The organism is Moorena sp. SIO3A2 (assembly GCF_010672265.1).
Taxonomy (GTDB): Bacteria; Cyanobacteriota; Cyanobacteriia; order Cyanobacteriales; family Coleofasciculaceae; genus Moorena; species Moorena producens.
This window is the reverse complement of the sequence record NZ_JAAHHC010000020.1, coordinates 57672-115342: the sequence shown is the minus strand read 5'-3', so window position 1 is coordinate 115342 and position 57671 is coordinate 57672. Positions and strand designations below refer to the sequence as shown.

Annotated in this window: 23 protein-coding genes and 1 pseudogene (2 of these 24 cut by a window edge); 7 read left to right on the top strand and 17 right to left on the bottom strand. The window is 42.6% G+C overall.

The annotated features are described in order from the left end of the window. Positions 1-859, top strand: partial view of an IS1634 family transposase gene (locus tag F6K64_RS21995; RefSeq protein WP_008189662.1) — the 3' end only. Its footprint begins 953 nt before the window's first position; only the last 859 of its 1812 coding nucleotides appear in the window; its start codon lies beyond the left edge, outside the window; the stop codon is at positions 857-859. Between the two features lie 180 nt (positions 860-1039). On the opposite strand, the gene F6K64_RS21990 is transcribed toward F6K64_RS21995, so the two are convergent. From F6K64_RS21990 to F6K64_RS21955, 9 genes and pseudogenes are all read right to left on the bottom strand, one after another. Then, positions 1040-2137 (bottom strand): glycoside hydrolase family 10-like protein, encoded by a 1098-nt coding sequence (locus F6K64_RS21990; protein WP_008189664.1) that lies wholly within the window; start codon positions 2135-2137, stop codon positions 1040-1042. A 233-nt stretch (positions 2138-2370) separates the two neighbouring features. Further along, a complete protein-coding gene (locus F6K64_RS21985; protein ID WP_044495241.1) occupies positions 2371-3507 on the bottom strand; it encodes a citrate synthase in 1137 nt (378 codons plus the stop codon). Positions 3508-3753: 246 nt separating this feature from the next. Continuing rightward, the gene (gene sixA, locus F6K64_RS21980; protein WP_008189668.1) at positions 3754-4251 is read right to left on the bottom strand and encodes a phosphohistidine phosphatase SixA; all 498 of its coding nucleotides are present in this window, start codon (positions 4249-4251) and stop codon (positions 3754-3756) included. An 80-nt stretch (positions 4252-4331) separates the two neighbouring features. Then, positions 4332-5582: a DHH family phosphoesterase gene (locus F6K64_RS21975; RefSeq protein WP_008189671.1), complete on the bottom strand. Its 1251-nt coding sequence runs from the start codon at positions 5580-5582 to the stop codon at positions 4332-4334. Positions 5583-5679: 97 nt separating this feature from the next. Beyond that, positions 5680-6177: an HNH endonuclease gene (locus F6K64_RS21970; protein WP_008189673.1), complete on the bottom strand. Its 498-nt coding sequence runs from the start codon at positions 6175-6177 to the stop codon at positions 5680-5682. A gap of 176 nt (positions 6178-6353) precedes the next feature. After that, the gene (locus F6K64_RS21965; RefSeq protein WP_008189675.1) at positions 6354-7904 is read right to left on the bottom strand and encodes an adenylate/guanylate cyclase domain-containing protein; all 1551 of its coding nucleotides are present in this window, start codon (positions 7902-7904) and stop codon (positions 6354-6356) included. Positions 7905-8132: 228 nt separating this feature from the next. After that, the gene (locus F6K64_RS21960) at positions 8133-12464 is read right to left on the bottom strand and encodes a PAS domain S-box protein (protein WP_008189677.1); all 4332 of its coding nucleotides are present in this window, start codon (positions 12462-12464) and stop codon (positions 8133-8135) included. A gap of 571 nt (positions 12465-13035) precedes the next feature. Next, positions 13036-13230, bottom strand: a complete 195-nt coding sequence (locus tag F6K64_RS39015; RefSeq protein ID WP_071986960.1) for a TLTLP motif-containing protein — start codon at positions 13228-13230, stop codon at positions 13036-13038. A gap of 310 nt (positions 13231-13540) precedes the next feature. Continuing rightward, positions 13541-13690, bottom strand: a pseudogene (locus F6K64_RS21955) (succinate--CoA ligase subunit beta); the annotation flags it as partial. 685 nt (positions 13691-14375) lie between these two features. Between F6K64_RS21955 and F6K64_RS21950 the strand changes: the two are divergent. The 4 genes from F6K64_RS21950 (at position 14376) to F6K64_RS21935 (ending at position 19612) form a co-directional block, all read left to right on the top strand. Beyond that, complete coding sequence (locus tag F6K64_RS21950) at positions 14376-15773, top strand: hypothetical protein (protein ID WP_131827210.1); 1398 nt, start codon at positions 14376-14378, stop codon at positions 15771-15773. Between the two features lie 88 nt (positions 15774-15861). Then, positions 15862-17148 carry a M16 family metallopeptidase gene (locus F6K64_RS21945; protein ID WP_008189686.1) on the top strand — a complete coding sequence of 429 codons (1287 nt, stop codon included), beginning with the start codon at positions 15862-15864 and terminating at the stop codon, positions 17146-17148. A gap of 246 nt (positions 17149-17394) precedes the next feature. Continuing rightward, positions 17395-18669 (top strand): M16 family metallopeptidase, encoded by a 1275-nt coding sequence (locus F6K64_RS21940; RefSeq protein ID WP_287250720.1) that lies wholly within the window; start codon positions 17395-17397, stop codon positions 18667-18669. A 133-nt stretch (positions 18670-18802) separates the two neighbouring features. Continuing rightward, positions 18803-19612, top strand: coding sequence for a peptidoglycan-binding domain-containing protein (locus F6K64_RS21935; protein WP_287250721.1), 810 nt, complete (start codon positions 18803-18805; stop codon positions 19610-19612). A gap of 162 nt (positions 19613-19774) precedes the next feature. On the opposite strand, the gene F6K64_RS21930 is transcribed toward F6K64_RS21935, so the two are convergent. Continuing rightward, the gene (locus F6K64_RS21930; RefSeq protein WP_287250722.1) at positions 19775-20434 is read right to left on the bottom strand and encodes a hypothetical protein; all 660 of its coding nucleotides are present in this window, start codon (positions 20432-20434) and stop codon (positions 19775-19777) included. A gap of 441 nt (positions 20435-20875) precedes the next feature. Between F6K64_RS21930 and F6K64_RS38325 the strand changes: the two genes are divergently transcribed. Then, positions 20876-21853, top strand: a complete 978-nt coding sequence (locus F6K64_RS38325; protein ID WP_287250723.1) for a PDC sensor domain-containing protein — start codon at positions 20876-20878, stop codon at positions 21851-21853. Positions 21854-21913: 60 nt separating this feature from the next. After that, complete coding sequence (locus F6K64_RS21925) at positions 21914-24346, top strand: response regulator (RefSeq protein WP_353814692.1); 2433 nt, start codon at positions 21914-21916, stop codon at positions 24344-24346. Positions 24347-24395: 49 nt separating this feature from the next. On the opposite strand, the gene mnmH is transcribed toward F6K64_RS21925, so the two are convergent. From mnmH to F6K64_RS21890, 7 genes are all read right to left on the bottom strand, one after another. Next, on the bottom strand, positions 24396-25463 hold the full coding sequence (mnmH, locus tag F6K64_RS21920; protein WP_008191777.1) for a tRNA 2-selenouridine(34) synthase MnmH: 1068 nt from the start codon (positions 25461-25463) through the stop codon (positions 24396-24398). 448 nt (positions 25464-25911) lie between these two features. Then, complete coding sequence (locus F6K64_RS21915; RefSeq protein ID WP_008191782.1) at positions 25912-26922, bottom strand: DUF6208 family protein; 1011 nt, start codon at positions 26920-26922, stop codon at positions 25912-25914. A gap of 414 nt (positions 26923-27336) precedes the next feature. Beyond that, on the bottom strand, positions 27337-33972 hold the full coding sequence (locus F6K64_RS21910; protein ID WP_008191784.1) for a type I polyketide synthase: 6636 nt from the start codon (positions 33970-33972) through the stop codon (positions 27337-27339). A gap of 2 nt (positions 33973-33974) precedes the next feature. Beyond that, complete coding sequence (locus F6K64_RS21905) at positions 33975-39845, bottom strand: type I polyketide synthase (RefSeq protein WP_287266304.1); 5871 nt, start codon at positions 39843-39845, stop codon at positions 33975-33977. A gap of 84 nt (positions 39846-39929) precedes the next feature. Further along, on the bottom strand, positions 39930-46628 hold the full coding sequence (locus tag F6K64_RS21900) for a type I polyketide synthase (RefSeq protein ID WP_008191793.1): 6699 nt from the start codon (positions 46626-46628) through the stop codon (positions 39930-39932). A gap of 58 nt (positions 46629-46686) precedes the next feature. Continuing rightward, positions 46687-53583, bottom strand: coding sequence for a type I polyketide synthase (locus F6K64_RS21895; RefSeq protein WP_287266303.1), 6897 nt, complete (start codon positions 53581-53583; stop codon positions 46687-46689). 67 nt (positions 53584-53650) lie between these two features. Further along, positions 53651-57671: the 3' portion of a type I polyketide synthase gene (locus F6K64_RS21890; protein ID WP_008191797.1), read on the bottom strand. 950 nt of this gene lie beyond the right edge of the window; the window shows 4021 of its 4971 coding nt (coding positions 951-4971); its start codon lies beyond the right edge, outside the window — the gene reads right to left on this strand; it ends in the stop codon at positions 53651-53653.

The following is a 57671-nucleotide window of genomic DNA, read 5'->3' as shown; positions in this document are numbered from 1 at the left end:
GATTCAACTGGGACTGTTTGATGAACAAAATTTAGTGGAAGTGGAATCCGTAGATTATCCGGGGGAAAGATTAATCGCTTGTCGCAATCCAATAACTGCTGAGTCAAGGGCTCAAAAACGAGAAAAACTCTTACAGAAAACAGAAGAAGAATTAGAAAAAATTGTTCAAGCTACTCTCCGAGAAAAAAGGGCTTTAAAGGGTGCTGACCAAATTGGCCTTCGAGTCGGAAAGGTGATTAACAAATATCGAGTGGGGAAGTTCTTTGAACTGGAAATCACGAACAACAGCTTTTCCTACACCCGCAAGCCCCAAGGCTTAAAAGCCGCCGCTGCCTTGGATGGATTATATGTCATTCGTACTTCTGTAGACACCGAAGTTTTAGATGCTCCAGCTACAGTGAAAGCTTACAAAAGTCTGTCTCAAGTCGAACAGGCTTTTCGCTCTTATAAGACGATGGATTTAAAAGTCCGTCCGATTTATCACCATCTCGAAAGCCGAGTTAAATCTCACGTTTTTCTTTGTATGCTGGCTTATTATGTGGAATGGCATATGAAGCAGGCTTTAGCACCGATTCTTTTTGATGACGAGGAGGGCACCCCCATTGATTGGGATGGAGTTACTCCTGTTAAACGATCAAAAAAAGCTTTATCCAAGGCTCGTAAGAAGCGGACAGCCCAGAACTTACCCGTACACAGCTTTTCCACTTTGATGGCAGATTTAGGAACAATTACTCTCAACACAATTGCTTCTAAATTAGAGGGGGCTGATCTGACTTTTTTGAAAATTACTCAACCCACACCAGTCCAACAAAAGGCGTTAGATTTACTTGGTGTTTCCCTATTTGTACCCAGTAAATGACCGACAGAAAATCTGCTATTCCTTACCCAGCATAGGTTGCCCTTTTTGTCAAAGGGGGAACTTCAGTCTATAACGTTTCTGAACGCTATGAGGTACAGAAATTTTTTTTCCTTATTACCTATTCCCTATTCCCTATTCCCTGTTCCCAGATCCGCTGTTCCCTTTGCTATAGCTAACTGCTTAAACTAATAGTTCCAGAAACCTTATAAGGTTAAAAAAAAGCTTCTTTGTGCCCAAGTAAGTTTTAACAAACGCTTCTTTGTGCTCTGGTTTTACACCACGAAAGGGACTATAGGTAGATTCCCAACAAAAAAGAGAATAACCATAACCATAGTTTTCGGCTATTGCTATCTGCTTGTTGAGTTCATTGATGGGCTTAGGGCGATAGACTTCTCCACTGTAGATACCTACCGCTACCGGAACGTAATAACTAGCTTCTCGTAAACCAGAAGATTTTAGAGTATTGATTACTTCTTGGCTTGTCTGGCGATAAATTTGGACGATCACTTCATCAATCAAGCCTTGGCGTAACCAATACAACCAATTTTGAGAGTATTTTCTGTAGGAAAAACTTGGGGAGTTGGGAGAAAGAGATATAATTAAGTTAGGGTTAATTTTTTTAACCGCTTGGTAAATTTTACGGGTTAATTCTGTCATCACTCTGGCGTGATTTCCAAACTGAGTTGGAATGCCCCAATGATCGTCTAGTTGAATACCATAGAGATTGGGATAGTTCTTTGCAGCTTCAGTAAATAAATTAATGAAGTACTGTTGAACATCTGGGTGCTTTGGATTTAGCCACAGATGTTGATCGATAGCTTTTTCTCCTGTTGACGTCTTTAGGAGCCAATCGGGATGCTGCTTAGCAAATTTTGAATTCAGATGAAGCATCATGCCATGCTCATACCAAGCATAGATTTTCAATCCTTGACGTTCACCTTCTTTGATGGCGGCTTTTAGGGGGTCGGTGAATGGTAAGGTAATCCGGTTATTTTTGAGGGAATACTTACTAGGATAGGTAGTTCCACCATTATAAACATCAACGTAAATTCGATTAAAATTCAGACCAGATAACTGGTGAAATACATTGTCAGTTTGTCCTGTATAGGATAGAAAGTTGTTACCAATATGAGTTACCCAAATTCCTTGAATTTTATTGGTAGTTTTTGGGGTATGGCGAGGGGCAGGAATGATAATGTTAAAACCTACCAATACCACCACTCCTATTAATGTCCAAATTATAAATTTATTGAATTTTTTTATTAACGGAAATTTCATTAGTTAATTGGTAATTGGTAATTGGTAATTATTATTTTCGGGGATCATATGCGCGAAGCGCACGCTACTTGAGGTGCAATCAGCTTTTGAAGCAAGGAAAACTAGGTACGAAAACTTAGGCATTTGGCTGAGGGAGCCGAGTACATAAGTATTCGTGGAACTTTCCTCAAGAATCACCCACGCCAAAATCACCAATTACCAATAACTAATAACCAATAAGTAATGACTAACAACTAACGAGCTTCCATAGGAATATAGGGAGCATCGTGAGTGCCAGTGTAGACTTGAGTAGGTCTAAAAATTCGATTGACTGCTAGCTGTTCCTTCCAGTGAGCTAGCCAACCCGCAACTCGTGCGATCGCAAACACTGGTGTAAACAAGTCACTCGGAATACCCAGCTTCCGGTAAACTAAGCCAGAATAGAAATCCACATTGGGATAAATCCCCTTGTGGCTCAGTTTTTCTTCCACTGCTTTCTCCAACTCCAAAGCAATGTCGTAGTACTTGTCTGTGCCAGATTCCTTAAACAGTTGTTCCGCTAAGTTCTGAAGTATCGTTGCTCGCGGGTCTTTTACCTTATAGACTCGGTGACCACAACCCATAATTCGTTCTTTGCGCTGCAAGCGCTCCTCCAAGTAAGACTGGACATTGTCCACTGAGCCGATGGTTTCCAACATGGTAATCACTTCTTCATTCGCCCCTCCGTGTAACGGACCAGCTAGAGTTCCCACCGCTGATGCCACTACTGCATAAGGGTCAGTAAGAGTAGAAGCAGTCACCAGAGCCGAAAAAGTAGATGCATTGATAGTATGTTCGGCATGGAGGGTCAGGCAAACATCAAAGACATGAGCCTCTAGGGGAGTAGGCTCTTGCTCATTGAGCATATACAGAAAGTTAGCTGCATAGCTAAGATCATCCCGAGGGCGTACTGGATCGTCCCCTTTGCGCATCTGTTTAAATGCTGCTACCATGGTAGGAATCTTAGCCAACAGCCGAACCACGGCTTCCCTAATGTATTTTGGATTGTCTAGAGCCCGTTTGGAGTAAAACAGACCCAAAGCAGCAGCAGAGGCTTGTAGAGCATCCATGGGATGACCAGTTTCTGGAAAACATTTCATCATGTCCCGGATGCTATACTTGATCCGTCGGTGGAGGCGAACGTCCTCCTGGAATTCATAAAGTTCGTTCTTAGTAGGTAGCTCACCCCAAATCAGTAGATAGGCGGCTTCTAGGAAAGTACTGTTTGATGCGAGTTCTTCGATCCGAATGCCACGATACTCTAGTATTCCCTTCTGCCCATCAACGTAGCTGATACTGGATTGAGCTGCTGGAATGCCTTCTAAACCTGGCTGGTACTCGCAAGCTATCATGTTATTACCTACAGAATCTTCAGTCATCTCAGGGTAACTTACCAGAGATTAGTGCTTAAGTCTTCCGTGCTACAAAGATTATTACTTTTTAGTGTAATGACTATATTATAGCAATCTCCAACAATCTTGATGAATTTGTGCTTGATGAATTTGTGCTCAAAGAACCAATCGTGATATTCTTCCCCCTCTTACCTGTCTTGCCTGTCTTCCCCCTCTTCAGAAGTTTTACAACTCAAATCCCCATTGCTATAGTAACCATTTCGGTGAGGTCAGCAAGAATAGCTCACTGCGACCGAAGGGCTTGCCAGTATTAGGAAGCTTTAACCCAATTACTCCAGCTTTTTTTAGCACTAGTTTTTGATTGGATACTCCCCACACCAACATTTCCGCCCAATTAGCTAAATCCGGTTGATGGCCAACTAGAGCTAAACGTCTTTGAGCATTAGTCTTTCGCCACCTCTGCTGTAGCCAACTGAGCCATTGGTGAATGTCACCCTCAGGAGCGAGACTCTCTGACTCTTCAACCAATGAGCCTAAACCAACATCTTGGAGGATAGCAGCGGTTTCCTTAGCTCTGACCAATGGACTAGTCAATATTAGGTCAAAATGTAGCCCTCGTTTCTGGAGCTCTTTTGCTACTTTACTAGTTTTTTCATGGCCAATTTTGGTCAGTGGCCGCTCTCGATCGTTGTGGTAGGTGCCTCGCTCAGCAGCAATACCGTGGCGAATTAAGTAGAGTTCCATGGGCTGATGTTGAGATTCGCTTAAAATGCGATCGCGCTCACTGAAAACACTCCTGAGTTCATCAGTTGGTATTAGTTAGTCTAGATAACCGTATCCTCGGGATTAACTAACCGCAGTAGTTTTTGCTTGACTTGGGTATCAAACACCTCCCACTTGAGCTTGGCATACTCCGATTTGTCATTAAAACTACTCAAGAATCCCGTCGGAATTTCAAAGCCACCAGCCATCATGCGTCCACCACCAAAGAAACGCCCATGACTGTCTTGACCGAAAGCTTCTTTGATAAATTCATCAGGGTCGAGGGTTAACTTATTGGTTCTCAAGGAACCAATCACCACTTCTAATTCTTGGTCTTCATCGTAAACAATCCCGTAAACCACAGCAGTGTGAACATTTTCTTCAGTAACTAAAAAGTCAGCAGCTTGGGGAATAGCATCCCGGTCTTCATAGCGAAGATAGCCCACACCAGCCATAGAGAAGTTATCTTGGAGAATGCGATATTTAAGCGATCGCTCAATCACATCCATGACTCGGCGAGATCGGGATGTTTTGAGTATAGCGTTAAGCAGTTGACTGTCGTAGAAGCGACTGAGATATCCAGCTGCCAAGAAATCCTCTTCCTGAGCCTGCATCAGCATATTAGTATCAGAGCGCACACCATGCATCAAGGCTGTAGCACATTTGATGTGTTCACTAATGCTACTATCAAGCTGTAGTAACCCAGCCTGAAGGTAATGGGTTAATAGCGTCGCGGTTGCTCTTGCTTGAGGACGAAGGTCAATAAATTCTGCTTTCAACTCCCCTTGACTAGTGTGATGATCAAAGATTGCAATTAGAGGAATATTGGCCTCGGTAACAATCGGTAATAGCTGGGTGGTTGTACCCTGGTTATCAATCAGCACATAGCCCTGATACACCGATAAATCTTGATTTTTTGTGGTCTCGACACTCCAGCGTTTGGCTGGTAAACCAGTCAGCTTAACCAGGGCAATGTTTTCCTGGTGAGAGAGGGTACCAGCATAGACAATATCGCATTGGATATTATACTGCTGGGCAATCAGCTGGTAAGCCCAAGCGCTAGAGAGAGCATCTGGGTCAGGGAAATCTTGTAGGATGATCAGTTGCCGCTCATGTTGGTGACGCTCTAGAGTCTCCTGCAACTGTTGTACTTTTGAATGTACTTTTGAACCTGATGTAGCCGACTGCCGCCTTTTTGTTTGGGAATTTCCCACGAAGGGATTTAGATCTTGAGTAGATGACGGTTGCGCTTTAGCATCAACCTGTTCTGAATCTAAGCTAGATGCACCACTGTTAAGTAAATTGTTAGTCATTAGTTATTTAGTCATCAGTCATTAGCCATTAGTCATTAGTCATTAGCCATTGGTCAACCCCCTTTTGGCTTGATTAGTCGTGGCATGAGTTAGCAGACTAGGCACCAATCACATACTTCCGCCATTCCTGATGCCGTCCAGTTTTTAAGTGTTTAGCAATTTCAAAGTGGAGACTACTATAAGGTCTCCGGGGTTGGGTTTGCAACATCATGTTGGCTTCTTTGGGGGTGCGATTCCCTTTTTTGACGTTGCAGCGCACGCAAGCTGTAACAATATTTTCCCAGGACTCACCTCCATGGCGAGAACGAGGAATCACATGATCTAAGGTTAAGTCATCACCACTGTAGCCGCAGTATTGACAAGAGTGACCATCACGGTGCAGGATGTTACGACGGGTAAGGGGAATCTCTTTGTAGGGTACCCGTACGTAATGGCGCAGTCTAATCACTGTAGGCAGTGGAAAATCTGCGTAAACGTATTTGCCGTTATGTTCGATACGCTCTGCCTTACCCTTGATCAACAAGACAACTGCCCGTCGCCAGTTGGTGATGTTGAGCGGCTCATAGGAGGCGTTTAACACCAGAACCTTACCCATTGGTGATCTCAGCTAGGAGGATTTTCCCAGATAGTAGCACAGGTTGCTCAATCTGGGTCGTTTTTCCATGGGTTAGTTTAATTTACCTTGTTGCTGAACTGCTGAACTAAAGGCTGAACTAAAGAAATCCGTCAAGGGTTCAGTCAAATATAGTTAGGTCAGTTACCCATTACCCATTACCCATTACCCATTGCTTTAGGACCTGTGAGCAGATAAGTAGTCATTTTCCCTTTTCCTTTGACTTCAAACGGTTCCCGTTTATCAAACCGGTACTTATCTTTTAATTTCTCATAGGTCCTAACTGTAACCTGAATGCTACCTGGTATACCCTGAGATTCCATACGGCTAGCCATATTTACGGTATCACCCCACAAATCATAGCTAAATTTTTTGATTCCAATTACCCCAGCCACCACTGGTCCACTGTTGATGCCAATCCTGAGACGGAAATTTTGATTCGTTTGAGCATTGTACTGCGCAATTAATTTTTGCATATCCAATGCCATTTTAGCGATCGCGTCCGCATGATAATTGCAGGGTTTTGGCAGACCGGCAACAGCCATATAAGCATCACCAATCGTCTTGATTTTTTCGACACCATGCTCCTCAGCTAGTTGGTCAAACTCTGAGAAAATTACATTGAGAATTTCGACCAGTTCGGTGGGAGAGGTTTGGGTTGAGAGTTTGGTAAAGTCAACTAAATCAGCAAACAAAACGGTGACATCTTCAAAACTTTCTGCCAGGGTACGTTCTCCTTTTTTTAACTGTTCTGCGACCGGTTGGGGCAAGATATTAAGCAGCAAAAGCTCAGCTTGGGTTCGGGCACGACGAAGTTCATCTTCAGCTTTTTTACGCTCTGTAATGTCGCTAACTGTGCCTTCGTAGTAGAGTAAATCACCAAAATTGTCTCTGACTGCTCGTATATTTTCCGAAATCCAAATTACCATACCATCTTTCCGATAGACTTCGGACTCAACGTCTGATAACGTTTCTTCTTTGTGGATTAGGGCTAATATATCGTCACGACGCATCGGTGCGAGGTAGAGTTGTTTCCCAATATCCGTGACTTGATTAATCAGTTGTTCTGGCGACTGATAGCCCAAAATACTTGCGAGTGCTGGATTAGCGGTGATAAATTGTCCTTCTGGTGTAACTTGACAAATGCCTTCATTGGCATTTTCAAAGATACTGCGATATTTATGCTCAGCTTCTTGTTTCTGCTTGATTTCCTGTTGCAGCTGAAAATTTTGTTCTTGTAGTTGCTTTTGTAAACGCCCGAGTTTCAAGTGAGTGTTGACTCTCGCTCTTACTTCTTCCTGCTGCACTGGTTTGGTGAGATAATCTACTGCACCGAGTTTGAAACCTTTAACTTTGTCGAGAGTATCAGTACGAGCCGTCAGAAAAATAACTGGGATGTCTCTAGTTGACTCTTGAGCTTTCAAGCGACGGCAAGTTTCAAACCCATCAATTCCGGGCATCATAATATCCAGTAAGATTAGATCCGGTTGAGTATAGTTGACTTTCTGGAGGGCACTATAGCCATCTTGAGCGACTAAGACTTTGAAGCCAGAATTGCTCAACAACTCAAACATCACCCCTAAATTAGTCGGACTATCATCAACAATCACAATTACACCTTTATAGCCAATTTTATTATAGCTCTCGGTTAGGGTTATTTGGCTGGAATAGGAATGATTATTAGCTTGAGTTACTGAGTAAATATTCATAATTACATGAACTTATTATTGGTTTTTTTTTCGCTAAGCAATGGCTAATTAATAAGAGCCCAAATAATCTGATATCATCTCACAAAAAATAAATAAGCCCTTAAAACTATAAACCTTAAAACTATAACCTTTAAAACTATAATAACTTATTCATGGCTTAAATCATCATTTAAATGGCTAGTTATTTTAAAGATATATAATTTATTTTTTAATAACTTTATATTTTTTTTAATCCTTTGATTGACCATGAGCTTCGCGGTCTTTTTTATCCATGTAATTCCTAACAAATTCCAGTATTTGTCTTTCTTGAAAGCCTTTTGATAATTGACGCAAGTTTTGAGCAAAGGGGATGAATTTATCATCCAACTGTTCAATCAAATTAGCTTCCTCTTGGATCCCTCTAATATCACCGATGATGGCGAGTTCATACAGAACGGAGATTTTCTCTGGCGATGGAGCTACAGGCATAACGTCTTCAGCTTTCTCTTCCTTAGTGGATTCTACAATTCCTTGTCCTCCTTGTTGTTCCTGGGAAACGTCTGGTAAATCTAAATCTAGCCAAAAAATACTACCTTGACCGACAGTGCTTTTCACCTTTAATTCACTACCCATTAATTCCGCTAAACGTTTACTAATCGATAGTCCTAAGCCTGTACCATTAACCTGACGGTCAGTGTTACCCACTTGATGGAATGGCAAAAATATTTCTGCTAGTTGTTTTGGTGGGATACCAATGCCAGTGTCTGCTATGACAAAGCGCATTTTTTGAGTACCTTGCTTTTCGGTTAAAGACCGATCAACGTTCAACTCTGAACACCCCAAATAACCAACTTTAAAGGTTACCCCGCCAGTATCTGTAAATTTGACAGCATTTCCCAAAAGGTTCATCAGAACTTGTCGCAGTCTTATTTCATCACCCTTGACAAATTCAGGCAGGGGCGAAAGGAATTCGTAACGGAATGAAAGGTTTTTTTGTTTAGCACTGATCACCACAATTTCCACAATACCTTCCAGAAACTTGGGAAACTGAAAATCTCTGACATCCAGTTCCATTTTTATGGCTTCGATTTTTGATAGATCCAGGATGTCATTGAGTAGGGTTAACAGATGCTGACCACTTTGCTGAATAATACTGAGCTGCTCTTTTTGCGTAGCGCTCAGATTAGGTTCCTCTTGGAGGATTTGGGCATAACCTAAAATGCCGTTAAGGGGGGTACGTAATTCATGGCTCATGTTGGCTACAAATTCACTCTTAGCCCGATTGGCTACTTCCGCGTCAACTTTAGCCTGCTTCAACGCCTGTTCTGCCTGTTTGCGATCGCTAATGTCTCGAAAAATTCCCTGCACAACTGTCTTGCCTTGCAGCTCTAAAGTAGTGGCACTAACTTCTACAGGCACCGTTGTACCAACTTGATGCAGTAATTCCAGTTCTTCTTGAAATACACCCCCTGCCTCCACATGTTGCTGGAAACTTTGGGAGTAGGCTTTGAATCGTTCTCGTGGAATAATCTGACTCTGATGCAAGCCAATAATTTCAGCTCTCCGACGGCCCAGCATCTGTTCCGCCATCTGATTGGCTTCCAGGATGATTCCGGTTTCCGCATCTGCCATCAGAATGGCATCACCAGCTGACTCAACTAACTTGCGATACTTCTGTTCCGCCTGCCGTAGTTTTGCCTCTGATAGCTTGCGTTCAGTGATATCTCGGTTGCAGAATATTCTACCATAGTAATCCCCACCACTCGTGAGCACTGGTGCTGAATAAAAGTCAAAAATACGCCCATCCTTGATTAAAAGTTCATCGTAGTTCGTTGTTTTGGGATGAGCTTGGAGATAGTCCACCTGAGCTAGAAATTCTTCGGGATGCTTCAGTTGAGAACTCACCTGCTTGAGCAATTCTTGAATATCATTGGTTTCAAACAATTGTTCTGGAGTCTGCCACAAGTCAGAGAAACGGTGGTTGTAGGAAACCACCCGAAAATTTTCATCAACCACTAAAATTCCATCAATGGCAGCTTCTTGTTGCGCTTTGAGCATGGCATTTGTACGGAGCACATCCTCCTGTGCCACAGAGCGCTCAATGGCAATTCTAGCTAGTTGGGTGGCTTTATCCGCCAGTTCTTGCTCTTCGGGGTTTGGGGTATGAGGTTCAGTGTAATAGGTTGAGAAGGTGCCTAGCACCGTCCCTTGAGTGGACAAAATGGGGATAGACCAACACGCTCTGAGATTGTGGGAGAGTGCCAAATCCCTGATACTTCCACACAGGGGATGAGTGGCAATATCCTTAACCATGACCGATTCTCGCCAATAGGCGGCAGTGCCACAGCAACCCATATATGGAGCAATAACCATACCATCAATCGCCTGAATGTAGGATTCTGGAAGGCTGGGAGCGGCAGTATGACGCAGATTAACCCCATTTTTGTCCACCAGCAAGAAAGCACACCTAATCTTGGGCAATTGCTCCTCAATCAACCGAGCTAGTCGGTCTAGTACATCTGGCAGCTTCTCCCACTGGGTAATCATTTCCAGGATACGATTTTGTCCAGCTAACAAGGCTTTAACTCTCTGGCTATCAGTAATGTCAGTAAAGGTGCCAACTAGACGAACCACTTCACCGTTATCATCTGTGATCACCAGACCAGTGGAGAGAATCCAGGAAATTGAGCCATCTGTGCGCAGCAGACGAAACTTTTGTTTCCACTTCTTGATGCAGTCGCTCATGGGGGAAACCCCCAAGACCGCGCTGCATCGCTGAGAACTTCGTCCAGTACATAGGTTATCTAGGATGGCTTTCACCTGATCTTGATCCTCAAGATGAATCAGTGCCAGTAATTCATTAATGGTCGGTCCATCTTGATCCAATGGGTAGCCAATCAGGCTGAGAAATTGGGGTGAGTAGTAATGATCATAGGTCTTCAGGTTGATTTCAAAGAGTCCGTTGGTGTTGGCTTGAATAGCCAGAGCAAACCGTTCCTCACTCTCCCTAAGCGCATCCTCAATGCGCTTGTGTTCAAGAACCTCCGCGATTAATTGTCGATTGAGCTGCCTCAGGGTAGCTGTTCGCTCTTGAAATTGATATTCCAGCCGTTCATTTTGGTAAAGGAGTGCGTCTTGAGCGTGCTTGCGCTCTGTGATCTCCTCAACTGTAGCTTCGTAGTAGAGTAGAAAGTTACTACTATCGCGGATAGCCCGCACGTTTTTGGAAATCCAGATTATACTACCATCTTTTTGATAAATCTGTGCTTCAAACCCTGAAACAACACCATCTTCCTGTAGCTGTAGAAGCAAATCTGCCCGGCGTTGAGGGTCAACGTAAAGTTGGTGGGCAATATCGGTGACACTTGCTACTAGTTCTTCCGGTGATTGATAGCCATATATTCTCGCTAGTGCCGGGTTAGCACTGATATAGCTTCCGTCAGGTGTGGTCTGACAAATGCCCTCGACAGCATTCTCGAATATGCTGCGGTATTTGGCAACGCTTAAGAGTAACAACTCTGCCGCCGAGTTTCGTTCTGATGTAATCGCTGCCAAGAATAAAGCGATTGTCGCCATCAGTATCATGAAAACCTGTAGCAGGGGAACTGCTTCACTCAAGTCCCCGGTGCTGGCAAGAAACGGTCCGGTACCCAGACTGGTTCCTACAATGGCAATACTCGATACCATCAAGCAGCCTAGGGTGGTGAGGCGTTGACCAAATTGGAGGGTAGCCCAAATCAGCCAGGGAAATGTCAAGCAGGCGAGGGGATAGGTTGCCATTTCTGGCGCAATGTCCGACCCAAACACTGCCCAACTCACTGTCAACAGTGAAATCAGCCAGATAGCTGCCAAAATAATTTGCTTGATCTTTATGCTTGCTTGAGGGGTTAACGGTTGTTGGTTAGACAGTTGGAGGTTAGTTTGGGTTGACTGTTCAACCTTCTCAACCTTGGCCAATTGGCCACGCTTTCGGCAAAGCCGACGCTGCGCGAACGCGAACAACCTGCCAACCTTCAACTCCTTCACTAGGTAGCACCAAACTAAAAACACTGGTACTACGACTAAAACCACCATTAAGTCCCCTAACCACCATTTCCACCACATCCCCCCGAAATTCCTACCATCAAATTCACCACTCAGGTGTAAGTGAGTTAGACTGACAGTCGGAGCGATGAGTGTGGCAACCATCGACACCCCTAGGAAACCCAATACATCTCGTCGCCGTTCTAGGGAAGGACGAAGCTGCCACAACAGTGCCAATCCGATCGAGAGCAATACTGACAAGATATAGCCGAGAGCAGTGATTACAGAAACTGGCCAGAACCTCTGAGCCGACACAGTCCAGAAAAATTGTCCCCAAGAAACCGATGGCAAAACTCCTTGTTGTTCGGTTAACCACCAAAGATGCTCCCTTAGTAGTAATACGGTTGCTTGGGTAACTCCTGCGGGAGACCAAACTGGTGGTACTAATGTATTTCCTCCAATCAATCCATGGACTAAGTTTGCCAGCCCAAGGTAAACCAAAGTCAGTAAACCTAAATTGGTTAAGTGTTGCCAGAATCCTTTTGGGATGAAAATCATTTTGGGAATACGCCCAAAGATGGAGTTAGGCGAAACTAATCTTTACGCACATTGACATAATTTTCAATCCCTAAACCGGTAAATTCCGCAACTTTACAAACTCTTTTATTTTCTAGTTAGATTTTTTTCAGTCTCTTTAAATTAAAGGTTTTTTTGACCTAGAGATTTAGTTAAAGTGAAAAGTGAAAGGTTATGGGTGAAGGCTACCGACTTAAGCTGGCATATAGCGAAGGAGACTGGTAATTGTTCATTGTTGTTCATTGTTGATGGTTTTCCCTTGTCTCCCTTCCCTTTGCTTGATAAGAGGTAGCCTCGGTGAAAGAGACGACACCAATCTCCTCTCTTTCCCCTTTCTCCTTTTCCTTGTTCCTTTTAACTATCATCAAGGAGCCAAGGCAAGTGATATACCATTCAACTTAAACTTTCTATAAAGCTGAGATTTCACAGAATCCCCCTTACGCCATTGCCTAGGAGACATGACGCTGGCATTTTATATTACACCTCAGCTATTGAAGGTTTTTAAATCAGCGCACCCACATATTGTGCTTTGGTTATCTAAAAAACTTGTATGTCAATTTTCTATTCTCGTCGTAGGCGAGTAGGGGGTTTGTGGCAAAACATTAACGTAGTTATTTGAAGAAGAGTAGTAAGCGATGATCAACAAAGGTAATGTTAAGGTCAACAGCGCAATTACCGTACCCAAGACTTCTGCCCATCTATATGGGTGAGGGTCAGAAGAGTTGGCAGATGAGCCACTAATTTCCATAAATTAATTGAAATTTAAACTAGGTCAGTTGAAAACGACGATTAGTTGGGTCTTATCATAAACCCTACATCCTCTATTTTATCGATTTATTCCCAAAGGATTGTTTTCTAGTAAACAATCTCAACCAAATTCCAGCCCGCTTAACGATACTTTGCAAAAAACTAGGCTCAACAAGGTTACAGGTTGTAGGTTACAGGTTGTAGGTTGTTAGTTACAGGTTGTAGGTTACAGGTTATAACCCACATTCCCCATGTCAGTTTGTAGTATGCAAAGTATGATGTAAATCCGACCAACGGGTGATGGGGTGACGAATCAATTGCTCTACACACCGGATCCGACGAGCTGGGTTGTCTCCATAAGTAGAGACTTGAGATTTGAGCACCACCGGATAGGGAATCTCTAATCCCTTGATGTCGGTAGGATGGTCAATGCGTTGAGCAGGCAAAACCGGAATGCCAATCTCACGGAATAATTCTTTAGCCTGGTATTATAACAGATGCATGATTCGCGAACAATCCTAACCACGACGTTTCAAATCTTTTGCCACTTGGTCAATGCTGTAGAAACACTTCGGTGAAAGCGTCTACCAGCTGACGGATCCTTAAATTGGTCATTAAAAACAGCAAAATTATTCCCCCAGTAGCCCCTAGGTAGGATAGGTAGAAGGGAAGCAGGTGTCGATCGCTTTAAACGCCATCACTTAGTTATTCATCTATTAGACATCTCCAAAAATTAACCTCAAACCCTTGCACTGCCTGGGTCAAAACCGAGTTTCTGGAGATGTCTATTATAGAAGTTACTAGTTCATAACTCCAGATTAGGGCAGGTGTTTGTTCATCGTTCTAGATAAGTCCCGATCTAGGAATGTCTAATCGTAAGGTGGGAAGTCTAGACCGAATCAAAGATTATGGTGGTCGAGGATGTCACTCCTTGCTTCTTTGATTCTTCAAAATTCCCCCCTAACCCCTATAATTCCTCACTGTTGCCTTAATATCTCACCAATTCCTGCCTAACCACTGGAAGCATAGGAGTATATTTTGGGTTAAGATTAAGTACCTTTTTTGGTATCCCTGGCTTTCCTCCTGCTACAGGCAATGGATTCTAACCAGTTCACCCCTGAGTCTAACCACAGCAACGATCAATCAATGGATTCTGACGTTGCAGCCCACCCTTGGGACGAACCACTTTCTGATCCCGAGGCTCAAACCGATGAGCCATTCCCTGAAACACTACAACCCGATGAAGGAAATTCTAAAAGTACGTTTCTTTTGTTGGTGGTGGTGGGCATGGGATTGGGTCTAGTATTTTTAACCGGCGGCTTTTATGTTTTTACCCGTCCCTGCGTATTTGGGTCTTGTACTGTACTCAATGAAGCTCAGCTATTGAGTAAAAAGTCAGCAGACACCCTCAAAAAACCTAAATCGGGAAAGGACATTCTCGAAGCTCAGAAGCAATTAAAGACAGCGATTGAAGGACTCAAAGCAATTCCGTTTTGGTCAATGAAGCATGACACAGCACAAGGATTGCTCCAAGCCTATCAAATCAGAGGTAAAGACCTAGATCAGTTAGTGACAGCCATGCAAATGGCGGCTAGGGCAGGTCATAAAGGGAAAAATCCTCCCCATAAGGCATCAAAGTGGATTGCAATTCAAAAACTGTGGCGAGAGGCAATTGCCCGCCTTGAACAAATGCCTAAGGAGAGTAGCCTTAATGCTATAGCGCAACAGAAAATTAAGCTATATAAGGTCAATTTAGACGAAGTTAATCGGCGATTAGTCAAAGAAAGACAGGCGAGTCAGATTATGAAAGCAGCTAAGAAAGCGGCTCAGATTGCCCAAGCTCGTCAGGGTGTAGCCCAGACTTTAGAGGAATGGCAACTAGTCTATAGTACTTGGAAAACCGCATTAGACCGTCTGAACAAAATTCCTCAAGGAACAACCGTTGAAGAGGACAAGCAACGACTGGAGGAATTCTATAAAACTAATCTGGCCAGGGCGCGCGATCGCAAAACCCAGGAAAAAATTGCTACCAACGCCTACAATCAGGGACTACGTCTGGCTCAGTTAGCTCAAAAGGCTCAGGGAAAGCAACAATGGTCGGTGGCTGCGATTCATTGGCGCAACGCTTTAACTTACGTGAAGCAAGTTCCAAACTCCACATACTACCACAAAAATGCACAGTCTTTAATTGAGCCTTATCAAAACGCCCTTAAGGCAGTTCAAAGCAAGTTGCAGTTGCAGGTAAAGTTAAAACAAATTGGTGGTGATCTTGAACAAATCTGTACTGGGGAAACTCGAGTTTGTAATTACACCATTGATGAAAGTCTGATTAAAGTAGAATTAACACCGACTTATATGTATCAGGTCAGACAAACAGCGATTACGGCTCAAGTCAGAGGTGATGTAGAGGCTCAAGCTGGCATCGTGAATCACGTATTGACGTTAGAAGATGCCCTCAAAGGGATTAGCTATAATTCTGAAATCCGTATGGAAATCTATACTGCTGATGGGGCTCTGATTCAGGTACACAGTCCTGGCACTTAGTTAGGAGAACTGTGAAGTAGCAAACATGATCTTTAACACTGGGTTAACCTAAATTAACCTTAAGTAATATCATGTAAGAAGTTACACATTGAGATTAGAAGCATTGTTATCTGAGCCCCTGCCTCAAATAAAGTTTCCTGCTAGTGTTTTCAAACTGACCAATGGCTTGAATGTCATTCATCAATACCTAAGCGCTACACCAGTAGTAGTGGCCGATGTGTGGGTTGGTGCTGGTGCGATCGCAGAACCACAAGAATGGTCTGGCATGGCTCACTTCTTGGAACACATGATTTTTAAGGGCACCGAGACCATTGCTCCTGGTGTGTTTGACTATGTGATTGAAAGCCACGGTGGTGTAACGAATGCCGCTACTAGCCATGACTTTGCTCATTTTTTCGTAACCAGTGCTTCTGAGTACTTAAAACAGACCCTGCCTCCCTTGGCAGAATTACTCTTGCATCCTGCTATTCCTGAAGAAGAATTTGTCCGGGAACGGTGTGTGGTGTTAGAAGAAATTCGTGGCAGCTACGATAATCCTGATTGGGTGGGATTTCAGGCTCTTTCTGAGAGCGTTTACCAACGTCACCCCTATGGCAGACCGATTCTGGGTACGGAAGCGGATTTGATGGCTCACTCTCCCCAACAAATGCGCTGTTTCCACCAATGCCATTACCAGCCGGAAAATATGACTGTGGTGATTGTAGGTGATATTGACCAAGAATCAGCATTAACTATAGTTGACCAGTCATTTCAAGATTTTGCTTCCCCCACTGATTGTCCTAAACCAGAGGTGATAGCTGAACCACCATTTATCGGAATTAGACGTCAGGAACTAAATTTGCCTCGCCTGGAACACGCACGTCTATTGATGGCTTGGCACGGACCAGGGATAGATCAGCTTGGGGATGCCTGTGGTTTGGATTTACTGTCTGTGCTCCTGGCTGATGGACGCTCTTCTCGCTTGGTAAGAGAATTAAGGGAAGAGAAACAATTAGTGCAAGACATTGGTAGTAGTTTCTCTCTACAGCGTGATTCGAGTTTGTTTACTATTACCGCCTACCTAGAACCCGAATACCTGGAACAGGTAGAAGCAATAATTAGGGAACACCTGTGGCAATTGCAACAGACACCAGTGTCAAGCACAGAAATCAAACGCTGTCAACGTCAGCTCTATAACGACTATATTTTTTCCACAGAATCTGCTGGTCAACTTGCTGGTTTGTATGGTTACTACAGCACTATTGCTACAGCAGAAGCAGCCTATAGTTATCCGCTTGAGATTCAAAAGCTAACAGCTAATGACGTAATGCAATTAGCCCAGCGGTATCTTTATCCCCATCGCTATGCTATCACAATCCTCAACAGTATAGCTTAGATCGTAACTCATTTTTAGATTCAAAAGCTGAGATATTTAGATGTAATTAACTTAGGGGATTCGGTATATTTATACCTATTACCTAAGCTATCACAATCCTCAAAAGGATAGCTTAGATCGTAACTCATTAAAGGTAGTAACTCCTCACAAAGGCATGTAGTAAAAGTGGGAATTCGTGCATTTAAAATTTGGAATTTACAATTTTCCTAAGACCTAAGACTATCAAGCCTAAGACCTAAGACCATCATGCCTAATATCACACTAAAGCAACAACAGAATATCCATCGCACAGTGCTAGATAATGGCATCGTGGTGATAGTAGTTGAAAATGCTGCTGCTGATATCATTGCCAGCCGTCTATTTATTCGGGCAGGTAGTCAGTTCGATCCACCAAACCAAGCTGGGCTATCTCACCTCGTCTCAGCAGTTATCACCAAGGGAACCCAAGAATTATCCTCCATAGACATTGCCGAACGGGTGGAGTCTATGGGCGCTCAACTTGGTGCTGATGCAGCTAACGATTATTTTCTACTCTCCCTGAAAACCATTGCAGCTGACTGGTTTGAAATGTTACAGCTAGCAGGGCAGATTTTGCGATCGCCTAGTTTCCCAGATGCTGAGGTAGACCTAGAGCAGTACCTAACCATTCAAACTATTCGTGCGCAACAGGAGCAACCCTTTAACATTGCCTATAAGCAATTGCGACAGGCAATGTATCAAGACCATCCCTACGGCTTTTCAGTGTTGGGAGAAGAAGCGACCGTATCTACACTCGGTCGAGCTGACTTAGAACACTATCATCAGACTTATTTCCGCCCCGATAACCTAATAATTAGTATTGCAGGTCGTATTAACTCAGAAGATGCGATTGAGCAGGTAAAGCAAGTGTTTGGGGATTGGCAAGTTCCCGATACACCCCTGAGCAAACCCTCCTTACCGTCCCCCATTGCCCAACCCTGCCAAGTGACTACTGCCCAAGACACGCAGCAGTCGATTGTGATGCTGGGTTATCTTACCTCAGCCGTACAAGAGGCTGACTTTGCTACCCTCAAACTCTTGAATACCTACCTGGGAAATGGTCTTTCTAGCCGCTTGTTTGTAGAACTCAGAGAAAAGCGGGGTTTAGCCTATGATGTCTCAGCATTGTTTCCGACACGCCAGTCGGCTTCTACGTTTATAGCCTACATGGGGACAGCACCGGAAAATACAGAAACTGCCTTGGTTGGTCTGGTTACCGAAGTGGAACGTCTTTGTTCTCAACAACTGAGTCAGGATGAATTGCAAGTTGCCAAAAATAAGCTTCTTGGTCAGTATGCACTAGGTAAACAAACCAATGGTCAGCTAGCTCAAGTCTATGGCTGGTATGAGACGATCGGGCTAGGAGTTGGGTTTGATACCCTATTTCAACAGGATGTGACAAGGGTTACTCCAGAGATGGCCCAAGCAGCAGCTAATCGCTATTTCATTGAACCTTATATTTCTCTAGTCGGACCGGCTGTTGCAATCAACTTTCTGGGTTAACTGAGCAAAGCAAAAACTTGAGGTCTTCTCTGGTTAAAAAACTGGGGAGACCTCAATGTATTGTTGTCAATAAATCCCCTTTAATCGATAAAGTTAAATTAAGTCGTGATAAGATTGAATTTGCTTTAAAAATATGGATTCTATAGACACCACTAACAGCATTATCGGTATAACTATCTTTGGATCAGTAGCCCTTAGCTTAGGGAATTTGCCAGCAGTTGCCCTTGAAGCCAATGGCGTTGTCCCAAAACTGGCTCAAGCAATTACCTCAGTCAAAATCAACCGACCAACTCTCGACATTGGTAGTGAGGGGGAAAGAGTATCTGAATTACAAGCAGTTCTTAAATTATTAGGGTATTACACAGGAGAGGTAAATGGGTTTTATGGAGATAATACTGCGATCGCTGTCTCCAAGCTCCAGCAACAAGCGGGTTTAACTCCCCATGGCATCATGGGAGCTGCTGAATGGAATCTTCTGTTTCCAAGCATCCCACCCAATCCAACATCCTCAACCTCTACTTCAAATCCCTTACCCTCAGCAAGTAGAACACCACCGACCACCTCTGATGGCATCTCAGCTTCATCGTTTCCGAGACCTTCCATCACAGAAGCTATTACCCAAACCACCACAACTCGCCCCAACCCTTCCTCCCCAGCAACCAGCACTGGCTTTGGTAATCGCACTACCACAACAGGCAATTCAGTCACTGTCGAGAGAAGTAAGCCTAGGGCTATAACCTTACCTATTCTCCGACAAGGTATGCGTGGTCCAGCCGTCCAGCAATTGCAGAGGCGACTGAAATCTCTTGGTTTTTTAAAAGCCACAGTGGATGGGGTCTTTGGAGAGGTTACGAAAGCTGCAGTACAAGCGGCTCAGCGCAAGTTCAAACTAGAACCTGATGGCATTGTTGGTCCTGCTACTTGGAATGCTTTGCTACGTTGATGAAATTTTTGTTGAACGCGCACGCGTGGCCGAAAGGCCATGGTTGACGATTGAAAGTTAACTTTTCACTGTTAACTGTTCAATCATCAACCGTCAACAACATACTAGTTATATTTTTAGTTATATTTTTGCCGGTTGACTAATGATCAATCTTGATTGATGTTACTGCTTTGCTTGTTTCTGTTGCTTGAGTTCGTGCTTCAATACGGAACTAATTCCTAACGCTCCCAAAGCTAAAATCCCTAGGGTAGAAGCAGGTTCGGGAATTCTTTCACCTGTAGACAATGACAGCTCAGCACGAGATACAATGGCATCATCTCCATAAAATACCGGAATTTTGCCACTATTGCCATTAAAGACGTTCACGATTTCTCCTGATTCGTAAAACTCCAGTAAATTTAAAGACAGCGATTGCTTAGTTCCTACTGGGAGATTGCGGATCAGATCAATAGTAATAGTATCCAATCCTCTGATACCAAATAAATCGGTAGTAATCAGGGCGTTGTTTGGTGTCAGGTCTAAAATTAGTTTCGCTTGGGATAAGTCATTGATTGATGTTGCCAAGTCAGAAAAATCAAAGCTCCAACTCGTATCTTCATCAATCCCATTACCAAGGGTAGTGCTATCCCCAGTCCTTTCTATGGTAAAATCACCGTTTTGTAGGGTTTGACCAATACTGGCATTTAGTATTGTTGAAGGACTTGAACTGCCAATCGCTTCAGCTGTGAAATCAAGACGACTAGCCAAGGCTTTTTCAGGTATTAAGCAACTGCTTAATAGGACGGCAACTGTACCCACTGAGAACACTTTTAAAGTAAGCATTTTGATGCTCCCAAACCAAAAATCACGTTAGTGTTGATGGAAAAATAACTTTATTATACTTCCTTGAGAGAATTTGATCACCAAAAAAGCAATACTCCAGATAAAGATTTATGAAGTCCTTTGATTTATGGTAAGCATTCAGCATTCAGCATTCAGCATTCAGCATTCAGCATTCAGCATTCAGCATTCAGCATTCAGCATTCAGCATTCAGCATTCAGCATTCAGCATTCAGCCATAGGCCAACGGCTGACGGCTGACGGCTGACGGCTGAATGCTTACGATTTATGAAGTCCTTTCTAAGGATTCAGGCATCAGTAAATAAAGGACTTTAAGCCCCTTTACTTTAGTCAAGGGTGCTGACGCTACTTTTTTTAGATTTCTGGGAATTCTGTGAATGTAACTCCTAAGGATTTGTCAGTCAAGCAGGATGGCACAAGCAAATGATATTCAAATCTTTAGCCCAAGGGGTTTCCAAGGTTTCTGGGAAAGTTCCCCTTCGCCTGATCTTGGTCATACCATTTGTCCTGCAAATCTTCGCAGCTGTGGGACTTGTGGGATATCTGTCCTATAGAAACAGCAAGAGAGCGGTTAATGATGTTGCTACTCAACTGCTTGAAGAAGTCAATGCTCGGGTTGAGCAGAATTTGGAATCTTACCTAACCATTCCTCATGTAGTGAATCAGATTAATGCCACTGCCATCAATCTAGGTCAATTGAATTGGCAAGATATTCCTCAATTAGAGCGTTACTTTTTGCGGCAGCTTCAGATCTTTAATACCCTGACATTTACTGGATTAGGCTTAGAGAATAAAGACAACCTAGGAGCAGAACGATTAGATGATGGTACACTGATACTAAGAGTTTCTACCAAGGCTAGCAATCATATTTTTTACTCCTATTCTACTAACGAATCTGGGGAGCGATGTAGCGCAGTATTGGGGGAAATACCCATTAGTGACTGCATCAAGAAGCGTCAGGAAATCTTAGACAGTATTAAATTTGATCCGCGCACTCGACCATGGTATAAAACTGCTGTCAAAGCTGGTCGCTCAACTTGGAGTGAAATTTACCCCAATACTGCTGGCATAACTGCCTATCTCGGTGCATCAATGCCATTTTACGACAAACAGGATCAATTGCAGGGGGTACTTCTAACTAATATAAATTTATCACAAATCGGCAATTTTTTAGACAGTCTAAAGGTTGGCAAAACTGGACAAGTTTTTATCATTGAACGTTCGGGAATGCTCGTGGCAACCTCTACCGGTGAAAAGCCTTTTCGCACTACTCACACAGACTACGGAGCCGAACGAGTTAAAGCAACGGATAGTAGTAATGCTTTCACTAAATCTACTGCTCAATTTTTATCAACCAAGCTGAATCAAAAACAACCAATTCAACTTTTACAGCAATGGTAATTTGCTGTTGACGGTAAACGAAAATTTGTACAAATACAGCCTTTTCAAGATCAGTTTGACTTGGATTGGTTGATTGTGGTAGTCGTGCCAGAAGGGGATTTCATCGAACAAATCCACGCCCATACCCGCACTACTATTGCCTTATGCCTAGTAGCATTGTTACTGGCAACAGAAGTCGGAATCGTTACATCCCGTTGGGTTGTCCGGCCTATCCTCCAACTGAAGGATGCAGCCATTGCTCTAGAGAAGGGACAATTTGACCAAATTGTCAATCAGGAGCGCTCCGATGAACTTGGGGTTTTGGTTAAGGCATTTAATAACATGGCAAGACAATTGCAAGAGTCGTTTGCCACCCTAGAAGCCAAGAATACTGAATTGCAGCACCTCGATCAACTGAAAAACGAATTTTTAGCCAATACCTCCCACGAACTCCGCACTCCCCTCAATGGCATGATCAGCATTGCTGAATCCCTGATGGATGGTGTTGCAGGACAATTGCCCTCCAAAGCAAACGCTAATCTTGCCATCATTGCATCTAGTGGAAAAAGACTAGGGAATTTAGTCAACGATCTCCTGGATTTTTCCAAGCTAAAACACAAACATCTTGAACTTCAAATTAAGCCAGTCAGCCTGCGAGAAATAGCCAATCTCATCCTTGGGCATTCCCAGTCTCTAATTGGCAAAAAACCTTTGCAGTTAATTAACTCAATTGCTGCCGATATGCCCTTGGTCGATGCTGACGAAAATCGGCTGCAACAAATTATTTATAACTTAATCGAGAATGCTATTAAGTTTACTGAATCTGGTAAGGTTGAAGTATCAGCTGAGCAGTTACCCGTTAGCAATGACGAGTTACCAATGTTAGTCATTACTGTCTCAGATACAGGAATTGGTATTCCAGCAGATAAATTAAATCGGATTTTTGACTCCTTTGAATCAGTAGATTGCTCCAGGACTAAAGAATACGGCGGGAGGGGTTTGGGATTAGCGGTTACTAGACAGTTAGTCGAGTTACACGGTGGCAAAATTCATGTGCGATCGCTTAGGCTGGGAGAAGCACAATGCTGTCTGGGAGGATCCCCTAAGCGATCGCAAAATAAGTCTGGTTCCCAGTTTACATTTACTTTGCCAGTGTGTCAGAGGCCGGTTCAGCAGACCTCAGCAATGTTGCCAATTGAATCCATTGCTCCAGTTCCGGACTTGACGAATGAAACCCCGAACTTTACTGGAGTCTTAGCAGCAGACAGTGGATATATCAAAATTTTGATAGTGGACGATGAACCAGTCAACCGCCAGGTTATTAGCAATTATCTTTCCATGGAAAACTATGCGATCGCTACAGCCACTAATGGTTTAGAAGCTTTAGAAATGCTCTCAACTGGCTTCCAGCCTGACTTGATCTTACTGGATGTGATGATGCCCCGCATGACGGGCTATGAAGTCTGTGCAAAAATTCGCCAGAAGTTTTTGCCCAGTGAACTTCCGGTGATCATGTTAACCGCCAACAATCAAATTTCCGATTTGGTAGAAGGGTTTACTTTTGGGGTAAATGATTATCTGACTAAGCCTTGTTCTAAACATGAATTGTTAGCCCGAATTAAAAGTCATCTACGGCTTTCTAAAATTACCTCGGCTTATGGTAAGTTTGTTCCCCATGATTTTTTGCGCTTCCTAGGATATGAAAGTATTGTTGATGTTAAATTAGGGGACCATGTTCAAAAAGAAATGACAGTTCTTTTTGCTGATATTCGCTCTTTTACCAGCCTATCAGAACAGTTATCTCCTCAAGAAAATTTTAATTTTATTAATAGCTATCTGAGTCGAGTTAGTCCAGCAATTCGCGCTCACAATGGCTTTATTGATAAGTACATTGGAGATGGAGTTATGGCACTTTTTCCTGAATCAGCGGATGATGGGGTTCAAGGTGCACTTGAGATGCAACAAACAGTTGCACTCTACAACCAGCATCGGTGCAAGAGTGGATATCTTCCGATTACTATCGGTATTGGTTTACATACAGGTAGCTTAATGCTAGGAACCATCGGTGAACAAAAGCGGATGGAAAGTACGGTGATTTCTGATGCAGTGAATCTTGCTTCCCGCTTGGAAGGATTAACCAAACTTTATGGTGCAGGGATTATGATTAGCCAACAAACCCTCTATAACCTGAATGAGTTTCAAAAGTACAGTTATAGGTTTTTGGATCGAGTCAAAGTTAAGGGAAAAAATCAACCGGTGGCAGTATTTGAGCTATTTGATCAAGATCAGCCACAACTGAAGCAGTTAAAGAGACAAACTAAGAGTAACTTTGAACAAGCTGCTTTTCTCTACCATCGGCAAGCCTTCGCCCAAGCTGAACAGATATTTCAGTCAGTTTTACAAACCAATCCCCAGGATAAAGCAGCGATGCTCTATGTCAAACGCTGCCAAAGGTATCAAACCTATGGGGTGCCAGAGGACTGGGAACGGGCAGAAGTGTTGCATGAGTCATAATTTGGCGTTGCCCAATTGTGTAATAATTTATGGTAGTGGGTAAAATAATTCAACAGCATAATTCCGTCAAAGACACCAAACTTTTGACAAAATTATGAACACTCTGATCTGATAAATCCACAATCGGTAAGGTTGATACTACATTTCCATAACACTTACTAATCGAGCGGCGGTAAGCTGGATCATAATGAGTTTCAAGCAAATCTCCTACCAAAGCATCACCTTGACCCCTATCAATCATTCCATACCACTGGTTAATTTTTTTCCAGCCATAGCGAGACCTTAGACACTCTAGTTTAGCTTTGCAAAACTCAGGGTTAGTACCCAAGTGAGGATACTCTTGCAACAACCATTCAATTCGACGTGCCAAGGGTAACTCAACTTCCACACAGCTAGCATCCTTCATATTTTGCCATACTGCATGAGGCAAATAAATTTGTCCAATCTTATTGCTTTCTGCTTCCACCCATACTGGCTTATGGACATCAAAGTGTTGCAATTTTTCCAATAGCAGGGATTCAAACCATTTTTGGGATGGTTGAGATAATGGTTCACCTTCCCACTCTTGACCGAGCAGGGAACCTCGATGATTGGCTAACTCTTCCAAATCCAGTACCTGAACACCTTCCTTAGCAAGTTGCCGCAAGATCAGGGTTTTCCCACTACCGGTTAGTCCACACAATACTCGGTAAGTAAACTGTTGTGGCAACTGTTCTAATTGTTCCCTTACATAAGCTCGATAGGTTTTGTATCCCCCGTCGAGAACTGTAACTTGCCAGCCAATTTGAACTAACACTGCTGCCAAACTCTGGGAACGCTTTCCACCCCGCCAACAATAGACTAAGGGATGGTAATTTTTATCCTTAGCAGCAAAGTGACTTTCCAGATGTCGAGAGATATTCCCAGCAACTAGAGAGGCACCAATTTTGCGAGCTTCAAAGGAAGACACTTGTTTATAGATAGTCCCCACCTTAGCCCTTTGCTGATCATCGAGCACAGGTAGATTAATCGCACCTGGCATATGATCCTCAGCAAACTCACTCGGGGAGCGCACATCAATAATTTCGCTGTAGTCTTCTTCCTTTGGCTGCTGGGTATAGTTATGCGATCGCTGCATTCGATGTTCAATTTTGTGTTTCGTGACATACTGTACATCATAACTGCGAAAAACGCTATATAATTCAATTTTGTTGTATCATGAATAGCTAAAATTTACTACTCTTTTCTAATTCTTTATAGGAGCATTTTCATGATATCTCCCCCTATTAAAAGACCCCAGGTTAGGAGCATGTCACTTATGCATAAAATTTGGACTAAAACTAAAGCCCCCTCATGGGTTTTAGCTTGCTGTGATAGTACCTATAGCAATCCTCAATCATTTTTTCCATCAGCAAAATATCAATTTTTTGCTGGGGAAGGGTTATAGCGATTCGGTGCAGTCGAGGCTATCGCGATTCGGCGTAGCCGACGCTACGGGAACGCTTCGGCCACTATATTTCACGAATCAGATCGGATTGCTATAGTTAATATGGTCTACAACTTTGACCTGCTCCCCTTCTAGAGTATCAGACTTCGCCCCCTGAACGGTTACAGGAAACTTCTGATACAAGCTCTGTACTAATCCAATTTAGCTGAAATAAATTATTGTCTAAATCTGACTTAGGACGCAATCGCACTAAATAAAAACCGTCGGTTTCTATCACAGAAGTTGTGTATTTGTCAGTATTAATTTGACAAAAATTAATTGGTAGACTAGAACGATTGTATGTGGTTAAATAAACATCATAATTAGTGAGTAATAATGGATTTAATGTCAGAGCCAAATAGTAACCTTTATAAATAACTCCATAGACAAACTCATTATTGGGGTCTCCCACAGGTAAAAATTCTTTTCTAACCCATTCTTTAGGTAGCCATTTCTGGCATACTAGAATAGTGAATATATAGTAATTAAGAAATCGATAAAAAATATTATCTTGTCCTATTAATTTGGGCAAATAATTGAAGTAATTGTTAATCTGACTACTATTAACTGATTCAGTATTGATAATTTGATTATTATCCATAATAACAGCAGGTAAACTGACTTGATCGTACCAATTATAATATCTTAAAGCTAAATTATATTTTCCCGGTTCCAGTTTGATTTCTTGCCATTGTTTATGAAATTTTGGCTCATGAGATGCTATGTATTTGACAGGTTTGCCTTCAGGAAAACTATAGATACCTATACTCCATGACTGAGCTGAAGCCACACAAGAACTGATATCAATTTTTAATGATTCTTTGACTGGAACCGGTTCTGTAGTGGCAATAATGGCGTGGACATTCCATCGAGGACCAGTAGTTAAAATATAGGATAGTACCAGAGGCTGTTTTAGCAGTTCTTCAGAAACAAATCGCCATTTATAAACTTCTTTTTTGGTTAAGTCTGCTATTTTTTTCTTGGTTTTGGTTTTCTTTTGAAAAAGAATGGGTATAAGTCCCTTAACAGCTTTATAAAATATCAAAGATAACAATGCTAGTGGAATTTCCCACCAGAGTTGGAAGAATAAAAATTTTTCTTTAGTTTCCATTATCAAATAACCTCTATACCTTAGTATTGTACCTGAATCTTGTCGAAATCCACATCCAGCCTACTGTAACAGGTTTTAAGCACCTAAACAAAATTAATTTACTACTACCAATCTCTGTAACCCTTACAGTGTAAGGCTTTGATTTTTTGAAAATGGGTAATTAATTTTGTGCACCTGCTTATTGTGATGTTAAGCTGGGGGGGTGACATGCAAGCTGAAATCCTTACTGAGTAATCATTTCAGCCCATAATTTTCCAAAAGATACATTCTGTTTTGGGCTGACTTTGGACGTATTTATAAGGGTTTGAGCTTGCCATAAAATCATTCGTAGGGTCAATTTGGGACTGTATCTTCCATGAGCCCATTGGCATCAAAACCTTATATAGTAAGCTTTTTGGGGCTCATGTCACCCCCTCAGGATGTTAAGATAAGTGATGCTAAAGCAGCAGCAGCATCAATATGAAGATTATGCCCTCCTGACAGAAAAACTCGTTTAGCTTGAGTCATAGTCATTTTCTGTTGTTGCAAATCTTCTGGTCGATTTAGTTTGCTACTATCTCCATAAACTAACGTAGTCGGAACTTGGATAGATTTGAGCATCTCCAAATATTGAGATCGACCACCAGGTAAATTGTTTAAACCCAGAATAGAACGAGTACGAATAATTGCATCCCAACTCCAGCGAACTCCACCTTGATTTGGTTGTGTAATTCGCTGAGCTAAGATATAAGAAAATTCTTCTGACAGACTAGGTATCGCTTGACGCAACCTACTTGCAGCAGTTGCCACATCAGGAAAGATGGGATGTTGAGGAGTAGAACTGAGATAGTCTAAACAAGTCGTTAGCTGATTAACTGCGGATTCTTTCTTGCTTTCCTCAGCAGGTAGCGGAAGTTCTACCAAAATCAACTCTTTGATTTTCTTTGGTCGCACGCTAGCGATCGCAGTTGCCAGCATGGCACCCATGGAATGACCTACTAACAACAAAGGTTGGTCTGGTAATTCCTGAATTACCCGGTCTATCTGAGCTAAAAATGTCAGTGAACTATAAGAAGTCACCATTTCCAAATGAGAAGAGCGCCCGTGACCAAATAAGTCAGGAGCCACTACCCGATAACCTTGTGCTGCTAGAGGAAGTGCGACTTCTTGCCAAGCTAATCCTTGTTCCAAAATTCCATGAATACACAGAACTACAGGATGCTCCGGGGAACCCCAACTACACAGACAGATCTGATTTCCTCCGAACTCCAGGAATTTTTCCTCCATAATAGGCTGCTCTGTTGAGGGAGTTGTAGAGACTTGAGGCTGTTGATTTGTCGGAGTTGTAACTAGGTTTGGCAACTCATAACTAAGTTGGCTGGCTATCCGTTGAGTTTCTGACTTCAACGGATAAGGTAATTGAATCGTTTTCCATTTGTCTGCCAAGCTCTCATCAATAGTATTGTGTTTGAGGAAGTTAGGGTCACTGATTGACAATGACTTTTGATGAACACCCCCTGTCATGCGATCGCCCTGATAAGGTTGCAAAAGTTCTGGCTCGAAGGGAACATTGAGAAAGTCGCATAGTTGGGATAGCACTTGTTGAGGTTTTTTCACCAAGTCTTCATAGCGAATCTGATGCTGACGCTCTGGCTCCAACTGGCTCAGGAAATTTAGAATGTTCTGGTTACTCTTAGCCCACACCTGCTCCGCTACCCGGTAAGGATTTTCCTCACCTAACCCGACAAGTTTTTGCATCCGCATCCGCACAAATGATTCTATGACTGAGTAGGGATGACGAACTAGATAAATGTATTTGGAGTTAGCAAAGAGTGCTTCCCCTCGTTCTAGGATAGTGGGCTCCATAGCATAAGTAGGAGACTTGTCTACGAGTAGACGAGGTGCTATGTTCTCCTGGAGCATCCCATATACCTGCTGAATTGATAAGTTCTGTGACTCGAGGTCTTTAATTAGAGCCTGACTAGCTGTTGCATCCAGGTTTTTTACTTCCATGAAAGTTTTTTGTAGCCCTTCCCCCAAGTAAGAAAGGTTTAGTTGCTCCTGTCGCTCCTTCATGGTGTTAAAGGGTAACAGATGCAACTCCGGTGGTGAAAACAGGGAAGAATGACCCGCTAGCATGACTCTGAGTAAAGTTGAACCTGAGCGGGGACTCGAAAGGATAAAAATAATACCAGGAAGACGTGAAGAGACGGAGGCTGGACGTGCAGAGTTTCCACTAGGTGAACTTTTGGTTGCAAAGATTTCTAAGCTTGTTGGAGATGGTTGAGTAGCAAGATTATCTTCACTCAACTCAGCACTCAAATATTGAGTCAGGGAGTCGATTGTTGGTCGTTCGTAAAACTCTCTGGGATAGATAATAAAATCTAGGTCGCCACTAAGTTTATTGACAACTTCCATTCCCATTAGGGAATCCATACCCAACTCTACAAAATTGTCATCAGTGGAAATTTTTGATGGATTGATTCCGAGAGTTTTTGCTACTACCAATTGAATATAATTTTTCAAAATATCTTGACGTTCAGTTATTGGTGCAGCTTGCAATTTTTCTAAAATGCGTTCGTCTGTCTTTTCTGAGCTTGTCTCCTGTTGCAAGAGTTCTAATAGTAAAGAACTTGGATTTGCCGAACTAAATTGTTTTGCCAATACCGACCAATCTACAGGCAATACTCCCACCTGTGCTGTAGACTGAGTGCGTACAAGTTCCTCTAATACTTGTATTCCTTGCTCTGGAGAAATCAAACTTATCCCTGCCGTTTGCATTCGATTTTGATGCTGACTTGCAAGACGAGTCGCCATACCACCTTCAGACCAGCCTCCCCAGTTAATACTTAATCCTGGTAATCCCATCTCCCTACGATAATGAACTACAGCATCCATAAAAGCATTAGCTGCAGCATAGTTTCCTTGACCGGGTGAACCTAATAAGGAACTCATAGATGAGAAGCAAACAAAGAAATCTAGGGATAAATGCTGGGTTAATTTATGTAGATTCCAAGTCCCGTTGACTTTGGGGGCCATCACTTTCGTAAAGCGCTCCCAATTGGTTTGTTGCAGTAGGCCATCATCCAAAACGCCTGCTGCATGAATTACACCTAGTAGTGGGGGTAGAGATGTTTGAATTTGCTCTAGGATATTGGCGACATCGGATTCAACTGATATATCTGCTGAAAGAACTTTTACTTGAGTGCCTAATTCTTCCAAACTTTGAATCGTTTGTTGTGCTTGCTCAGAGGGTTGACGACGACTGATTAAAACTAAATTTCTAGCTCCTTTTTCTGCCATCCATGCTGCTGTCTTCAACCCCAGGGCTCCTAATCCTCCAGTAATTAGGTATGTGGCATCAGATCGCAGTGACAGGGGTTGAGATTCTTGGGGAATGTGCTTGAGTAAACGAGCAACGTATATTTTGCGATTGCGCACCGCTAGATGGTCTTCTTTTTGACTATCTATTATCTGTTGTAATAGTACTTCCACCTCATCTTCGGAACCCTGTGGATCGAGATCTACCAAACCTCCCCAAAGCTGCGGATGTTCAGAAGCGATCGTTCTACCTAATCCCCACAATGGTGATGTTGCCACTGTTAGTTTCTCTGTTGGTGACAATACAGGTTGAGTCCCTCTGGTGATCATCCAGAGTTTTGGTGGTGTTGAGTTGGGGTTTTTGACTAAAGTTTGTAATAAGTGCAGTGTACTGCCACATCCCCATAGTTGCGCTTGTTCTAAGGTTTCGGTGGTTAAATCTTGTTCAGAAGCAGTATCCAAACTCCACAGATGAATTACCTTTTGTAAGGGTAATTTACCGTTTTCGAATATTGTTTGATATACTTGTTCAAATTCCTGGGGATGAGATGGATTAATGTGATAAATCCCTGGTTCATAATTTTGATAATTATCAGCTTGATAAACTACACTGCATTCATTTCCCAGCTGTTGCAAATGAGTGGCCAAAGATTTGCCCAATCCTTTTGAATCTGTCAAAATCAACCAATGACAGACTTGATTATTTGATTTGTTTCGTTGGGGTTTTATAGCTTGAGATATCCACTGGACTTTATAAAACCATTTTTTGGTAGTTAATCTGGCTAATTCTTGTTGATGTTGTTGAGATAATGAGGCTAATAAATCCGGTAATAATTTCAACTGTTCCGGTGGTAAATCACTAGTTTTTTCGACTTTTTCTGCTAACTCTTTAGTATTTCCTTGGCTGAGTAATTTAACGATAGTAGTACTCGTACCTTCAGGAGTACCTTGGAGGTTTGGCTCCCCAGAGCATACAACTTGTTGTTGATTTATACTAGTTTCTACCCAATACCGTTCTCGTTGGAATGGGTAAGTTGGCAATACTACTTTCTCACGGCTATAATCTCGATCAAATCCTGACCAATCTACTTTGGCTCCCTGTACATATAACTGTCCTAAACTTGAAAGAATCTGTTGCCATTCATCCACTCCATGACGCAAAGATGGCAGCCACACACCAACGTCTGGCGATAGACATTGCTTGCCCATACCTAATAATATTGGTTTGGCTCCAATTTCTAGGAAAGTTTCATAGCCTTGTTGGTGCAAGGTTGCCATACCTTGGGCAAACCTTACCGGTTGGCGCACATGATTGACCCAATATTGGGCTGTGGCTATGCTCTTGTCTGCTTTTGTGCCTGTGACGTTAGATATGATGGGAATCCTGGGTTGATGGTAGGTGATTTGATTGGCTACAGCTTCAAACTCTGCCAACATGGGTTCCATCAAGGGTGAATGGAAAGCATGGGATACTTGTAGCTGTTTGGTTTTGATGCCTACTGATTCGAGGTGAGTTGCCATCGCTCTAATGGCTTCAGCTTCACCGGAAATGACTATGCTTTCGGGTCCATTGATGGCTGCTATTGCTACTTTGTCTTCTAGGGACATTGCCTTCAGAGTCTCTAGAACCTTGGACTCTGAAGCCATAACTGAAACCATCTCTCCACCAGCAGGTAATCCTTGCATTAACCTTCCTCTAGCGGCAATTAGTTTCAAGCCATCTTCTAAACTAAATACTCCTGCTACTGTTGCTGCTACATATTCTCCCACACTGTGACCCATCACGACATTTGGCTTAATACCCCAAGATTCCCATAACTTCAGCAAAGCGTATTCAATAGAGAACAGAGCTGGTTGGGTGTAACCAGTTTGATCTAGTGGAGAATCATTTGACTTTTGTGCATCTTGAGGGTATAGAATTTCTAGGAGTGGATTGTCCAGGTAAGGACGCAGGATATGGTCACATGTATCTAAAGCTTGACGAAAAGTAGGTTGAGTTTCATACAATTGCCTTCCCATATTCAAATACTGGGAACCCTGACCTGTAAATAAGAAAGCTACTTTGCTCTCACTGCCACTATTGGGTACTTTGCCAGAAAAAACTCCAACTACTTCTTCCCCTGCTGTGTGTTGCCGAAGTTTTTGTGTTAATTCCTCTGAGCCAGAGGCAATAACGGCTAGGCGATGGTTAAACTGGGCACGTCCTGTGTTAGCTGTGTAACAGACATCTGAGATAGCCAATTCTGGATAAGTTTCCCAATGGTTTTGATAACGACTGACTAACTCTTCGAGCGCTTTTTCTGTCTTGGTTGACAGGGTTAGTATATGGAGGGGACGTTCTAAGTCATTTTCACTTTTTCCTTTTGCCTTTTGACCCTTGATTAGCTCAGGAACCTCTTCCAAGAGTAAATGAGCATTAGTGCCACTTATACCAAAAGAACTAATCCCTGCTATTCTCGGTTTGGCTTCACAATTCCAAGGCATTAATGAAGTTGGTATTTTAATTGGTAATTTATCCCAATCTACATAGGGATTAGGCTGCTTTAAGTGTAAATGAGGTGGAATTTCTTGATGCTGAAGTGCTAAAACGACCTTAATTAAAGCTGATACACCTGCGGCTGCCTCTAAGTGTCCAATATTAGTCTTCACGGAACCAACTACTAAAGGCTGATCCACTGGACGATTTTTGCCATATATTGCGGCCAAAGCTTCTATTTCGATGGGGTCTCCTAAAGCAGTTCCTGTCCCATGAGCTTCCAAATAGCTCACCTGATGGGGTTCTAACCTAGCATTGCTCAAGGCTTGTTGAATCACTTGTTTCTGGGCCATTCCATTAGGAACTGTAAGACCGCTACTAGGTCCATCGTGATTGATTGCAGAACCTCGGATAAGTGCTGAAATTAAATCACCATCAGTAATTGCATCGGACAAACGCTTCAAAACGACAACACCACATCCTTCTGCCTGACCATAACCGTTAGCCGCAGCATCAAAAGTCTTGCAGCGACCATCAGGGGATAGTGCTTTCATTGTACAGCGGCCAATAGTACTGATTGGTGATAAGATTAAATTCACTCCACCTACTAATGCTAAATTAGATTCTCCTGATCGCAAACTTTGACAAGCTAGATGGATCGCAACTAAAGAACTTGAACAAGCTGTATCTAACTGTATATTAGACCCTTGTAAACCAAGTAAATGAGAAATACGACCTACACCAAGACTTCGATTATTAATAAGAATAGGATTACTCAGACTCGCATAGTCATCCGTGGAGACGCCCATGAATACACTTGTTTTACTATTCTTAAGGTTAGTCCATGTTTGCCCAGCATTTTCCAGAGCTTCCCAGGTAACTTCTAAAAGTAGTCTGTACTGAGGATCTAAACTAATTGCCTCCCGAGGAGAAATACCAAAAAACAAAGGGTCGAACTGGTCAACTTGCTCAATAAATCCACCCTGTTTGGTGTAGGCTTTTCCTGGAATTTCTGGGTTAGGCTCGTAATGAGCATTAACATCCCAACGGTGAGGTGGTACTGGTGTAATAGCATCTATTCCATCATGTAATAAGCGCCAATATGTAGATGGGTCATTAGCTCCACCAGGAAACCGACAGGCCATGCCCACAATAGCGATTGGTTCAGTTTTTGCTTTGTTGACTGCTTCAAGCCTACTCCGCATTTCTTGTAATACTTGAAGCACCTCTTGAGAGGATACATCTTGTTGGGTTGTTTTAGAAACATTGCTCATTGTCAGTTACCCTCCTTCAGTAAATTCTTGATTTCTTGTAACTCAGCAGCAATCGCATGATCAACTTTTCCTTGAGTTTCTATCTGGGCAGAATCTAGGTTTTGTGTATTTTGACTGTCATCAAGATCAACTTCTTCTTCCTCTTGCCCCTCTGGCAAAATTTCTTTGATTAAATGTTCCGCTAAGTTTTGGATATTAGAAGTCCCAAACAACTCAGCTGCACTAATCGAGCAACCCAAATTAGAACTCAAGAGATTTCTTAACTCAACTGTTAGCAAGGAATCCATGCCCATGTCAAAGAATCCCAACTCTGGATTGGGCAGTTTGGATTTATCAAATCCCAGCAATTTACCGACTTTAACTTGAAGATAACCGATCAGAATTTGGTTGCGTTCACTTTCAATTGCTAGTGCTAGTTGTTCTAAAAAGTTTTCATCCTTAGTTGTTTCTTTTTGTAGTTTTCTGGAAGCAAAAGCTTCTAAAAATGAAATTGTATGTCCTACTGGCAGCTGTCCTAAGAATTGAGACCAATTTATGGGGAATACTCCTACTTGGCTAACGGGCTGTGATAGCAACTCTCCTAATACCTGCAATCCCTTCTCTGGAGTTATAAGATTCATTCCGGTTGTACGCAACCGACTTTGATGTTGACTTCCTAGACGAGAAGCCATCCCTCCTTGAGCCCAAGCTCCCCAATTAATGCTTAATCCCGGTAAGCCCATGCTCCGACGATAGTCAGCCAAAGTATCCATAAAAGCATTTGCTGCGGCATAGTTTCCTTGACCAGGTGAACCTAGTAAGGATGCAATGGAGGAAAAACAAACAAAGAAGTCTAGTGGTAGCTTCTGAGTCAACTGATGCAAATACCAAGCTCCTTGTAGTTTCGGAGCCATAACTTTCCTGAAACGCTCCCAGCTCATCTGTTGTAAAACACCATCATCCAGGAATCCTGCTGCATGAATCACCCCTCGTAATGGTGCTTGAGATGCCTCAATCTGCTTCAGGATACTAGCAACGTCCTCTTCCTTAGAAACATCTCCTAGTATGACTGAGATTTTAGCTCCTGTTTGTTCTAATTGCTGGATAGTTTCCTGAGCTGTTTCTGAGGGAGTACGACGCCCGTTTAATACTATATGTCGTGCCCCCTGCTTAACCATCCATTGGGCTACTTCCAATCCCAATGCTCCCAAACCACCAGTCAATAAGTAACTGCCTTCTGTTCCGAATGCTATCTGTTGCTCTTGCTCTGAAATTGACTTTTGGGTTCGCCTTGCCAATCTAGCGGAATAACGCACTCCTCCACGAATTGCTATTTGGTCTTCATCATCAGGATTTAAGAGTTCCTTACCTAATGCTTCTAAGGCTTCTAAGCTGTTCCTGGTTTGGTCTAAATCAACTCGCCTACATTTCAGCTCTGGGTGTTCTAGTGCTATTACCCGACTCAACCCCCACACTGGTGCTTGCTGTACTGCTAGTTTCGGTTCATTCTCTTCTACATTTTGTGTTCCCTGAGTAACTAACCATAGAGGTACTATTGATGATTGCGAGTTTGACACCAATGCTTGCACTAAATATAGTACGCTGGCACAACCTAGTTCTTGAGCAGCTTCCAACTCTTCTGTTGAGGTATTAATATTCCATAGATGAACTACTCCTTCTAGGGTATCTTGGGTAGTAAACAACTCTTTTATTAGTTGTTGAAATTCTTGTGCATTCGTGGGATTTAGTTGATAGTGTTGGTCATCTAACTGCTTGTAACTAGAGCCTGGGGTTACGATGAGACAATTTTGATTCTGTTTTGCTAAGACCGTTTTCAATGCTTGCGTTTGCTGATCAGCAAATATGAGCCAATTTCCTGGTTTATTGGGTGATAGCAACTGTTGATGTTTTTTGGTTTCCCACTTCAGTTCGTAAACCCATTGTTTAACAGCTACTTCAGAGTAAGAAGACAGTTGAGCTAGCATTTCTCGGTTCAACTGATAACTTTGCTCTTGTGGTAAATTTTCTTGTTTTTTTGCTGTTAGTAATACATAGCTAGCCAATCCTTTGCTCAGTAATTTACCTAACTGATTATAGGATTGAAAAGCTGACTTAACATTATCGTCATGATTTTGTTCATATAATTCTCTGAGATTTTCTTCAAATTCAGCATCATACAAATAGTTGGATACTTCATGACTAATATCTATAGCACTAATTAATTGCAATTTATTTGGTGAGAGTTGCTCTACCCAATGTTGTTTGGTAATAAAGTAAGATGATGTTTCTTCGTGGTCAATATCAACATCACTATTAGCGATAAAATCTGCCATTACTAATAGACCTTCTTCCTGAAGATGCCTGCTTATATTGGAAAATAACAGCGATTTATCCTTAATATGATGAGCTACTTCAAATCCAAATGCCAGGTTGTAATTATCAGGAAACTCATCTTTTGAACTGTCTCGGTTAAAAATTTGTATCTGCTCTTGCAGTTGATAATCATTAACTTGGTTGGCAGCAAATTTAGCTTGTCCACTAGAAATTGTATAACCGTTTAGTTGTAGGTGTGGGTGATTTTTGGCTAAGGTTATTAAATCCGAGCCATATCCACAACCAAAATCTAACACTTTTTTGGTAGATGAGAAGTCTACTTGTGAAAAACATAGCCTTCTCAACTCTTGCTGTGCCTCTAATAAGGCTGTTTTATGGGTCGGGTTTTGATTAGAGTTAGTCAACATTTTTAGCCAGGAAAAACCGGGAATACTTTCTGGTAATATTCCAAAAGTTAAGAATTGCAGTGAATTATTTTCTTGTTGCTTTTCTTTACTCAATTTTTCTTGACTAATTTCTGCAAAAGAATTGTAATAGTCATAAACTACATTACCTTTAAATTCCAGATAATCTTGGTGACGGTTGACTAAGATTCCTAGCAACTTAGGCAACATTTTTTGTTCGTCTGCAGTTAATTCTGTAGAAAAGCTTAATTCCTGATTCAACCCTTCTATATCACTTTGATTAAGTAAGTCTACAATTAAACTTGAGCTACCATTAACAGCTTTTTGCCCTTGATTTTTGTCAGTATCTATCCAATAACTTTCTCTCTGGAATGGATAGGTGGGTATTGCTACCTTATGACAGGCGTAATCTTGGTCAAACCCTGACCAGTTTACCTTGATCCCTTTCATATATAACTGTCCCAAACTCTGCAACATCTGCTGCCATGCTTCTACTCCAGGGCGCAAGGATGGTAACCAAACACCAACCCCTTCTGGCAGACATTGACGTCCCATACCCAACAAAATTGGTTTGGGTCCGATTTCTAGAAATAACTCATACCCTTCCTGGTGCAGAGTTGTCATGCTCTCGGAAAAGCGCACTGGTTGCCGGACATGGTTCACCCAATATTCGGCAGAAGTAATTTCTGAGCCCACTTGTTGACCAGTAACATTAGATATTAGTGATATTTGAGGCTGACTATAGGTTACCTGTTTGGCTACTGCTTCAAACTCTGCCAGCATTGGTTCCATCAATCGTGAATGGAAGGCATGGGATACCTGTAGTTGTTTCGTTTTGATGCTAAGGGATTCTAGGTGAGTTGCGATCGCTCCTACTGCTTCTGCTTCCCCAGAAATGACTGTGCTTTCGGGTCCATTGATGGCTGCTATGGCTACTTTTTCTTCTAGGGACATAGCCTTAAATATCTCCAGCACTTTCGACTCTGAGGCGATAACCGAAACCATCTCACCACCTGCGGGCAATTGTTGCATCAATCTTCCACGAGCTGCAATTAGTTTGAGGCCCTCTTCTAAGCTGAATACTCCTGCTACTGTTGCTGCTACATATTCTCCTACACTATGACCCATGACCACATCTGGTTGGATTCCCCAAGATTGCCAGAGTTTAAATAAGGCGTATTCTAGGGCAAATAAGCAGGGTTGGGTATAGGCTGTTTGGTCTAGTAAGGATGAATTAGACTGTTCTTGGTTTGCTGGATAGAGAATTTCTAGTAAGGACTTTTCCCGGAACGTTTCTGTACCAAGGAGAATTTCATTACATTGCTCAAGTGCTTTGCGGAATACAGGTGCTTGTTGATACAACTGCCTACCCATATTGACATATTGGGAACCTTGTCCTGTGAATAACAAGGCGATTTTAGGTGCTGTACTGTTGTTTGGCAGTTCTATTGAGTAGATTCCGGTTACTTCTTCTCCCTGTTGGTGCTGTTGGAGTCTTTCAACTAATTCTTGTTGGTTCGAGGCGACAACTGCTAATCTGTTGTTGAAGTGACTTCTGCATGTGTTAGCCGTATAACAAATATCAGCGATTCTTAATTCTGGATAATTTTTGAGATAGTTTTGATAACTATTAACTAAATCATCAAGAGCTGCTTGAGTTTTGGCTGAAAGAGTTAATAGATAAACTGCACGTTCTAGAGTATCTTCTTTTACAGTCGAATTGCCATTCTCCTCTACTGTTGCCGATAAGCTGTTACCTTCTTTTGGTGCTTCTTCGATAACCACATGAGCATTAGTTCCACTAAAACCAAAAGAGCTTACTCCAGCGATGCGACTTTTACCATTGGTTTGCCAAGGGGTGAGTTGAGTCGAAACTTGCACTGGTAATTGAGACCAATTAATATAAGGATTGGGTTGCTTAAAATGTAGTGATGGTGCAATCTGTTGATGTTGCAGTTGCAGGACTACTTTCATCAAACCTGCTATTCCTGCTGCTACCTCTAAGTGACCTATGTTAGTTTTAGCGGTACCAACTATTAAAGGTTGCTCTTGGGAGTGGGTTTTTCCAAATACCGTTCCTATCGCTCCAACTTCAATAGGGTCTCCCAAGGAAGTTCCCGTACCATGAGCTTCGATATAACTAACACTTGCTGGGTCTACTCCTCCATTGGATAACGCTTTGCGAATAACCGCTACTTGAGATGGACCATTAGGCACTGTCAAGCCACCACTGGCTCCGTCTTGATTGATCGCAGTTCCACGAATTACTGCCAGAACATTATCCCCATTGGCTACCGCGTCAGAGAGTCGTTTTAAAACAATCACTCCGCATCCCTCTCCACGTACATAGCCATTTGCCGAGGCATCAAAGGTCTTGCATCGACCATCGGGAGATAACATTTTAGCCTGAGAGAAAATAATACTAGTCTCAGGAGATAGAAGTAGATTGACACCTCCAGCTAAAGCCAAATTGCATTCTTGTTGTCGCAGGCTCTGACAAGCTAGATGTAAGGATACCAAAGACGAAGAGCAAGCCGTTTCTACTGCCAGATTAGGTCCTGTCAGTCCCAATATGTATGATAAACGACCTGTAGCAGCGCTTGGCGCATTACCTGTACCCCAATAAGCCTGTGGTACTTCACTGGTTGCCAGCTGATTTAAATAATCACTACTACCAATGCCAATAAATACTCCTGTGAGACTATTAAACAATTGGTCAGGGACTATGTTCGCTCTTTCTATTGCTTCCCAACTTACTTCCAGCAATAAGCGTTGTTGGGGGTCTAGACTTTGAACTTCCCGGGGTGAAATGCAGAAAAATGGAGCATCGAAACCATCTATTTGTGAGAGAAAACCACCGTCACGAGTAGAAATTTTGCCCGTAGCATCCGGGTCTGGGTCGTAGTAGTTATTAATGTTCCATCGGTTTGAGGGAACTTCAGAGATAGCATCAACCCCATCATTGAGTAGTTGCCAGAAGGATTCTGGGGAGTCTACTCCACCAGGAAAACGACAACTCATGCCAATTATCGCTATGGGTTCCTTGCTTTGAGTTTCGTATTTTTCTAGTTTGGAGCGTGCATCTTTAAGGGCTATAAGCGCTCTTTGTAAGGCTGAGAGTGATTGTTCCTTTTCTTGTTCTTGTTTTAGGTTCATGGTGTTTTCAAAGGATAAGGTTGTATTAGATTTTATAGGTATGATGTTTAGCTTCTTTACTTAAACACCAATAGCCACCTCGGTTCAGATTAACTTTTCTAATGCTTCAATTTCTTGCAAAACTGATGCTTCTAGTTCAATTTCTGAAAGTTCAGTGATATCTGATAATTGGGATGAGCCGTCCGCCACAACATCTTCTTCATCTAGTGCTTTTTCTGTTTGGTCTAGATGAGAAGAGAAATCTATCGGCATGACATCATTGGCTAAATACTCTACCAATGCTTCTACTGTAGGATAATCAAATAACAGTGTTGAACTTAAACTTGTTCCTAAGCTTGACTCCAATCGATTTTTTAATTCTACTGCTGTCAAAGAATCTAATCCTAAGTCAAATAAAGGTTGACGCATGCCGATCTTTTGTGTATCTTTCCAGCCTAATGTTTTAGCGATCGCTAAGCGAAGGTGAGTTGTTAATAGCTCGTGACGGTCTGAAACCAGTGCTGCTTCTAGCTCTTCTCTAAATGCCGACTTTTGAGTTAATGATGGTGTTTGGGAAATGAAATCCGACAAAAATGGTATCTTTTGTCCACCAGGAAACTGCCTGATAAATTGTGACCAATTAACCGGGAATACCCCCACTTGGCTTTGAGATTCTGATAATAATGACCCCAATGCCTGCATGCCCCTTTCTGGCTCTATGGCACTTAAGCCCATGCTCTCCATCCGTTGCTGATTTTGAACTGCTAAACTAGCGGCCATGCCTGCTGATGCCCAAGCTCCCCAGTTGATACTCAATCCTGGCAGTCCCATACTGCGACGATAGTGAGCTAGGGCATCCATAAACCCATTCCCTGCAGCATAATTGCTTTGACCTGGTGAACCCAACATAGAAGCTATAGACGAAAAACATACAAAGAAGTCTAAGGGGAAATCTTTGGTTAGTTGATGCAAATACCAAGTTCCTTGGACCTTTGGTGCCATTACCTTGGTAAACTGTGACCAACTCATATTTTGTACTAATGCGTCATCTAACACCCCGGCAGAATGAATTACTCCTTTGAGGGGGGGTAATGATGCCTGAATTTGCTGGAAAATTTTCGCCAGATCTTCTCGTTGAGAAACATCCCCCAGTAATACACTCACAGAGGCTCCAGCTGTTTCCAACTCCTCAATAATTTTTTGTGCGGTTTCCTTCGGAGCACGACGTCCAGTTAAAACGATATTTCTTGCTCCTTGAGTTACCATCCATTGGGCTACTTCCAATCCTAAGGCTCCTAATCCTCCAGTGATCAAATAACTTGCGTCTGCTGTGATAGATTTGGGCTCACTTTGGGCTTCTGGCATGGAAACCACTACCTTGCCTACATGTTTAGCTTGCTGCATGTACCGGAAGGCTGCTGTAATTTCTGTACTAGGAAATACTTTATGAGGTAAGGCTTTGAGTTTTCCTTGGTTCCACTGCTGGGTTAATTCTTCTGATAGTTGCCCAATTAAACCCGGTTGCTGTTGGACTGCTTCTTGTAAATCAAAGGGGAAATAACTCACATCTGGTCGTTTTTCCTTGACTTGCTCTTTTTCCCAAATTCCGATTTTGCCGATTTCCACAAATCTGCCTTTTGGGGTTAATACTGCCAAGCTCTGGGGAATATACTCTCCGTTGAGGCTATTGAGCACGACATCTACCCCTTCTCCTGCCGTGCGTTTCATGATTTCCTCGGCAAAATCTAGGGTGCGGGAGTTCATAATGTGTTTAATGCCCAAAGATTGGAGAAATTCCCATTTGCTTGGACTAGCTGTGGCAAAGATTTCTGCTCCTGCAACTTGGGCTATTTGGACTGCCGCTTGCCCTACTCCACCAGCTGCTGCATGAATTAATACTCGCTCTCCTGGTTGAATTTTGGCTAAGTGCTGCAACCCGTATTGGGCAGTTAGGAATGTCAAGGGTAGAGTCGCCGCTTCGCTGAAACTCATTTGTTTGGGCTTGGCTACTACATACTCTACTGAGGTGGTAATGAAACTGCTCAAGCCATCGTGCAAGAGTAATCCTATTACTTCGTCTCCTACTTGCCACTGTGAAACTTGTTCTCCTACTGCGGAGATTTTCCCAGCACATTCAAAGCCGAATGTTAGTTGCTCTGCGCTAGTAATGTTAAAGTGTTCGGCATAGTAGTCTTTGAGTAATCCGAGGGCATTGAGCACGTCTCGGAAGTTTAGCCCCACCGCTGCTACCTCAATTTCTACTTCATTTGCCAAGGGCGTTTTCCGCTGCATTGGCTGCCAGTTGAGGTTGTCTATGACTCCGTATTCTGACAGTTTTAATTGCACTGGTTGGTCCGCTGAGGTGATTGGTTTTTGCTGTGGTTTTTGTACTAGTCTGGCTACATAGCGACTTCCTTGACGTATCGCTATTTGGTCTTCTACATCTTCTGATAAGAGTTCAGCTACTAGGGAGTCTAATATTTGAGTCTGCTCTAAGTTTGGGTCACAATCAAGGCGTTTACACCCTAATTCTGGGTGTTCTTGGGCAATGACTCGTCCTAGTCCCCATAAGCTTCCATACTCAGGGTTGATTACTTCTGAGTCTGAGATTACCCTTTGAGTTCCTCGGGTGACTAACCACAGTTTTGGGATGGTTTCAGGTTTGCTGTTGATAATTGCTTGCACTAAATGCAGCACTGTGGCACAACTTTGTTCTTGAACTGTTTGTATTTCTAGATTGTCTTTGCTTTCGCTCTCCTGCACTCCCCACAGATAGACAATCCGAGTAATCCCTGAATTTTCTGCTAGCAGCTGTTGAAATTGTTCTCTACTGGTGGGATTGATTTGATAGTGTTGCTGAGTTAGTTTCTTATAGGTATCTCCTGGTGAGACTCTGATAGACTCGTGACTTTTGCGTTGTAGTGCTTCTACCAGTTGAGTATCCTGTGCGAAAACTAACCATTTGTCAGTTGCTGATGATGGGGTAGTTGATGGTAGGGGTTGGGTTTGCCAGTTGATCTGATAAAACCAATGGCTAATATCTGGTTGCAGGCTTTTCAATAGGGCATCGGCTGTAGTTGCCGTTACTCTTAATCCCTCAATTTCTGCCAGTAGACTTCCCTGATTATCTACTAATTTAATACTTCCTTTTAAAGTGTTTTCTGGTATTTCTACTATCGCCCATACTTGAGTTATTGTCTGACGATACTGTTTTAATTTGTCTATTCCTACTGGCAGATAAGCTTTGTCGTCTGTTTCTGTGTTGCCTATAGCATGACCTAGGATTTGTAGAGCAGCATCTAAGAGGGCTGGATGTAACTGATAGTCTGTTGCCTGTCCTGCTATTTCCTCTGGTAAGGCTATTTTCCCTAGGGCTTTCCCTTGACCTTTCCACAATTGTTTGATTCCTTGGAAGCTGTTGCCGTAGTCTATCCCTCTTGACTTAAATTGTTGATAATGTTGTTGGATGTCTATTACTTGACTACATTCTCTCTGGTATTGCTCTAGGTCAATTTTGGCTTTGGTGTTGGTAGTTGAGTCTAGGAATATTTTACCTTCGGCATGCAATGTCCACTGGTTTGCCTGTTGATTGTCACCTTCTGATGTACTAAATATCTCAAGCTTATAGCTATTGTTTTCTAAGGTGCTGATTACTGTTTGTACTGTCTTTATGTCTGTTTCTGGTATCACTAACCCTCGCACTATGGTTACATCAGAAACTACGACTTGCTCTCCAGTCGTTAACAAATTTTTCCCAACTGCAGCGGCTATTTCTAAATAGCCTGTGGCTGGAAAGAGCACCTTGTTAAATACTTGGTGCTGACTCAGGTAGGCTGGGGATTCTGCTGTTAGGTATGATTGGAAATGATGTTGATTTTCTATTCTTGCTAGGTTGAGTTTTTCTCCTAGTAACGGATGCAGGTTTTTGGCGGTTGACCCATAGGGTTTTGGTTGGTAGCCATTTTGAGTTTCTACCCAATACCTTTCTCTTTGGAAGGGATAAGTGGGCAATATTACTTTCTCACGGTTATAGTTTTGGTCAAATTTAAACCAATCTACTTTAGCTCCCTGCACATACAACTGTCCTAAACTCGAGAGCATCTGCTGCCATTCATCCACTCCCGGACGTAATGAGGGCAGCCACACACCCATCTCTTCCGGTAGACATTGACGCCCCATACCTAACAAAATTGGTTTAGGTCCGATTTCCAGGAATAATTCATATCCTTCTTGGTGCAGAGTTTTCATGCTCTGGACAAATTGCACTGGTTGGCGCACATGATTTACCCAATACTTGCCTGTCACTATGTTATTGTCCGCTTTTGTACCTGTGACATTCGATATTAGTGGTATCCTTGGTTGATTGTAGGTGAGTTGATTGGCTATATCTTCAAACTCTGCCAACATCGGTTCCATCAATGGTGAATGGAAAGCATGGGATACCTGTAATTGTTTCGTTTTGATGCCAACGGATTCGAGGTGAGTGGCGATCGCCTCTACTGCTTCTGCTTCCCCAGAAATTACTATGCTTTGGGGTCCATTGATGGCTGCTATGGCTACTTTTTCTGACCGGGACATCGCCTTCAAAGTTTCTAGCACTTTCGACTTTGATGCCATCACTGAAACCATTGCTCCACCTGCAGGTAGTTTCTGCATCAAGGAGCCCCTAGCAGCAATTAGTTTCAAACCAGCTTCTAAGCTGAATACTCCTGCTACGGTTGCTGCTACATATTCTCCGACACTGTGACCCATAACGACATCTGGTTTGATGCCCCAGGATTGCCAGAGTTTGAAGAGGGCATATTCTATGGCAAATAGAGCTGGTTGGGTATAAGCTGTTTGGTCTAGTAGGGATGAATCTGATAAGTCGTCTGCTGGATAGAGAATCTCTTGTAATAACTTATTTGGGAACGTTTCTAGGCTACTGAGAATTTCCTCGCATTGGTTAATCGCTTCACGGAAAGTTGGTGCTTGTTGATACAACTGCCTTCCCATGTTGACGTATTGGGAGCCTTGTCCTGTGAATAACAAGGCGATTTCAGGAACTGTACTGTTGTTTGGCAGGTCTCCTGAGTAGATTCCGACTACCTCTTCTCCCTCTTGCTGTTGTCGAAGTTTGTCAACTAATTCTTGTTGGTTGGAAGCGACAACTGCTAGTTTGTGGTTAAAGTGAGTACGTCCTGTGTTCGCTGTATAGCAGATGTCGGCTACCCCTAATTCAGGGTGAGCTTTGAGATAATTTTCATAACTACTGACCAACTCATCAAGAGCTGTTTGAGTTTTAGCTGAAAGAGTTAATAGATGGAGTGAACGTTCTAAATACTCTTCTCTTTTGAGTTTTGCTCCTTTGCTGTCCTTGAGGACTTGCTTTTGACCACCCGTGGCCCTTGAGGACTTGCTTTTGACCGGTATTGGCGCTTCTTCTAAAATTACATGAGCATTCGTTCCACTCATGCCAAATCCACTGATTCCAGCCAAACGAGGTTTCTCTCCTTTGAGCCACGGGAAAGCTTTTGTCGGAACCTTAACTGGTATTTGCTCCCAATTAATCCGAGGATTAGGCTGATTGAAGTGAAGATTTGCCGGAATCTCTTGATGCTGAAGAGCTAGAACAACTTTAATCAAAGCAGCTATTCCCGCTGCTGCTTCCAAATGTCCAATATTACTTTTGACTGCACCTAAGAACAGAAGTTGTTCCTTAGTTCTTTGTTGACAATAGACTTCGTCGAGCGCTCTTACCTCCAGAGGATCTCCCAAAGACGTACCCGTACCATGACACTCAACATAGCTAATCTGTAAGGGATTAACCTTGGCATTGTTCAAGGCTTGATGAATTACCTTTTTCTGAGCCTGCTGATTCGGAACTGTAAACCCGCTACTAGGCCCATCATGATTAATTGCTGAACCTTTTACCAGTGCTAAAATACGGTCACTATCTGCTAGAGCATCTCGAAGACGCTTGAGTACAACTATTCCACAACCCTCTCCCCGGGCAAAACCATCAGCACTGGCATCAAAGGTTTTACACCGACTATCAGGTGATAAAGCTTTACCTTTGCAAAGTACATGAGTAGTATTAGGAGCAAGCATCAAGTTTACCCCTCCCACTAGAGATAGATTCGACTCCCTAGAACGTAAACTTTGGCAAGCCAAATGTAAGGCAACCAAAGATGAAGAACAAGATGTGTCTAGGAATAAAGTAGGTCCTTGTAACCCCAAAATGTAGGCAATTCGACCTGCTGACATACCCATATTAGAGCCTATGCCTAAATAAAAATCAGGTAATTTGTCAGGTCGATTTGTACCAATAACTGCATAATCATTGGTCATCTGACCAACGTATACTCCTGTATCAGTATTTTTCAAACTTTTGGGGGAGATACCTGCATTTTCTAAAGCTTCCCAAGTAACTTCTAAAAGCAGGCGTTGTGAGGCGTCCATATTGGCTGCTTCTGTACCAGAAATCCCAAAAAATTCTGGCTCGAATTGGTCTACTGGTTGTTGGAGAAAATAACCCTGACGAACATAGATTTTGTTAGGTACATCAGGGTCTGAATCATAGTATAAATCAACATCCCATCGGTCTTTAGGAATCTCTGTCCTGAGATCCCTTGCCTCTTGGAGCAATTTCCAGTAAGTTTCTGGACTATCAACTCCACCAGGAAAACGACAGCCAATGCCAATAACGGCTATTGGTTCTGTAGCTGCTGTTTCAATTTCATGCAGTTTGGCAGTTGCTTGTTGAATTTTTAGCAGCAGAAGTTGCTGATTGGATAGTTGGGTTGTTTGGGAGCTAAGTTCCATCTTTATTGCTTCTGTACTCTCTTATTTTAAGAAATTTGCTATTACTTACTGACTTCACTTATAGAAGTTGATCAAGCTGACTTACAGCTTGGGAAACTGCTAGATCCATTTCATCTTCTGAAAGCTGATTAATTTCAGCAGCTAGACTTTCTGAAAGCTCTGATTCTAAGGAACCTTCATCTACCATATCATCTAGTGTTTCAGCCTCACTGGCGGCTGTACTATTTGATGATAGAATCACTTTGTTTTCTAGGTAATCAGTTAAAGACTCAATATTCGCATACTCAAAAGCTATAGTTGATGGTAGTGAACAATCAAAGCTAGTTTGCAATTTATTCCTGAACTCTACAGAGGTCAAAGAGTCCATACCTAGATCAAAAAATCCTGTTTCTAATGAAATGGATTCGGGATGATTGATTCCTAAGACGAGGGCTAATTGACGACGGACATGAGCTAGTAATAATGAGCGACGTTTGCTGGGTGCTGTTGCTTCAAGCTTTAACAAAAATTCTGACTTGGATATTTCAGAAGTAGTTTGGATTGTTTCCTGCCAATCTGTAAAGAAAGGCCATTGAGCTACTCTTTCTTGCCAAGCTGACCACTCGATTGGCACAACTCCTACTTCTATATCTGATAGGTTGTTTTCCTGAGCCTTAGCTGTACTACTCATCAGTAGCTCAAGGGACTCTAACACCTGAGTTGGAGAGAGCGCACCCATACCCTGCTGCTGCCCCCTAACATCTGCTCCCCGTTCAGCTGCCTCTCCCACTTGAGCAACAGCTCCCCAATGAATGCTCAATCCGGGTAATCCTATTCCTCGACGATAGTGAGCTAAACCATCAAGAAACCCATTGGCTGCAGAATGATTTCCCTGACCCGGTGAACCCAACAGAGATGCTGCGGAAGAAAACAGCACGAAAAAGTCCAATGGTTGGTTTTGGGTGAATTGATGCAAATGCCAAGCTCCTTGAACTTTGGGAGCCATCACTTGCTCAAAGCTCGACCAACTCTGGTTTTGTAGCACTCCATCTGACAACATCCCTGCCGCATGAATGACCCCTGCTAATGGTATTTTTGAATGCTCAATTTTGTACAGCACTCTGGTGATCGATTCAACATCAGACACATCAGCTTTTTCCACGACCACTTGAGCTCCAGCCATTTCTAACTCAGTCAGTTTTTGGTTGGCAGCATCATCCGGTGCACGGCGTCCTAACAAAACTAAATGCTTGGCTCCCTTGTCCACCATCCAACGAGCCACCAGTAACCCTAAACCTCCCATACCTCCTGTAATCAAGTAGGTAGAATCCTCACGGAAACTCAAAGACTGTTCGGTAGTGGCATCAGTCTGCTGATGGTGACTAGCCACCAATCGAGCCACATAACGCCCATCTCCTCGCCATGCTACCTGGTCTTCTTGATCCTTAGACCAGATTTCTTTGAATAGTACATCAGCTTGCTTCTTTATCGTCTGGTGTGGGTCTAAATCTATGCGCACGCAGTTTAGTTCAGGGTGTTCTAAGCTAATCACTTTCCCCATTCCCCACAGTGAAGATTGGGCTAGTCCTGGTATTACCGGATAACTTGAGGGTACTGGTTGGGCACCACAAGTGACTAACCATAACTGGGGTGGTTGGGATAACCCAGCTTTGACTAATGCTTGTACCAAAGATAAAGTAGTGCCACACCCTAGTTTAGATAAGTTTTTTAATTCCTCAGAGTTGATGTTATTAATCACCCCCGCTTCAGTTGTCCAACATTGCACTACTCCAGATAACGATGGTGATTTGGCGTTTACTGTCTCTATTAGTTGTTCAAATTCTGAGAAGTTGTCGGGGTTAATGGTAAATTCTCCTGGGGCAATCTGTTGATAGTTTTCTCCCCAAAATACTAAGGTACAAACGTCTCCTTCTGAGTGCAGTTGGCTAGCTAGCTGTTGAGCAATTCCTTGTTGGTCTGCTAGTATCAACCAACCCTTTGGTGTCTCCTTCGTTGGTTCTAACTTTGTTGAAGCTGCTTGGGCTACAATCACCGTCTGTTGAGACAAAGCTTCTGCCATTCCTTCAACTTCTGGCAGAGTCACTACTTGAGTAAAACCTGTTTCACTCAATACTTTTTTCCACTGCTCCCGATTCAGCAGAGGGTAGTCTGGTCTTAATTCATAATCAGTAAATTTCCACCATCCTTCTAATAGTCCGAAGATTAAATCTACCCACCGAGATCGAGTTGTTGCTTCATACAAGACCAATATCCCCCCTGGTGCTAACAGTTGTCGCACATGGGATAAGGTTTGCTTAAGACTTGTGGTTGCATGGAGGACATTGGCCGCAATAATTACATCATATCGATGAGACTCAAATCCTTGGCTGCTTGGGTCTACCTCTATATCTAAGGTTTGATATCCCAAGAATCGATAATCCTGGAATTTCTCTTGGGCTTTACTCGTAAACAATGCTCCTATATCGGTGAAGATATATTCTGTTTGGTTAGGATTGAGGTGAGGCAGAATATAGCTTGTCGTCCCTCCTGTTCCGGCTCCGATTTCCAACAAACGTATTCCTCGGCTAGGTGGTAACTTCTCCATAGCTTTCATGATGACTTTTTCCACTATCGTGTTCATCACTTTTGCTACAGCTGAGTCTTTATACAGTTGGGTTGCTGTGGTTAAATCCCCTTGAGGGAACACCAGTTGCACTGGGTCAATTTCTCCTCGTAGTACCCCGCTTAGTTGAGATGCACAACGCTCCAATAATGTCAATGTTGCTGCTTCATCTGGATATTGACTTAGTAGACTCTGGCTTTGTTTACTCGGGTTGACTTTCTGCGCTGTTTTTTGAACCTGCCACTGCTGTTGATTAGACTGGAGTATTCCTACTTCTGCTAGGATTTGTAGTAGACGCTCGAATAGCCTTACCTGAGTTGGAACTACCCCTAAACATTGGGCTGCTGCATCTAAGTCGAAGCTCTCTGTCGGCTGGTATGACCAACCCATCTGCAACAAACCTTGCACTATATAATCTACGCTTAATTCTTCTAATTGAGTTCCGATTTCTGAGGTGCGAGCATTATCTAAGAGAGTTACTAATTCTGTGAGACTGGGAGCCAATTGCTGGGAGACTTCTACAGGATCTAGCAGAAAATCTGGAGGTAGCAACCTGCCCAAAAGACCTTTGGTTCTCCATTCTACTTCATACAACCAATTACTCAAATCTGAACCCAGAGTCATCAACAAAATTTTGGGATTAGCTTTCCTACCTTCAAAACCAATAACCTGAGCAACTAGCTGCCCATGTTGGTCAAACAATTGTATATCGGCTTTGAATTTTTCTCCTGATTGTTTATCTTTCGAGCCACAGGTATAACACCAAAGCAGATCATTATCAGAACTATTATAGAAAGTGAATTTATCTATACTGAACGGAACAAACGTTTCATTCTTGTTGCCAGATTGATCTAAAACAAGTGCGATTATTGATTGAAAGCACGAGTCAACTAGAGTCGGATGTAGTTGATACTTTGTTGTATTAAGGATAGTTTTTGGGACTTTCATTTGACAAAGAACTTCTCCCTCTCCTAACCATACCTGCTCTATCCAACGGAAACTCTGTCCTAAGTGAATCTGTCTATCCCAGAGATGCTGGTAAATTTCTGCACTATCTATTTTTTGGCTACATCTGGCTTGAATTTCTTCTAGAGGTATTAGTGATTGCTCAGCATTGGCAACAGACAATTTTCCTGTGGCATGAACTGCCCAGTCACTGATGTGACTACCATTGTTTGAAACTTGATTAATCTGTGATTCTAAAGAGTCGTCAAAGCTAATCACTTGAAATGAAAAAGAGTTATTTTGCGGTGTCAAAACCACCTGAACTGTTCGCACCCCTTGTTCCGGAATTGCCAGTGCTTGAGGAAACAGAATATCCTCGATTTGACATTCGGTTGCGGCAAAGGTTAGAGATGCCGCTGCTAACAAGAGGGAGATATGACTGGCACCAGGAACTACCACTTGTTCATACACAATGTGGTCAGCTAAAAATGGCAGATTTTCAGTGCTAAAGTAAGACTCAAAAAAGATTTCTTTTGATAAGGGAGATTGAAACTTTTGATTAATCAGAGGATGGAGTTTAGTTGTAGAGATTGCTTTTCCATCCCAATCATTAGTTGTTTCAACCCAATACCTTTTACGTTGGAAGGGATAAGTTGGTAACACGACTTTCTGATGGTTATAATCTCTGTCAAATCCTGACCAATCTACTTGAACTCCATGTACATACAACTGTCCTAAAGTAGAGAGTATCTGTTGCCATTCATCTACCGCAGGACGCAAAGAAGGCAACCAGACACCTACCCCTTCTGGCAGACATTGATGTCCCATGCCTAATAATATTGGTTTGGCTCCTATTTCTAGGAATATTTCTAAACCTTGTTGGTGCAGGGTTTCCATACTAGCAGCAAACTTTACGGGCTGGCGTATATGATTGACCCAATAGTTGGCTGTGGTAATACTATTGTCTACTTTTGTGCCTGTAACATTAGAAATTAGTGGTATTTTTGGTTGATGGTAGGTAACTTGATTAGCTACAGCTTCAAACTCTGCCAACACCGGTTCCATTAATGGTGAATGAAAAGCATGGGATACTTGTAGTCTTTTAGTTTTGACTCCCTCTGACTCTAATTGATTGACAATAGCTGCAATAGCTTCTGTTTCACCAGAAATAACCACACTTTCTGGTCCATTAATTGCAGCAATTGCGACCTTGTCTGTGTAGGGGGTAATCAATTCACGAACTTTTGACTTCTTAGCCATGACTGAAACCATCTCACCATCAGAGGGTAACTGTTGCATTAACCTTCCCCTAGCTGCAATGAGTTTTAGACCATCTTCTAAACTAAAAATTCCTGCTATTGTTGCTGCTACATATTCTCCCACACTGTGACCCATTACCGCATTGGGTTTAATTCCCCAAGATTCCCATAACTTAGCCAAGGCATACTCTATAGCAAATAAGGCGGGTTGGGTATAAGCTGTTTGGTCTAGTAGAGAGGAGCTTGATGATGGTGCATTTTGAGGATAGAGAACTTCTAAGAGTCGATATTCCAGATAGGACTCTAAAATTTGGTCACATTGTTCCAAAGCTTTACGGAAAGTCGGCTGAGTTTCGTAGAGTTGCCTTCCCATATTCACATACTGGGAACCTTGACCAGTGAACAAGAAAACTATTTTCGGTGGATTTTTGCTAGCATGTCCAGAAAATAGTCCAACTGCTTGCTCCCCAGTTTCCTGGTAATGTAGTTTTTCTACTAGTTCTTTGCGGTCAGCAGCAATAACCGCTAATCGATGTTTGAAATGAGCTCTTCCTGTGTTGGCTGTATAACAGACATCTTCTAGCTCCAATTCTGGATGATTTTCCAGATAATGGAGATAACTAATGACTAACTCCGCCAGGGCGATTTCTGTTTTCGCTGACAGCGTTAGTAGATTAATTGAACGTTCTAAGCAATCTTCACTGTTGCCTGTTGCCTTCCCCCCTTGGGGGGACACAGGGGGGGGTTGCCTGTTGCCTTCTCTTGGAGCTTCTTCTAGCACTATATGAGCATTAGTGCCACTAATAGCAAAGGAACTAACTCCTGCCACTCGTTGACCACTGGATGAGGACCAAGGTGTCAGTTGAGTGGGAACTTCTAGAGGTAGATTCTCCCAATCAATATAGGGGTTAGGATGTTTAAAATTCAGTGATGGTGCAATTTTTTGATGTTGGAGTTGTAGAACTACCTTAATCAATCCGGCAATTCCCGCTGCGGCTTCTAGGTGACCGATATTGGTTTTAACTGAACCAATCCTCAAAGGATGTTCTTGGTTATGTCCCTCCTCAAACACCGTGCCTAAGGCTCTAACTTCCATCGGATCCCCTAAGGAAGTTCCTGTACCATGAGCTTCCACATAACCTACCTGAGATGGTTCTATTTTGGCTGCTTTGAGAGCTTGTTGAATAAGCTGTTCTTGGGCTAGTTTATTAGGTACTGTCAGCCCACTACTAGGTCCATCATGATTAACCGCTGAACCACGAATCACTGCCCAGATTTGGTCACCATCTTTAAGAGCATCAGACAGGCGCTTAAGTACTACCATGCCACATCCCTCTCCCCTACCATAACCATCCGCCGCAGCATCAAAAGTCTTACATCTGCCATCCGGTGATAGAGCCTTCAATTTTGATAGTGCGGTGGTAACGTGAGGAGAGAGTATCAGTTGTACCCCTCCTGCTAAAGCCAGATTAGACTCACCCCGACGCAGACTATGGCAAGCCTCATGTATAGCTACCAGAGATGCTGAACAAGCTGTATCTATTGCTAAAGATGGACCTTGCAATCCCAAGAAGTAAGATAGCCTACCTGCGGCAAAACAAAAGCCATTGCCTGTAGCATCGTAAGGGCTGATATTTTCTAGTTGGTTAAAACCCAAATCAGCATAATCGTTTTGACCCATACCTAGAAACACTCCTGTGTGGGTATTTTCTAATTGTTGGGGGTTAATTCCCGCTCTTTCTAAAGCTTCCCAAGTTACTTCTAAAAGAAAACGTTGTTGTGGGTCAAGGCTATGGGCTTCTCTCGGAGAGATGCCAAAAAACTCAGGCTCAAACTGATCTACCTGATCCACTAAGGAAGCATGACGGATATACATTTTCCCTGGAGTATCAGGGTCAGGATGGTAAAAATAATCTGGATTCCAGCGTTCAGGTGGAATTTCTCTAACTCCATCTTCACCATTAGCTAACAGTTGCCAGAAGCTTTCTGGAGTGTTGGCATTTCCTGGGAATCGACAACCAATACCAATAATGGCAATAGGTTCACTTTTGGCAAGTTCCATCATCTCCAACTTAGCTTCTGCTTGCTTTAGCGCCAGAAACATCTGTTTGGATAATGATAGTTGCTCTTTGTTGGTAGTCGGTTCCATGAATTTTGATCCTTGACTTATTATTTGACTTTTTGATTAATTAAACTGTCCTTATTTCAGAAGTTTATCAAAGCATACTCTTAATTTTTTCTAATTGTTGAGCTGCTAGTGCTTCAAATTCCTCTTCTGAGATATCTTCGATAACTGGCAAAATCTGCTCATCTACATCTACCTCTTTTCGTTCAGGTAAATTACTCTCGGAATCTGCTACTGATTTCCATCCCATGACTTCTTCAAATATATACCGAGATAGTTTGTCAATTGTGGGATATTCCATAGCTACTGTCCCAGGTAAGGTAATCCCTAGTTGAGCTTGTAATCGATTCTTTAATTCCACTGTTGTCAAAGAGTCCATCCCCATTTCCATAAAGCCCAAATTGATTTCTGGTAATTGAGATGAACTTAAGCCTAATACCTTGGCTACTTGCCCTCGAATGTGTTCCTTTAGAATTTCCTTACGTTCGCCTGCTGATGCCTTATCTAATTGATCTAAAATTTCTCGTTCTAGCTTCTGCTTCAGAATATCTTGTTGCTGTAATTCATCTTGGTGTAATAGTTCCTGTAGTAATGAACTTTTATTTAGATTACTCCACTGTTGTGCCAATAATGACCACTCTACATATATTACACCAATTTGTCCAGTTAGAGTTTGATTGGCTAACAGTTGCTCCAAGGCAGACATTCCTTGTTCGGGGGCAATATCATTAACTCCACTGGTATGGATGCGATTTTGATGCTGAGCCGCTAAATTATTCGCCATTCCTCCAGACGCCCAAGGACCCCAGTTAATAGTTAATCCAGACAATCCTCTACTTCGACGATAGTTAGCCAAAGCATCCATAAAGGCATTGGCAGCAGCATAATTTCCTTGACCTGGTGAACCGATTAAGGAAGCTATTGAAGAGAAGCAGACAAAGAAATCTAACGGTAGCTCTTGGGTAAATTGATGTAAATGCCAAGTTCCTCCTACCTTTGGTGCCATTACTTTGGCAAAATTCTCCCAACTCATCTGTTGCAGGGTTGCGTCATCAAGTATTCCGGCGGCATGAATAATACCTTTTAGTATAGGTAAAGATGTCTGAATCTGTTCAATAATTTGGGCAACATCTTGTTCAAGAGAAATATCTCCTAACAAAACCTTAACTTTAGCTCCTGCTTGTTCTAACTTTTCTATGATTTCTTGTACTTTTTCTGATGGAGCACTACGTCCAGTCAACACCAGATGTCGAGCGCCCTTTTCTACTAGCCATTGTGCTGTATGTAACCCTAAAGCTCCGAGTCCTCCTGTAATTAAGTAAGTGGCATCAGATGCTAAGGATAGTGCTTCAACAGATGCCTGAAGAGATTGCTGAACCAAACGGGCTACATAGGTTTTTCCTTCTCGTAAAGCTAGATAGTCTTCTTCTGAGTTGTTTACTAGTAATTGCAACAGCTTTTCTACATCCTCTTCTGATGTTTGCGGGTCTAAATCTACCAATCCCCCCCAAAGCTGCGGATGTTCTAGAGACACGACTCTACCTAATCCCCACAAGGGTGAGGCAGCTACTGTTAGTTTTTCCATGTTCGATAATACTGACTGAGCGCCCCTGGTGACTAGCCATAATTGAGGAACATTGGTAGTTTTGAGCACACTTTGTAGCAGGTGCAATACACTAGCACACCCCCACAGTTGAGTCTGCTCTAAGGTGTTTAGGGTTAAATGTTCCGTAACTGGAGCATCTAAGCTCCACAAATGGATTACCCTTGATAAGGGCAGTTGACTGGTTTCTATAATGGCTTCATAAAGTTGTCCAAATTCTTCAGGAGCAGAGGGATTGAGTTGATATCTTCCTGTTGCTAGTTGTTGATATTTATCTGCTCGATAAACTAAGCTACATTTATGTCCTTGCTGTTGTAATTTTTGGGCTAATTTCTCTGCTACCCCCGTATTGTCGGCAAAAATCAACCAATGACTCACTTGAATGCCGTTTTTTAGGTAAATTTCAGGTAAAGGTTGCCACTGAAGTTGATAGAACCAATCTTTAATCCTTGCTGCTGCTAATTGTTGCTGATGTTGCTTAGTTAGTAGTTCTAAGATTTTCGGTAAAAGTTTAAGCTGTTCTGGTGAAAAGTTTGCTGCTTTTTCCAGTTGTTGTGCTAAGGTGTCAATTTCTCCTTTACTGAGGAGGTTGACGATCTCAGTATTAGTATCTTTCTCTGCAAAAGAAGCATTGCTTTGATATCCATTATCTTTTGTTTCTACCCAGTAGTGTTGTCGTTGGAAGGGATATGTTGGCAATATTACTTTATCACGGTTATAGTCTTGGTCAAATCCTGACCAATCTACTTTGGCTCCCTGTACATATAACTGTCCCAAACTAGAGAGCATCTGTTGCCATTCTTCTACTCCCGGACGCAATGATGGTAACCAGACACCCACTTCTTCTGGTAAACATTGACGCCCCATTCCTAATAATATTGGTTTAGGTCCGATTTCTAGGAATAACTCATATCCTTCCTGATGCAGAGTTTTCATACTCTGGGCAAACCGCACTGGTTGGCACACATGATTTACCCAATATTCGGCAGTGGTAATTTCCAAATTCACCTGTTGACCAGTAATATTTGATATTAGAGGTATCTGAGGCTGACTATAGCTCATTTCTTTGGCTACTGCTTCAAATTCTGCTAGCATCGGTTCCATCAGAGGAGAATGGAAAGCGTGAGACACTTGTAGTTGTTTGGTTTTGATGCCAACGGATTCAAAATTAGTTGCGATCGCTCTTACTGCTTCGGCTTCGCCAGAAATTACTGTGCTTTCGGGTCCATTGATGGCTGCTATGGCTACTTTTTCTCCTAGGGACATCCCTTTCAAAGTCTCTAGAACTTTCAACTCTGATGCCATAATTGAAATCATCTCGCCACCAGCAGGTAATTTCTGCATCAAAGAGCCTCTAGCGGCAATTAGCCTCAAACCAGCTTCTAAACTCCATACTCCTGCTACAGTTGCCGCTACATATTCTCCTACACTATGACCCATAACGACATCTGGTTTAATCCCCCACGATTGCCAGAGTTTAAATAGGGCATATTCTATGGCAAATAAAGCAGGTTGAGTATAGGCTGTTTGAGCTAGTAGGGAGGAATCTGATGAGTCATCTGTTGGATAGAGTATTTCTCGTAGTGACTTTTCCTGAAACGTTTCTAGGTTACTGAGAATGTCCTCACATTGGTTAATCGTTTCACGGAAAGTTGGTGATTCTTGATACAACTGCCTGCCCATGTTCACATATTGTGAGCCTTGCCCTGTGAATAGAAAGGCGATTTTGGGTGTTGTGTTGTTGTTGGGCAGTTCCCCTGAAAAAATTCCGGTTACCTCTTCTTCCTGTTGGTGCTGTCGGAGTTTGTCCACTAATTTTTGTCGGTTAGAGGCAACAACTGCTAGTCTGTGGTTGAAGTGGGTACGTCCTGTGTTGGCTGTATAACAGATATCGGCTATTTCTAGTTTGGGATAAGTTTTTAGATAATTTTGAGAATTACTGAGTAAATCACTAAGAGCAGTTTGGGTTTTGGCTGAGAGTGTTAACAGATGAACTGAGCGTTCCAAGTAATCTTCACTGTTGCCTGTTGTCTTCCCTTCTTGGGGATTTTGTCTATTGCCTTCTATTGGTGATTCTTCTAGGATCACATGGGCATTAGTCCCACTAAAACCAAAGGAACTTACTCCCGCGATATGACTTTTCCCATTGGTTTGCCAAGGGGTCGGTTTAGTCGGAACTTGTAGAGGTAATTGTGACCAATTAATATAAGAGTTAGGCTGATTAAAATGCAGTGATGGTGCTATTTGTTCATGTTGCAGTTGTAGAACTACCTTCATCAAACCTGCAATTCCTGCTGCTACTTCTAAGTGACCAATATTAGTTTTAGCGGAACCAATGATCACAGGCTGTTCAATAGAGTGGTTTTTGCCAAATACCTTTCCCAACGCTCCGACTTCAATGGGGTCTCCCAGGGAAGTTCCGGTACCATGAGCTTCAATATAACTGACACTGGCTGGCTCCACACCCCCATTGGCCAAGGCTTGGCGAATCACAACTTCTTGAGATGGT

Bases quoted from the DNA above. Each gene is read 5' to 3' on its own strand.
- F6K64_RS21940 (WP_287250720.1), top strand. From the start codon at position 17,395: ATGCCTAATATCACACTAAAGCAACAACAGAATATCCATCGCACAGTG.
- F6K64_RS21910 (WP_008191784.1), bottom strand. From the start codon at position 33,972: ATGAGCAATGTTTCTAAAACAACCCAACAAGATGTATCCTCTCAAGAG.
- F6K64_RS21970 (WP_008189673.1), bottom strand. From the start codon at position 6,177: ATGGGTAAGGTTCTGGTGTTAAACGCCTCCTATGAGCCGCTCAACATC.
- F6K64_RS21985 (WP_044495241.1), bottom strand. From the start codon at position 3,507: ATGATAGCTTGCGAGTACCAGCCAGGTTTAGAAGGCATTCCAGCAGCT.
- F6K64_RS21915 (WP_008191782.1), bottom strand. From the start codon at position 26,922: ATGGAAACTAAAGAAAAATTTTTATTCTTCCAACTCTGGTGGGAAATT.
- F6K64_RS21895 (WP_287266303.1), bottom strand. From the start codon at position 53,583: ATGGAACCGACTACCAACAAAGAGCAACTATCATTATCCAAACAGATG.
- F6K64_RS21930 (WP_287250722.1), bottom strand. From the start codon at position 20,434: ATGCTTACTTTAAAAGTGTTCTCAGTGGGTACAGTTGCCGTCCTATTA.
- F6K64_RS21960 (WP_008189677.1), bottom strand. From the start codon at position 12,464: ATGATTTTCATCCCAAAAGGATTCTGGCAACACTTAACCAATTTAGGT.
- F6K64_RS21935 (WP_287250721.1), top strand. From the start codon at position 18,803: ATGGATTCTATAGACACCACTAACAGCATTATCGGTATAACTATCTTT.
- mnmH (WP_008191777.1), bottom strand. From the start codon at position 25,463: ATGCAGCGATCGCATAACTATACCCAGCAGCCAAAGGAAGAAGACTAC.
- F6K64_RS39015 (WP_071986960.1), bottom strand. From the start codon at position 13,230: ATGGAAATTAGTGGCTCATCTGCCAACTCTTCTGACCCTCACCCATAT.
- F6K64_RS21975 (WP_008189671.1), bottom strand. From the start codon at position 5,582: ATGACTAACAATTTACTTAACAGTGGTGCATCTAGCTTAGATTCAGAA.
- sixA (WP_008189668.1), bottom strand. From the start codon at position 4,251: ATGGAACTCTACTTAATTCGCCACGGTATTGCTGCTGAGCGAGGCACC.
- F6K64_RS21965 (WP_008189675.1), bottom strand. From the start codon at position 7,904: ATGAATATTTACTCAGTAACTCAAGCTAATAATCATTCCTATTCCAGC.
- F6K64_RS21900 (WP_008191793.1), bottom strand. From the start codon at position 46,628: ATGGAACTTAGCTCCCAAACAACCCAACTATCCAATCAGCAACTTCTG.
- F6K64_RS38325 (WP_287250723.1), top strand. From the start codon at position 20,876: ATGATATTCAAATCTTTAGCCCAAGGGGTTTCCAAGGTTTCTGGGAAA.
- F6K64_RS21950 (WP_131827210.1), top strand. From the start codon at position 14,376: ATGGATTCTGACGTTGCAGCCCACCCTTGGGACGAACCACTTTCTGAT.
- F6K64_RS21990 (WP_008189664.1), bottom strand. From the start codon at position 2,137: ATGAAATTTCCGTTAATAAAAAAATTCAATAAATTTATAATTTGGACA.
- F6K64_RS21905 (WP_287266304.1), bottom strand. From the start codon at position 39,845: ATGAACCTAAAACAAGAACAAGAAAAGGAACAATCACTCTCAGCCTTA.